The sequence below is a fragment of the Aggregatibacter sp. HMT-949 genome (assembly GCF_041734645.1).
GTDB lineage: Bacteria > Pseudomonadota > Gammaproteobacteria > Enterobacterales > Pasteurellaceae > Rodentibacter.
In genome coordinates this window covers 1,666,897-1,723,114 of the sequence record NZ_CP162010.1, presented here as the reverse complement: position 1 = coordinate 1,723,114, position 56,218 = coordinate 1,666,897, and the positions used below count along the sequence as shown (strand labels likewise).

At 45.2% G+C, this 56,218-nt stretch carries 61 protein-coding genes, 2 tRNA genes and 1 riboswitch (2 of these 64 running past the window's edge); of the genes, 43 read left to right on the top strand and 20 right to left on the bottom strand.

What is annotated here, in order from left to right:
• The 7 genes from AB3F25_RS08140 to nfuA all read left to right on the top strand — a co-directional run.
• Positions 1–176: the end of a competence protein ComA gene (locus AB3F25_RS08140; RefSeq protein WP_373603341.1), read on the top strand. The gene continues 655 nt to the left of window position 1, outside the view; only the last 176 of its 831 coding nucleotides appear in the window; the start codon falls outside the window, past its left edge; it ends in the stop codon at positions 174–176.
• On the top strand, positions 163–681 hold the full coding sequence (locus tag AB3F25_RS08135) for a PilN domain-containing protein (RefSeq protein WP_373603340.1): 519 nt from the start codon (positions 163–165) through the stop codon (positions 679–681). The genes AB3F25_RS08140 and AB3F25_RS08135 overlap by 14 nt, the downstream gene beginning before the upstream one ends.
• The gene (locus AB3F25_RS08130) at positions 678–1,193 is read left to right on the top strand and encodes a hypothetical protein (RefSeq protein WP_373603339.1); all 516 of its coding nucleotides are present in this window, start codon (positions 678–680) and stop codon (positions 1,191–1,193) included. The genes AB3F25_RS08135 and AB3F25_RS08130 overlap by 4 nt, the downstream gene beginning before the upstream one ends.
• Positions 1,194–1,195: 2 nt before the next feature.
• Positions 1,196–1,591 carry a pilus assembly protein PilP gene (locus AB3F25_RS08125; protein WP_373603338.1) on the top strand — a complete coding sequence of 132 codons (396 nt, stop codon included), beginning with the start codon at positions 1,196–1,198 and terminating at the stop codon, positions 1,589–1,591.
• A gap of 20 nt (positions 1,592–1,611) precedes the next feature.
• Positions 1,612–2,985, top strand: a complete 1,374-nt coding sequence (locus tag AB3F25_RS08120) for a type IV pilus secretin PilQ (protein WP_373604355.1) — start codon at positions 1,612–1,614, stop codon at positions 2,983–2,985.
• 14 nt (positions 2,986–2,999) lie between these two features.
• On the top strand, positions 3,000–3,686 hold the full coding sequence (locus AB3F25_RS08115) for an amidophosphoribosyltransferase (protein WP_373603337.1): 687 nt from the start codon (positions 3,000–3,002) through the stop codon (positions 3,684–3,686).
• Between the two features lie 100 nt (positions 3,687–3,786).
• Complete coding sequence (nfuA, locus tag AB3F25_RS08110) at positions 3,787–4,371, top strand: Fe-S biogenesis protein NfuA (RefSeq protein WP_373603336.1); 585 nt, start codon at positions 3,787–3,789, stop codon at positions 4,369–4,371.
• Between the two features lie 64 nt (positions 4,372–4,435).
• Here nfuA and asnC read toward each other — a convergent pair whose 3' ends face one another.
• Entirely contained in the window at positions 4,436–4,888 is a 453-nt protein-coding gene (gene asnC, locus AB3F25_RS08105; protein WP_373603335.1) for a transcriptional regulator AsnC, read from the bottom strand.
• Between the two features lie 156 nt (positions 4,889–5,044).
• On the opposite strand from asnC, the gene asnA reads away from it, so the two are divergent.
• The 3 genes from asnA to AB3F25_RS08090 all read left to right on the top strand — a co-directional run bounded on the left by asnA (position 5,045) and on the right by AB3F25_RS08090 (position 7,891).
• The gene (asnA, locus tag AB3F25_RS08100) at positions 5,045–6,037 is read left to right on the top strand and encodes an aspartate--ammonia ligase (protein ID WP_373603334.1); all 993 of its coding nucleotides are present in this window, start codon (positions 5,045–5,047) and stop codon (positions 6,035–6,037) included.
• A gap of 242 nt (positions 6,038–6,279) precedes the next feature.
• Positions 6,280–7,794 carry a sodium-dependent transporter gene (locus tag AB3F25_RS08095; protein ID WP_373603333.1) on the top strand — a complete coding sequence of 505 codons (1,515 nt, stop codon included), beginning with the start codon at positions 6,280–6,282 and terminating at the stop codon, positions 7,792–7,794.
• A 1-nt stretch (position 7,795) separates the two neighbouring features.
• Positions 7,796–7,891 carry a methionine/alanine import family NSS transporter small subunit gene (locus AB3F25_RS08090; RefSeq protein ID WP_373603332.1) on the top strand — a complete coding sequence of 32 codons (96 nt, stop codon included), beginning with the start codon at positions 7,796–7,798 and terminating at the stop codon, positions 7,889–7,891.
• A 132-nt stretch (positions 7,892–8,023) separates the two neighbouring features.
• Here the strand turns inward: AB3F25_RS08090 and AB3F25_RS08085 are convergent, their stop codons facing one another.
• From AB3F25_RS08085 to AB3F25_RS08075, 3 genes are all read right to left on the bottom strand, one after another.
• A complete protein-coding gene (locus AB3F25_RS08085) occupies positions 8,024–9,076 on the bottom strand; it encodes an ABC transporter substrate-binding protein (protein WP_373603331.1) in 1,053 nt (350 codons plus the stop codon).
• A gap of 91 nt (positions 9,077–9,167) precedes the next feature.
• Positions 9,168–9,269: riboswitch (TPP riboswitch) on the bottom strand.
• Positions 9,270–9,566: 297 nt separating this feature from the next.
• Positions 9,567–10,040 (bottom strand): DMT family transporter, encoded by a 474-nt coding sequence (locus tag AB3F25_RS08080; protein WP_373603330.1) that lies wholly within the window; start codon positions 10,038–10,040, stop codon positions 9,567–9,569.
• A gap of 169 nt (positions 10,041–10,209) precedes the next feature.
• Positions 10,210–10,821 (bottom strand): cation transporter, encoded by a 612-nt coding sequence (locus AB3F25_RS08075; RefSeq protein WP_373603329.1) that lies wholly within the window; start codon positions 10,819–10,821, stop codon positions 10,210–10,212.
• 65 nt (positions 10,822–10,886) lie between these two features.
• Here AB3F25_RS08075 and AB3F25_RS08070 point away from each other — a divergent pair, with 65 nt between their 5' ends.
• Positions 10,887–11,297, top strand: a complete 411-nt coding sequence (locus AB3F25_RS08070) for a MerR family transcriptional regulator (RefSeq protein ID WP_373603328.1) — start codon at positions 10,887–10,889, stop codon at positions 11,295–11,297.
• Between the two features lie 158 nt (positions 11,298–11,455).
• On the opposite strand, the gene AB3F25_RS08065 is transcribed toward AB3F25_RS08070, so the two are convergent.
• Complete coding sequence (locus tag AB3F25_RS08065) at positions 11,456–11,554, bottom strand: hypothetical protein (RefSeq protein ID WP_373604354.1); 99 nt, start codon at positions 11,552–11,554, stop codon at positions 11,456–11,458.
• 245 nt (positions 11,555–11,799) lie between these two features.
• Here AB3F25_RS08065 and AB3F25_RS08060 point away from each other — a divergent pair, with 245 nt between their 5' ends.
• Both AB3F25_RS08060 and AB3F25_RS08055 read left to right on the top strand, forming a co-directional pair.
• The gene (locus AB3F25_RS08060; RefSeq protein ID WP_373603327.1) at positions 11,800–14,295 is read left to right on the top strand and encodes a class I adenylate cyclase; all 2,496 of its coding nucleotides are present in this window, start codon (positions 11,800–11,802) and stop codon (positions 14,293–14,295) included.
• 127 nt (positions 14,296–14,422) lie between these two features.
• The gene (locus AB3F25_RS08055) at positions 14,423–15,052 is read left to right on the top strand and encodes a LuxR C-terminal-related transcriptional regulator (protein ID WP_373603326.1); all 630 of its coding nucleotides are present in this window, start codon (positions 14,423–14,425) and stop codon (positions 15,050–15,052) included.
• Between the two features lie 151 nt (positions 15,053–15,203).
• On the opposite strand, the gene AB3F25_RS08050 is transcribed toward AB3F25_RS08055, so the two are convergent.
• The gene (locus AB3F25_RS08050; RefSeq protein WP_373603325.1) at positions 15,204–16,046 is read right to left on the bottom strand and encodes a divergent polysaccharide deacetylase family protein; all 843 of its coding nucleotides are present in this window, start codon (positions 16,044–16,046) and stop codon (positions 15,204–15,206) included.
• Positions 16,046–17,275, bottom strand: a complete 1,230-nt coding sequence (gene envC, locus AB3F25_RS08045; protein WP_373603324.1) for a murein hydrolase activator EnvC — start codon at positions 17,273–17,275, stop codon at positions 16,046–16,048. The genes AB3F25_RS08050 and envC overlap by 1 nt, the downstream gene beginning before the upstream one ends.
• Positions 17,276–17,448: 173 nt before the next feature.
• Here envC and AB3F25_RS08040 point away from each other — a divergent pair, with 173 nt between their 5' ends.
• Complete coding sequence (locus tag AB3F25_RS08040; RefSeq protein ID WP_373603323.1) at positions 17,449–18,132, top strand: 2,3-diphosphoglycerate-dependent phosphoglycerate mutase; 684 nt, start codon at positions 17,449–17,451, stop codon at positions 18,130–18,132.
• Between the two features lie 155 nt (positions 18,133–18,287).
• On the opposite strand, the gene gss is transcribed toward AB3F25_RS08040, so the two are convergent.
• The gene (gene gss, locus AB3F25_RS08035) at positions 18,288–20,174 is read right to left on the bottom strand and encodes a bifunctional glutathionylspermidine amidase/synthase (RefSeq protein ID WP_373604353.1); all 1,887 of its coding nucleotides are present in this window, start codon (positions 20,172–20,174) and stop codon (positions 18,288–18,290) included.
• 432 nt (positions 20,175–20,606) lie between these two features.
• Here gss and pssA point away from each other — a divergent pair, with 432 nt between their 5' ends.
• From pssA to secF, 8 genes are all read left to right on the top strand, one after another.
• Entirely contained in the window at positions 20,607–21,974 is a 1,368-nt protein-coding gene (gene pssA / locus AB3F25_RS08030; RefSeq protein WP_373603322.1) for a CDP-diacylglycerol--serine O-phosphatidyltransferase, read from the top strand.
• 55 nt (positions 21,975–22,029) lie between these two features.
• Positions 22,030–23,121 carry a tRNA preQ1(34) S-adenosylmethionine ribosyltransferase-isomerase QueA gene (gene queA / locus AB3F25_RS08025; RefSeq protein ID WP_373603321.1) on the top strand — a complete coding sequence of 364 codons (1,092 nt, stop codon included), beginning with the start codon at positions 22,030–22,032 and terminating at the stop codon, positions 23,119–23,121.
• 104 nt (positions 23,122–23,225) lie between these two features.
• On the top strand, positions 23,226–24,377 hold the full coding sequence (gene tgt, locus AB3F25_RS08020; RefSeq protein WP_373603320.1) for a tRNA guanosine(34) transglycosylase Tgt: 1,152 nt from the start codon (positions 23,226–23,228) through the stop codon (positions 24,375–24,377).
• A gap of 71 nt (positions 24,378–24,448) precedes the next feature.
• Positions 24,449–24,961 (top strand): hemerythrin domain-containing protein, encoded by a 513-nt coding sequence (locus tag AB3F25_RS08015; protein ID WP_373603319.1) that lies wholly within the window; start codon positions 24,449–24,451, stop codon positions 24,959–24,961.
• 3 nt (positions 24,962–24,964) lie between these two features.
• The gene (locus AB3F25_RS08010) at positions 24,965–25,174 is read left to right on the top strand and encodes a sulfurtransferase TusA family protein (protein WP_373603318.1); all 210 of its coding nucleotides are present in this window, start codon (positions 24,965–24,967) and stop codon (positions 25,172–25,174) included.
• 354 nt (positions 25,175–25,528) lie between these two features.
• Positions 25,529–25,822, top strand: a complete 294-nt coding sequence (gene yajC / locus AB3F25_RS08005; RefSeq protein ID WP_373603317.1) for a preprotein translocase subunit YajC — start codon at positions 25,529–25,531, stop codon at positions 25,820–25,822.
• A 23-nt stretch (positions 25,823–25,845) separates the two neighbouring features.
• A complete protein-coding gene (gene secD, locus AB3F25_RS08000) occupies positions 25,846–27,693 on the top strand; it encodes a protein translocase subunit SecD (protein ID WP_373603316.1) in 1,848 nt (615 codons plus the stop codon).
• Positions 27,694–27,703: 10 nt separating this feature from the next.
• A complete protein-coding gene (gene secF, locus AB3F25_RS07995; protein WP_373604352.1) occupies positions 27,704–28,678 on the top strand; it encodes a protein translocase subunit SecF in 975 nt (324 codons plus the stop codon).
• A 47-nt stretch (positions 28,679–28,725) separates the two neighbouring features.
• On the opposite strand, the gene murQ is transcribed toward secF, so the two are convergent.
• Genes murQ through AB3F25_RS07965 form a run of 6 tightly spaced genes read right to left on the bottom strand, consistent with a single transcriptional unit; the run spans position 28,726 to position 32,858 of the window.
• A complete protein-coding gene (murQ, locus tag AB3F25_RS07990; RefSeq protein WP_373603315.1) occupies positions 28,726–29,643 on the bottom strand; it encodes an N-acetylmuramic acid 6-phosphate etherase in 918 nt (305 codons plus the stop codon).
• Between the two features lie 24 nt (positions 29,644–29,667).
• Positions 29,668–30,849 carry a glutathionylspermidine synthase family protein gene (locus AB3F25_RS07985; RefSeq protein WP_373603314.1) on the bottom strand — a complete coding sequence of 394 codons (1,182 nt, stop codon included), beginning with the start codon at positions 30,847–30,849 and terminating at the stop codon, positions 29,668–29,670.
• Between the two features lies 1 nt (position 30,850).
• Positions 30,851–31,456, bottom strand: coding sequence for a hypothetical protein (locus AB3F25_RS07980; protein ID WP_373603313.1), 606 nt, complete (start codon positions 31,454–31,456; stop codon positions 30,851–30,853).
• Positions 31,453–32,157, bottom strand: a complete 705-nt coding sequence (locus AB3F25_RS07975; protein ID WP_373603312.1) for an HAD-IA family hydrolase — start codon at positions 32,155–32,157, stop codon at positions 31,453–31,455. Before AB3F25_RS07975 ends, AB3F25_RS07980 begins: the two co-directional genes overlap by 4 nt.
• Entirely contained in the window at positions 32,158–32,577 is a 420-nt protein-coding gene (locus AB3F25_RS07970; protein ID WP_373603311.1) for a DUF2251 domain-containing protein, read from the bottom strand.
• Between the two features lie 8 nt (positions 32,578–32,585).
• On the bottom strand, positions 32,586–32,858 hold the full coding sequence (locus tag AB3F25_RS07965) for a hypothetical protein (protein ID WP_373603310.1): 273 nt from the start codon (positions 32,856–32,858) through the stop codon (positions 32,586–32,588).
• 293 nt (positions 32,859–33,151) lie between these two features.
• On the opposite strand from AB3F25_RS07965, the gene fabZ reads away from it, so the two are divergent.
• The 8 genes from fabZ (at position 33,152) to AB3F25_RS07925 (ending at position 40,353) form a co-directional block, all read left to right on the top strand.
• Complete coding sequence (fabZ, locus tag AB3F25_RS07960) at positions 33,152–33,598, top strand: 3-hydroxyacyl-ACP dehydratase FabZ (RefSeq protein ID WP_373603309.1); 447 nt, start codon at positions 33,152–33,154, stop codon at positions 33,596–33,598.
• 14 nt (positions 33,599–33,612) lie between these two features.
• The gene (gene lpxA, locus AB3F25_RS07955; protein ID WP_373603308.1) at positions 33,613–34,401 is read left to right on the top strand and encodes an acyl-ACP--UDP-N-acetylglucosamine O-acyltransferase; all 789 of its coding nucleotides are present in this window, start codon (positions 33,613–33,615) and stop codon (positions 34,399–34,401) included.
• A gap of 161 nt (positions 34,402–34,562) precedes the next feature.
• Positions 34,563–35,735, top strand: a complete 1,173-nt coding sequence (gene lpxB / locus AB3F25_RS07950) for a lipid-A-disaccharide synthase (protein ID WP_373603307.1) — start codon at positions 34,563–34,565, stop codon at positions 35,733–35,735.
• Positions 35,728–36,321, top strand: a complete 594-nt coding sequence (rnhB, locus tag AB3F25_RS07945; RefSeq protein WP_373603306.1) for a ribonuclease HII — start codon at positions 35,728–35,730, stop codon at positions 36,319–36,321. The genes lpxB and rnhB overlap by 8 nt, the downstream gene beginning before the upstream one ends.
• Before the next feature lie 9 nt (positions 36,322–36,330).
• The gene (locus AB3F25_RS07940) at positions 36,331–38,187 is read left to right on the top strand and encodes an SLC13 family permease (RefSeq protein ID WP_373603305.1); all 1,857 of its coding nucleotides are present in this window, start codon (positions 36,331–36,333) and stop codon (positions 38,185–38,187) included.
• Between the two features lie 184 nt (positions 38,188–38,371).
• Complete coding sequence (gene mog, locus AB3F25_RS07935) at positions 38,372–38,965, top strand: molybdopterin adenylyltransferase (RefSeq protein ID WP_373603304.1); 594 nt, start codon at positions 38,372–38,374, stop codon at positions 38,963–38,965.
• A 3-nt stretch (positions 38,966–38,968) separates the two neighbouring features.
• Positions 38,969–39,307 carry a nitrogen regulatory protein P-II gene (glnB, locus tag AB3F25_RS07930; RefSeq protein WP_373603303.1) on the top strand — a complete coding sequence of 113 codons (339 nt, stop codon included), beginning with the start codon at positions 38,969–38,971 and terminating at the stop codon, positions 39,305–39,307.
• Positions 39,307–40,353 carry an AI-2E family transporter gene (locus tag AB3F25_RS07925; protein WP_373603302.1) on the top strand — a complete coding sequence of 349 codons (1,047 nt, stop codon included), beginning with the start codon at positions 39,307–39,309 and terminating at the stop codon, positions 40,351–40,353. Before glnB ends, AB3F25_RS07925 begins: the two co-directional genes overlap by 1 nt.
• 94 nt (positions 40,354–40,447) lie before the next feature.
• Here AB3F25_RS07925 and psiE read toward each other — a convergent pair whose 3' ends face one another.
• The 3 genes from psiE to ispB all read right to left on the bottom strand — a co-directional run bounded on the left by psiE (position 40,448) and on the right by ispB (position 42,652).
• The gene (gene psiE / locus AB3F25_RS07920; RefSeq protein ID WP_373603301.1) at positions 40,448–40,864 is read right to left on the bottom strand and encodes a phosphate-starvation-inducible protein PsiE; all 417 of its coding nucleotides are present in this window, start codon (positions 40,862–40,864) and stop codon (positions 40,448–40,450) included.
• An 89-nt stretch (positions 40,865–40,953) separates the two neighbouring features.
• Complete coding sequence (locus AB3F25_RS07915; RefSeq protein ID WP_373603300.1) at positions 40,954–41,679, bottom strand: epoxyqueuosine reductase QueH; 726 nt, start codon at positions 41,677–41,679, stop codon at positions 40,954–40,956.
• A gap of 1 nt (position 41,680) precedes the next feature.
• Complete coding sequence (gene ispB, locus AB3F25_RS07910) at positions 41,681–42,652, bottom strand: octaprenyl diphosphate synthase (RefSeq protein WP_373604351.1); 972 nt, start codon at positions 42,650–42,652, stop codon at positions 41,681–41,683.
• Between the two features lie 266 nt (positions 42,653–42,918).
• On the opposite strand from ispB, the gene rplU reads away from it, so the two are divergent.
• The 4 genes from rplU (at position 42,919) to cgtA (ending at position 45,782) form a co-directional block, all read left to right on the top strand.
• Entirely contained in the window at positions 42,919–43,230 is a 312-nt protein-coding gene (gene rplU / locus AB3F25_RS07905; protein ID WP_005695431.1) for a 50S ribosomal protein L21, read from the top strand.
• Positions 43,231–43,250: 20 nt separating this feature from the next.
• Positions 43,251–43,508, top strand: a complete 258-nt coding sequence (gene rpmA / locus AB3F25_RS07900; protein ID WP_005539872.1) for a 50S ribosomal protein L27 — start codon at positions 43,251–43,253, stop codon at positions 43,506–43,508.
• Positions 43,509–43,569: 61 nt separating this feature from the next.
• Positions 43,570–44,487 carry a DMT family transporter gene (locus AB3F25_RS07895; RefSeq protein ID WP_373603299.1) on the top strand — a complete coding sequence of 306 codons (918 nt, stop codon included), beginning with the start codon at positions 43,570–43,572 and terminating at the stop codon, positions 44,485–44,487.
• A 125-nt stretch (positions 44,488–44,612) separates the two neighbouring features.
• Entirely contained in the window at positions 44,613–45,782 is a 1,170-nt protein-coding gene (cgtA, locus tag AB3F25_RS07890; RefSeq protein ID WP_373603298.1) for an Obg family GTPase CgtA, read from the top strand.
• 204 nt (positions 45,783–45,986) lie between these two features.
• Here the strand turns inward: cgtA and smpB are convergent, their stop codons facing one another.
• Together smpB and arcA are read right to left on the bottom strand one after the other, a co-directional pair.
• The gene (gene smpB / locus AB3F25_RS07885) at positions 45,987–46,469 is read right to left on the bottom strand and encodes an SsrA-binding protein SmpB (RefSeq protein WP_373603297.1); all 483 of its coding nucleotides are present in this window, start codon (positions 46,467–46,469) and stop codon (positions 45,987–45,989) included.
• 115 nt (positions 46,470–46,584) lie between these two features.
• On the bottom strand, positions 46,585–47,295 hold the full coding sequence (gene arcA / locus AB3F25_RS07880) for a two-component system response regulator ArcA (RefSeq protein ID WP_373603296.1): 711 nt from the start codon (positions 47,293–47,295) through the stop codon (positions 46,585–46,587).
• Positions 47,296–47,475: 180 nt separating this feature from the next.
• Between arcA and AB3F25_RS07875 the strand changes: the two genes are divergently transcribed.
• Both AB3F25_RS07875 and purH read left to right on the top strand, forming a co-directional pair.
• The gene (locus tag AB3F25_RS07875) at positions 47,476–49,224 is read left to right on the top strand and encodes a protein-disulfide reductase DsbD (protein WP_373603295.1); all 1,749 of its coding nucleotides are present in this window, start codon (positions 47,476–47,478) and stop codon (positions 49,222–49,224) included.
• Positions 49,225–49,347: 123 nt separating this feature from the next.
• On the top strand, positions 49,348–50,946 hold the full coding sequence (purH, locus tag AB3F25_RS07870) for a bifunctional phosphoribosylaminoimidazolecarboxamide formyltransferase/IMP cyclohydrolase (RefSeq protein WP_373603294.1): 1,599 nt from the start codon (positions 49,348–49,350) through the stop codon (positions 50,944–50,946).
• A gap of 166 nt (positions 50,947–51,112) precedes the next feature.
• Here the strand turns inward: purH and AB3F25_RS07865 are convergent, their stop codons facing one another.
• Positions 51,113–51,454: a hypothetical protein gene (locus AB3F25_RS07865; protein WP_373603293.1), complete on the bottom strand. Its 342-nt coding sequence runs from the start codon at positions 51,452–51,454 to the stop codon at positions 51,113–51,115.
• An 11-nt stretch (positions 51,455–51,465) separates the two neighbouring features.
• Between AB3F25_RS07865 and purD the strand changes: the two genes are divergently transcribed.
• The 7 genes from purD to AB3F25_RS07830 form a co-directional block, all read left to right on the top strand.
• Positions 51,466–52,755 (top strand): phosphoribosylamine--glycine ligase, encoded by a 1,290-nt coding sequence (purD, locus tag AB3F25_RS07860; protein WP_373603292.1) that lies wholly within the window; start codon positions 51,466–51,468, stop codon positions 52,753–52,755.
• A 115-nt stretch (positions 52,756–52,870) separates the two neighbouring features.
• Positions 52,871–54,136, top strand: a complete 1,266-nt coding sequence (glyA, locus tag AB3F25_RS07855; protein ID WP_373603291.1) for a serine hydroxymethyltransferase — start codon at positions 52,871–52,873, stop codon at positions 54,134–54,136.
• Positions 54,133–54,414 carry a DUF1294 domain-containing protein gene (locus tag AB3F25_RS07850; protein ID WP_373603290.1) on the top strand — a complete coding sequence of 94 codons (282 nt, stop codon included), beginning with the start codon at positions 54,133–54,135 and terminating at the stop codon, positions 54,412–54,414. The genes glyA and AB3F25_RS07850 overlap by 4 nt, the downstream gene beginning before the upstream one ends.
• A 133-nt stretch (positions 54,415–54,547) precedes the next feature.
• Complete coding sequence (locus AB3F25_RS07845) at positions 54,548–54,886, top strand: c-type lysozyme inhibitor (protein ID WP_373603289.1); 339 nt, start codon at positions 54,548–54,550, stop codon at positions 54,884–54,886.
• Positions 54,887–55,099: 213 nt separating this feature from the next.
• Positions 55,100–55,175 (top strand) — tRNA-Phe (locus AB3F25_RS07840).
• 2 nt (positions 55,176–55,177) lie between these two features.
• Positions 55,178–55,253 (top strand) — tRNA-Asn (locus tag AB3F25_RS07835).
• 236 nt (positions 55,254–55,489) lie between these two features.
• Positions 55,490–56,218, top strand: the 5' portion of a protein-coding gene (locus AB3F25_RS07830) for a class II glutamine amidotransferase (protein WP_373603288.1). 99 nt of this gene lie beyond the right edge of the window; 729 of the gene's 828 nt are visible here — the first part of the coding sequence; its start codon is at positions 55,490–55,492; the stop codon falls past the right edge of the window.

The following is a 56,218-nucleotide window of genomic DNA, read 5'->3' as shown; positions in this document are numbered from 1 at the left end:
TTTACTTTTATCGAACGGTTGATTGCGAACCAATCGATCTGCCTGCTGATTGGAATCAAGTGACAACCGACGCGCCTTTTATTGCCTTAGGAAATTGCCTTTGGCAAACGGAGCTACAACAAAATATATCGCAAGGCAGTGCGCGTTTAACAGAGAATAGGGATGAACGGGATTAATTTATTGCCTTGGCGGTTGGAAAAATATCAAAGGGCATTAATCACTTTTCTGATTAAGTTATGTGTCGTTTTCAGCACCGCATTGACCGCTTATGCGACGCTATATTGGTTTCACCAGCAACAACAGACCGAATTAAATGGACGCTTGCAAACCCTCGAACAACAAAAAAATCGCTTAGCCGAAACCGCCGGACAAGTTATGCAGATTAAGCAAACAATACAAAGTTTTACCGAATTGCAAGCCATTGCGCCCGAGAGCGTAACGCAAATTCTGTCCTTGTTGCCGCAATTTCCTTTCCGACAAGGTGAATTGGAGAGCTTTAATTTGAACGAAGATCTTGTTCAATTAAAGGGATTTTGTTTAGAACAAGACGAATTTGAACGATTACACGAATTTTTAAGTGCACATTTCATTTCGGTGAAGCTTATTCAATTTAAACCGGAGCAAGGACGTTTGGCATTTGAGTTTGAGCTTTCCTCAACCATAAAATCGGGTGATCGATGAAAAAGTTTATCAAATATCGTTTGCCGACAGTGGAAAAATGGTTGGCGTTGCCGAAACGCTATCATTGGAGTTTGTATGCAATTTGCCTAGGTGCGATCAATTTTCCCGTTATTTGGGAAAACTGGCAAAGCCATCAACGGCTGCAGTCTATTGAGCAAGAGATGATACAACAGACGGCAGAACTCGCTCACCAAGAAAAATTACTTATCGCGTTAAAACAACATTCCGATCGAAATGAGTTATCGCCGCAATTAACCAAGCGGATTGTGGCATTAGATCAACAAATTCACGGTTTGTTGAGTGAGGAAATCGAATTGACCGAGTATCAATGGGATTTTTCGTCTCATCCGGTGTTACAGCTTCAGTTGGTGGGGCGATTTCAAGAGTTACACGATTTTGTTGCCGCGCTTTCCGAACAGAATGCGTTAGCATTCGCTCAACTGGAAATGCAAAAAACGGAACGCGGACAGGTGCAAAGCCAAGTGATTTTACAATTAAAACGAGAGGAATAAGCGTGCGGAAATTTCACTATTTTTTTACGGCGATTTTAGGATTGTGTTCCTACTTGCCGGGACAAGCGGCCGATCCTTTTGATCGTACTCAGCGACAAAGTGAACTTCAATCGGAAACGAGAATATCAACACACACGGCAAAATGCTCTTTCAACGAGCCTGTTTTTGCCATTGAAACTGCGTTTGATCAACTGAAATTGGTGGGTGTAGTGATGTATAAACAAGTGCCCGAGGCCTTGTTTTTGGATGATCGCCAGCAATTAATTACGGCTAAGCAAGGGCATCGGTTAGGGCAGGAAAGCTACCTGTTGCAACAAATCAGTAAAAACGGGGTGCGGCTGCTTCGTCCAAAAACGGGGCAATGCGAGCAAACAGAATCTTTAGATGTACGATTTTAGGAGTATTTATGATAAATCGGTTGAAAAAATATGGTCTGCTTTTGTTGAGTTTTTGCTGTTTGAAGGTTGCAGCCGAGTTCAAAGAAAATCAAGTGTTTTCCATTCGTTTGAAACAGGCCCCGATGGTGGCGAGCTTGCAAGAGCTGGCACTGGTGCAAGGGACGAATTTAGTGGTGGATGACGAACTGGAGGGATCGCTTTCTTTGCAATTGGACAATGTGGATCTTGATCGCGTGTTGCGTTCTGTGGCGAGAATGAAAGGTTTGTCGTTGCGTGTGGAAGATGACATTTATTATTTGGGCAAACGTTCCGAGCAGGAAGCCTTTGCCGCACCGATGAATGCGGTGCCACCGGCGTTAGTCGGCGAATCCGTTGACGCGTTGAAAGAATCGGAATCCAATTTGGTCAGCCGTACGATAAAACTGCATTTCGCCAAAGCATCGGAAGTAATGAAATCCCTTACTACGGGTAGCGGCTCGTTGCTATCGCCGGCGGGTTCGATTGCCTTTGATGATCGTAGTAACTTGTTGATTATTCAAGATGAAGCGAAATCCGTCAAAAATATGGCGAAACTGATCGCAGAGCTTGATAAACCTATTGAACAAATCGCCATTGAGGCGCGTATCGTAACAATTACCGATGAGAGTTTGAAGGAATTAGGCGTGCGTTGGGGAATCTTTGCACCAACGGAAAACGCTTATCGCGTGGGTGGGAGTTTAGAGGCGGCCGGTTTTACGAATTTAACGGAAAATTTAAATGTGAATTTTGCCGCAAATACCACACCGGCCGGTTCAATAGCGCTGCAAGTGGCCAAGATTAACGGACGCTTGTTAGACTTGGAACTGACTGCATTGGAGCGTGAAAACAATGTGGAAATTATTGCCAGCCCACGTTTACTAACGACTAATAAGAAAAGCGCAAGTATCAAACAAGGGACGGAAATTCCTTATGTGGTCACCAACGGTAAAAACGACACACAATCTGTTGAATTCCGTGAAGCGGTACTGGGATTGGAAGTAACGCCGCATATTTCCAAAGATAATAATATTTTATTGGATTTATTGGTTAGTCAAAATTCACCAGGCAATCGTGTTTCTTATGGGCAGCAAAATAATGAAGTGGTGTCCATCGACAAGCAAGAAATTAACACCCAAGTATTTGCTAAAGATGGCGAAACTATCGTATTGGGTGGCGTGTTCCATGACACGATTAGTAAAGGTGTGGATAAAGTGCCGGTGTTGGGGGATATTCCGCTGGTAAAACGATTGTTCAGTAAAGAAAGCGAACGCCATCAAAAACGTGAGTTAGTGATTTTTGTGACGCCGCATATTTTGAAACAAGGGGAAACGTTGGATTCCTTAAAACAGAAAACGAGAGGCAAGCAAGGGCGGTAACGGTGCGGTTGGATTTGAGCAAATTTTTTCATTTTAGTTGCGTGCTATGCCAATCCGCTTTAAAACAAGGAGCAAACGGCATTTGTTCGAGCTGTCAGCGAAAGATGAAACGCTACATTTATTGCGGCGGTTGCGGTGCACCTTTGCAATATTTTGCTTGCCGTTGTGGAAATTGTCGACAACTGGAACCGGCTTGGGATCGAATGGTGGTTATCGGACATTATGCGGAGCCGCTTTCTTATTTGATTCATCGGTTTAAATTTCGAAAACAATTTTGGCTTGATCGCACATTGGCGCGTTTGTTGTTGCTTGCTGTTTATGATGCCAGACGCAGTCACGGCTTAACCTTTCCGCAAGCCATTATTCCCGTGCCTCTATATCATTTTCGTCAATGGCAACGCGGTTACAATCAAGCGGAGCTACTGGCGAAAATATTAAGTCGATGGCTTAAAATTCCTTGTTTATCCCATATCGTTAAGCGGGTAAAACATACACATACCCAGCGAGGATTGACCGCGCATGCACGCCGGCGGAATTTGAAAAACGCTTTCGTTGTAGGTTTTTCCGAGGGGTTTCCTTATGAATCGGTGGCTCTGGTAGATGACGTAATTACCACCGGTTCCACTTTAAATGAAATTGCCAAACAATTGCGTCAATTAGGTGTAAAAGAAATTCAGGTATGGGGGCTAGCGCATGCTTAGCTCACGTTATCAGTAACGGCAATCCTAATAAATGAGTGGAAAAAATGCTGCGGTAGGCGTATCATCGCTGACAAATTTTCTCAAGTATTAAGGAACGTTTATGGAACAGATTGCTATTTCGGAAGCGGCGCAAGCGCATTTTCGCAAATTGTTAAGTACTCAAGAAGAGGGCACTAATATTCGTATTTTTGTGGTTAATCCCGGTACGCCGAATGCGGAGTGCGGCGTGTCTTATTGCCCACCGAATGCGGTAGAGGAAAGCGATATTGAAATGAAATACGACAATTTTTCCGCCTTTGTCGATGAAGTCAGTTTACCATTCTTAGAGGAAGCGGAAATTGATTACGTAACGGAGGAATTGGGCGCTCAATTAACACTTAAAGCGCCTAATGCCAAAATGCGTAAAGTGGCGGATGATGCACCGTTAATTGAACGCGTAGAATATGTCATTCAAACTCAAATCAATCCGCAGCTTGCCAGTCACGGCGGACGTATTACCTTAATTGAGATCACCGAGGATGGCTACGCGATTTTACAATTCGGCGGTGGTTGTAACGGTTGCTCAATGGTGGATGTCACCTTAAAAGACGGGGTAGAAAAACAATTGATTAGTTTATTCCCGAACGAATTGAAAGGTGCAAAAGACGTAACGGAACATCAGCGCGGAGAGCATTCTTATTATTAACCTTCCATTTCCGTTTAATTAATATGAACAGGGGCGTATTTACGCCCCTAATCATTTTCGGCAATCATGGCTTTATGTCCCGCAAAATCGGATTTTGCATTGAAATTAATGTTTCGGTGGACTGAATCTCATCAATTAGTTGAATTTTGGTTGCTAGCACGGAGTGCAATTCCGCAATGGTATGCGTCATTACTTTAATGAAAATCGAATAGTTTCCCGTGGTATAGTAAGCCTCAACCACTTCATCAAAAGTCTCCAATTGTTTAATTACTTTCTCATAATCTTTCGCGCTTTTCAAAATAATACCGATGAAACAGCACACATCGTAGCCGAGTTTACGTTCGTCAATGATCACTTTGGTGCCTTCAATAATGCCGGACTGACGCATTTTTTCTACACGCACGTGAATAGTGCCGGGACTGACGCCGAAGTTTTTTGCCATTTCGGCATAGGGAGTGCGGGCGTCTTTGGTGAGAACGCGGAGGATTTGTTGATCCAAATTGTCAATATTGTGCATGAAATAACTCCTTTTAAAGATTATCTAATTTTTTACCATCTATTTAAATAATATTCAATATTAATCAACAGGTAAATAAAATACTTGAGCTATATGTTTATTTTGTTAAATAATGCCTAATGAAATTTACTTCTTTTTAAAAAATAGGCGGAAAATATGAAAAAAACATTTATTTTGCAACAACAAGAAATCAGTTTTGTGAAGAACACTTTCACCCAAAACTTAATTGAACAACTTGGTATTATCGAAGTGCAAGGCCCAATTTTGAGTCAGGTGGGCAATGGGATGCAAGACAATCTGTCAGGTGTCGAGAAAGCGGTTCAAGTTAACGTAAAACAAATCCCCAATGCGGTGTTCGAAGTGGTTCACTCTTTAGCGAAATGGAAACGACATACTCTCGCCCGTTTTCATTTTAAAGAAGGCGAAGGCTTATTTGTGCATATGAAAGCGTTGCGCCCTGACGAAGATTCATTGGATCAGACGCATTCCGTCTATGTGGATCAATGGGACTGGGAAAAAGTGATTCCGGAAGGTCGCCGTAATTTCGCCTATTTAAAAGAAACCGTAAATTCTATTTATCGTGCGATGCGTTTGACCGAATTAGCGGTGGAAGCACGTTTCGATATTCCGGCGATTTTGCCGAAACATATCACGTTTGTGCACAGTGAAGATTTAGTAAAACGTTATCCGAATTTAACCAGCAAAGAACGTGAAAATGCCATTTGTAAAGAATATGGCGCCGTGTTCTTGATCGGTATCGGCGGTAAATTATCCGACGGTAAACCGCACGACGGTCGTGCACCGGATTATGATGACTGGACGACGGAATCAGAAAACGGCTATAAAGGTTTGAACGGCGATATTTTGGTGTGGAATCCGGATTTAGAGAAAGCCTTCGAGCTTTCCTCTATGGGCATCCGCGTGGATGAATCTGCCCTTCGTTTGCAAGTCGGTTTAACCGGAGATGAGGAACGTTTAAAAATGGATTGGCACCAAGAATTACTGGCCGGCAAATTGCCGTTAACTATCGGCGGCGGTATTGGTCAATCCCGTATGGCGATGTTCTTACTTCGTAAAAAACATATCGGTGAAGTACAATCCAGCGTTTGGCCGAAAGAAATGCTGGAACAATATCAGCATATTCTTTAATTTCTTCAAGCATAGCATAGCAAAGTGCTGTAATACGCCGTGCATTGCTTGGCTCCAATGCGGTGCTGTTGGAGTACTTCATAGTCGCAGTGGCGACGGATCCGAACTAACGTTATTCGGTAAACCCAAGCGGAATGGGCAAGCCGAATAACGTTTTAGCTTTGAAATATCGTCAATTTTATTGACTCGCTTTAAGATTTCATTATAGTTGAGTCCTTTTTATTTTTAACAGGAACAATTTTATGGCGCAATCCGCTCCGAAACGTGAGACCTTCTCCGGTCGTAATGCGTTTATTTTAGCCGCCATTGGCTCAGCCGTTGGGTTGGGCAATATTTGGCGTTTTCCTTACACTACCTATGAAAACGGTGGTGGTGCATTTATTATCCCTTACCTTATCGCGTTATTAACCGCGGGGATTCCACTTTTATTTTTAGATTACGCAATCGGCCATCGTCACCGCGGTGGTGCACCGCTTTCTTATCGTCGCTTCAGCCCGCATTTCGAAGTGTTTGGTTGGTGGCAAGTGATGGTCAACGTGATTATCGGCTTGTACTATGCGGTCGTATTAGGTTGGGCGGCGAGCTATACTTATTTTTCCATCAACAGCGCATGGGGCGATAAACCGATCGACTTCTTTATTGGTGAATTCTTGAAAATGGGCGATATTGCTAACGGTGTAAGCTTTGATTTTGTCGGTATGGTGACCGGCCCGTTAATCGCGGTGTGGGTAGTTGCTTTGGGCGTATTGTCTTTAGGCATCCAAAAAGGGATCGCGAAATCCTCCGCCATTTTAATGCCTGTATTGGTGATTATGTTCGTTGCTTTGGTGATTTATTCATTATTCCTACCGGGCGCAGCGAAAGGCTTAGATGCGTTATTTACCCCGGATTGGTCAAAACTTTCCAGTCCTAGCGTGTGGATTGCGGCATACGGTCAAATTTTCTTCTCGCTGTCCATTTGCTTCGGCATTATGGTGACTTACGCTTCTTATTTGAAGAAAGAATCTGACTTAACCGGTAGCGGCTTAGTAGTAGGCTTTGCAAACAGTAGTTTTGAAGTGTTAGCCGGTATCGGCGTGTTTGCCGCATTGGGCTTTATCGCAACGGCTCAAGGGCAAGAAGTGAGCGAAGTGGCAAAAGGCGGTATCGGTTTGGCTTTCTTTGCCTTCCCGACCATCATTAACAAAGCGCCTTTCGGCGAAGTGTTAGGCGTGTTGTTCTTCGGTTCTTTAACTTTTGCAGCTTTGACTTCATTCATTTCGGTGATTGAAGTGATTATTTCCGCTATTCAAGATAAGCTCCGCATTCGTCGTGCAAAAGTTACCTTCATTGTGGGCGTACCGATGATGTTGCTTTCGGTAATTTTATTCGGCACTACTACCGGCTTACCGATGCTGGATGTATTCGATAAATTCGTGAACTATTTCGGTATCGTCGCTGTGGCATTTGTGTCATTAATTGCGATTGTGGCGAACGAAAAATTAGGTTTATTGGGCGATCACTTAAACGAAACGTCTTCTTTTAAAGTCGGCTTCTTCTGGCGTTTATGTATCGTTCTTACCACCGGCATTTTGGCGTTTATGTTGTTTAGCGAAGGCGCGAAAGTGTTTGCCGAAGGTTACGAAGGCTACCCGAGTTGGTTCGTAAATATCTTTGGCTGGGGGATGGCCGTAAGCTTGCTTGTGGTGGCGTTTATTCTTTCCCGTTTAAAATGGAAAAGCGAAACCAAATTAACGTTGGAAAGCAAAGGAGAATAGAATGAGTAGCAGTGCAATAATTATGATGATTATCGCCCTCGGCGTGATTTGGGGCGGGTTTATTTACGCCTTACTGCGTTTGCCGAAAGAAAACTAAACGAAACGAGATAGGACCGCACTTCAATGCGGTCCTATTTTGTTTTTCCAATATTTCCCGAAAGCCGGCTCAATTCTGTTTGTTGCCAAAATTCTGTTGCGCCATTTGTGAGCTTTCGCTTTATATCTTATCTTAGTTATTTTCTCCTCTTACTGCCTCAACCCAACGTTCAATTAACCGTTTACTTTCTACATCGGCGCCGAAGCGGATGAAGTCAATGTCCAATAAATTGAGTTTGGTCGGATCACTGGCTTTAGGGGAGGCTTTGGCGTGAATATTGGTTGGGATTTGGTAAGAATCGGATTCCCGCCATGGGATTTCTTGCGCTTCGGTGTCGAGGACGAAATCCACAAAATGTTTAGCGTTTTCAAGATTGCGTGCGCCTTTGATGATACTGACTGCGCCCAATGTGTAGCCGACACCTTCGCAAGGCAAAATGCCTTTTACCGGTGCGCCTTTGTCTTTTTCACGTACATAGCTGTGCATAAAGGATATGTCAACAGCCACTTCACCGGTGGCTAAATTACCGGTTGCCAATCCGCTTTTGGAATATTGCGCCACATTAGTATTGAGTTTTTTCAAGTAATCAAAGGCTTTTTCTTCACCCCAAAGTTGAACCAGTGTGGTGAGTAATGAATAGCCGGTGCCGGAAACGCGCGGATCGGCGTATTGGATTAGGTTTTTGAATTCGGGCTTGAGTAAGTCGGTAAAGCATTTGGGTTCAGGAATATTCAGCTGTTTTAATTTCTCCGTGTTCACACCGATGGCGACTTCCATCAAATAAATGATTGAGGTGTAATCACCCCGTTCGTCCATTAATTTTTTAAATTGCGGCATGATGTCTTTTTGTAATGGCGAACGATAGGAGGCGAGTAAGCCTTGATCGGCAGCTTGTAAGTGAGGTTCAAAGGTACCGCCAAACCAGACGTCTGCCTGCGGGTTGTCTTTTTCCGCTTTGATTTTGCCAAGCACAGCGCCGGTGCTGTTGCGTACGAATTTCGCATCGACCTTATATTTTTCGGCAAAACGTTGGGTGACTTTTTCACACGTGACATTTTGCACGCTGCAATAAATGGTCAGTTTGCCTTCCGCCTGGGCACCTTGTGTATAAAAAAGCATTGGGAGCAGGCAAAATGCGGCCGTTTTTAATGATGTTTTTGAGCGATTTTTAGAAAGCTTGGACATTGATTTAATCCTTAGTGAGATCAGATTGAAAAACAATACCGGCTAACAGCTAAACGGGGGAAAATGGCTTGAAATAAGCCCTGGAAAAGCAGAGTGAAGTGCATTAGTTTCCTACGTCAGTGCTAACTGTATCAGGTTCACGGGTATTTCTCAGCCCGATTGTTTGCGCAACCGAGCACCCCGACTAACGGGCGTTACTATAGGCGTTTGTTACGGATTTGTAAACGGATAAGACGAGTTTGAGAGACATTTTGATGCATCTAAGAGCAGCCAAAAGATAAAGGAAATTGGATCCTCCGCAGAGCACCGCATTGAAGCCTTATTTTACGCACAGGTTTCTTTCCAATGACATAAGCGACAATGCTTTTCAGCAAAGAGGGCATAATTTCTATGCCGCATCGTCAGTTGAATTGGAAAGCGCAATCTCAAACGGGAAATATTCCGATTGTATTGGTGTCTAGGCGGCTTCTGTTTTGGCAAATCGATCGCTTTAACTTTTCAGCAATGCGATGACTTTATCGCCGAAGAAATAGAATATCAGGCCGAAGGCGACAATCATCAAACCGATAAGTTTAACAAGGTTTATTTCACGCACCGGCATACCGATTAAGCCAAAGTGATCGATCGTGGCGGCGGAAAGCAGTTGACCGATAATAATAAAAAATAGCATGGCGGTAATGCCGAGTTTGGGCGCTAATAAAACGGTGCTGAATACCACGCCTGCACCGAGCACGCCGCCCAACAATTTCCACCAAGGCTGCTGCGGAATTTCACTCAATCCGGCCCATAAATCCGTTTTAAACAGCGCGATAATAAATAACAAAATGGTGCCGACGGCAAAAGAAATGAAGGTCGCGACGAGCGGTTCGCCGCCCACCGCTTTAGCCAATTGGGTATTAATAGCAGATTGCGACGCCAATGCGGTGCCCGCCGCCAAAGCAAGCAGAAGATAAACAAAAAACATTAAGCCTCCGAAAAAGGCGGCATTATAGTGTTTTTCCGCCCGACGTCCAATGACAAAAAACCTTGAAAGATTACACTGAGCGTCGTTTTAACAGGGAACGGTGACCATCACCAACAGCACCGCATTGAAACAGACACCAATGCGGTGCTGTTGGCGACAAACGCAGTTTTTAGTTCACTTTCAATTCACTTTGGGCTTGATGGATTACTGCTACGGCCCCACTTATGTTTAATCCACCCATCACGGTTGCCACGAGTAAATCGGGTAAGTTGGATTGGGTAAAATACACTGCACCTGCCGCAGCAATAACCAGTAAATTACCAATCGCATCGTTACGCGAACAAATCCATACGCCGCGCATATTACTATCACCTTCGCGGTATTTGTAAAGTAATAAGGCGGAAATGACGTTTGCGACCAAGGCAAGTATGCCGATTAAGCTCATTTTATGATAACTTGGCAAACTGCCTAGCCACCATAAATACGCACTTGAGCCTAGCACCCATACACCGAAAATTGCCATCGTGTAGCCTTTGAGTAAAGACGCTTTTGCACGTACTGATAACGCCATTGAAAGCACAAACAAGCTAATTCCATAATTGCTAGCGTCGCCTAGAAAATCCAACGAATCCGCCAATAACGAGGCAGAGTCGGCGTTTACGCCACTGATGATTTCTACCAAAAACATTCCAAAGTTAATGGCAAATACTGTCCATAAAATATAGCGATAATATTGTGAAACAGCTGTTTCACAATGATGAGAAGAACAACAATCTTTCATTTTTTCTCCTTATTCATTAAGATGAATGCACTTTAAACCCTGTACTAACAACAAGGTCAAAGAAAATGAAAAATTATTTACAAATTAAAAACCTTTGCGAACAAACCCACTCCACACCGGAAACCATACGGTTTTATGAAAAAATTGGTTTACTTCCTGCTCCCATTCGAGCGGCAAACGGCTATCGTCTTTATACGCAAGATACCGTTGTTTTACTTAATTTTATTAAAGCTTGCCGTGAACTTGGTTTCAGTGTGGAAGAAACCGCTCGTTTTACTGAGCTTTATCAACAACAAAAAGGCGAATGCGTCCCTGTTAATATGTTGGTGCAAAAGCATTATCAAGATATACAAGAAAAAATTGCTAAATTGCAAGAAATTGAACGTTTTCTCTTCCCTTTAATGCAATGTGAAAAAAATGATGTTACCGAATGCGAAGCCTTAAAAGGCATTTCAACACGCGCAGAACAACATTAAAAAATCGCTTTATTTTGTGCTTAACATAGGATTTATTTTTTTCCAAAGTTATCAATACAAACCACTTTTTATTCAACTATTTGTTATGGATTATTGTCGAGTTTTTATAAAAAAGTGATTTTTACTACCTTGTTTGGAATTCTCGGTGATGAGCTACGTTAACACCGAGAGCGAACGGATAAAGTCAGAACTAAACAGAAAAAAAGCGTGATTTGCATAGCATTCAATGCGGTGCTGTTGGCGAACTTGGTGGAAATCAGCAGTGCTAAGGGGCACAACATCATCGGCGTGCAGAAAGTGGCGAATACCTAACCGAAAGTGCTGGATTTGGTCGACAGGCTCGCGCGGAAATCGGCGCAAAAGAAATCAGCGTAATAAAATCAATTGTTCAAAATAGGGCGCAGGATATCGCAAATTGCGCACGGATTGGGCGTCGTGCTTTGCTTTTGCGCCCGCAAGTGGTAGAGTAACGCCAATTTTTTCCATCCGATAAGGATGTCGCTTGAAACACGATCTTAATCGAGCGAGAAAATGTGTGGAAATGTTAGATCGACGCCGTTTGGAACGCGCGTTGCTCGGTTCCGGTGACGGTTTCCAACAGGTTTTGTTTTTGCTCCCGCTACTTTTTCAATTAAATCATCCAAGTTTGCCCGGTTATGTGGTGAAAGCGCCTTGCGGCGTCGCACATTTTTCATTGTCGGATTATCAACAACGTTTTCTTAAGGGCGAATATCCCGCTCATTACGATGCTTTCAAACGGCAATTTTATACGGCCAAACCGCCGATTTTAGGTTTGTACGTAATGGGCAGTTTCGGCTCGATTAGCCAAACCAGCAGTTCGGATATGGACACTTGGATTTGTTGTCGTGAAGACTTAAACGATACACAGCGCGATTTATTAACGCAAAAAGCACGCCAAATCGAAGAATGGGCGCTGCAATTCGATGTGGAAATTCATTTTTATTTAGTCGATCAACAACGTTTTCGCAATGATCGTTACGCTGACCCGATCACGAACGAAAATAGCGGTTCAGCGCAATATATGTTGTTGTTGGACGAGTTTTATCGCTCTGCCGTTCGTCTTGCAGGCAACCCGCTATTGTGGCTGCATTTTTGGGTGGAAAAGGAAACGGATTACGAAAGCGAAGTGCAAAAAGCCCTCGAAAACGGCGAAATCAACCCGCAGGATTGGGTGGATTTCGGTGGATTAGGGCAGTTTTCAGCCAATGAATATTTTGGTGCCAGTCTTTGGCAGCTTTATAAAGGAATTGATTCGCCTTATAAATCGGTGCTGAAAATTTTACTGTTGGAAGCCTATTCCAAAGAATATCCGAATACTCGTTTGATTGCTTGCCAATTCAAAGAAGATCTGTTTGCCGGCAACACCACGCCGTCTCATCATTTTGATCCGTATATCGCTATGCTTGCCAAAGTGACGGATTATTTAACCGAACTTGCCGAATTTAAACGATTGGATTTTGTGCGCTGTTGTTTTTATGTAAAAGCCACCGAAGATTTGGCACTATGCCAAATTCATAACTGGCGCACCAATTATTTGCAAATTTTGGCGCAAGAATGGGGTTGGAGTGACGATACCATTCGCGAACTCAATCGTCGTCCATTTTGGAAAATTAAACGAGTGAAGGAAAGTCATGAGAATTTGGTGAAATTCCTGATGCTGAGTTATCACAATTTGGTCAATTTTGCGCGTAAACACAAAATTCATTCCCGTGTAGCACCGCAAGATATTAACATTCTTACGCGTAAACTTTACACCGCATTTGAAGCGTTGCCCGGCAAAGTGATTTTGCTTAATACGCAAATTTCTCGCGATTTGTCGGAACGCCACATCAGTTTCTTAGAAGTACGTGGCAACAAACATTTTAAAGACGGTTGGTATCTGATTAATCAACCGCCGAGCGCGATGATGTTCTCGGAAAATCGTGTCATCGAATACAGCGAGAGCTTGAATAAATTGGTAGCTTGGGCGTATTTCAACCGCTTACTTACCGCCGAAACCGAGCTGTATTTATTCAGTCAAACCGTCAGTATCGAAACCTTACGTAATTTTGTGGCGGATCTGCGCTTATCTTTTTCGCGCGCCATTACCGCAGCCGACAGCGGTGCCCTGGCGACACCTTGTGAAATTCGCAATATCGTCATTGCGGTGAATTTAACGGTAGATCCCACCGCCCATTTAACTGAATTGAAAGCCCAGCTTTCCGCCAGTGATTTGTTTAGTTTCGGTCCGCTCGAACAAAATTTAGTCGGTAGCATTGATTTCACTTATCGCAATATATGGAACGAAATTCGCACCCTGCATTTTGAGGGGCCGCATGCGATTTTGATGGCCTTAAAAGTGCTTTCCAATAAAATTTATCGTGGTGCTGGCAGTCCGCGTTCCGTACAGGTTTTTTGTTATAGCCAACATTATCGGCGCGCTTTACGTAGCCTAGTGAGTGCTTTGGTTAATCGTTGCATCAGTATTCAATTGGGTGACAGCCAAGCGTGCCATACACCGCGTTTACGCGTGGCCGGTAAAAACTGGCAATTCTTTTTCGAAGATCGCGGCATCAGTTTGCAAGAAGTGGATAGTGACGCGCAAAATGCAGCAGATTTTGATGACGTGCTGCAAAGTCCGGTGGAAGAAAAAGACGAGCTTCCCGCACCGGATCGTCGATATCCGCCGGAAATTGATCACTTCGCTAGCGAAGGTTTCTTACAATTTTTCTTTGAAGATAACAAAGACGACAGCTTCAATGTCTATCTGTTAAACGAAGCTAATCACTTGGAAATTTATCGCCATTGCGACGGTTCGAAAGACCAGAAAGTACGCGAAATTAACCGACTTTATCAGGCCTCGTGCTTGGAAGGCGGCGAGAATCCGTATCACATCGAGTCGCGCAATTTCAATTATCCGCAGTTTTACCAAATTCAACGTTGTCCGCAAGGTCGCGTGCAGATTTTACCGTTTAAATATCAACGCAAAGCCGTTTAATCCGAGTTTTCTCATCGGGAATTAATGTGCTAAATCAACTTTCATCATTTTTTACATTGGAAGATCGTTAAAATCTCGTTAAAATAACGCGATTTTTTCGTCAAATCTTCGCCTAGGGGGGGGGAATATGCAAGAAACATTGAAAGTCTTATTGATAGACGATCACCCGCTAATGCGTCGCGGCATTAAGCAGCTTGTGGAATTGGACGATAACTTTGAAGTGATTGCCGACGTTGGCGGCGGTGCGGAAGGGATTTCCGTTGCATTGCAAACATCACCGGATTTGATCATTTTAGATCTGAACATGAAAGGACTTTCGGGGTTAGATACATTAAAAGGCTTACGGGCCGAAGGGGTGGACGCGCGCATTGTGATTCTCACCGTATCCGATGCGAAAAATGATATTTTCGCCTTGATGGATGCCGGTGCAGACGGTTATTTACTCAAAGACACCGAGCCGGATACCTTGCTCGAACAACTTAAAGCCATTGCGCAAGGCGAAGTGATTTTAAGCGATTCGATTAAAAATTTGCTGCTTGAACGCGAACATTGCCAAGATCCGATGGATTCTTTAACGGAGCGCGAAATGGACGTATTACGTTTAATCGCCACCGGGTTATCGAACAAACAAATTGCCGGACAATTATTTATTTCGGAAGAAACCGTAAAAGTGCACATTCGCAATTTATTGCGCAAACTTAACGTCCATTCCCGCGTCGCGGCTACGGTGTTATATTTCGAATATAACGGCCGTTAATGCGGTTCAAAATAAAAATGTACGGTCGGAAATTCGTGAGTTTTCCGACCGTATCTTTTTGTCTTTAAAAAATGCTGAAGGCGAAGATCGATTTGAGCACCGCATTGAACCCTTGTCCCGCAAGGCTTCAATGCGGTGCTATCGGGCAACCTCAACGCGGTACGCCACGCAGCAATGGCACCGGTTCAAAGGGGGTGACCGAGGTTGGCGCCGGAATATCGTTGAAAATCAAGATAAAGGGTTTGCTCGGCACGAAAGCTTCGTCGCGCCATAAACTGCCTATTCCGACTAACTGTATATCCGCCGGTAAATTAGCTAAACCTTGTTGCAGCACCGCAACGGTATTCGGCCGTGGATGGCCGATCACGATGGCCGTGCCACGCTTGCGTGCGTATTGAAGGGCGGCTTGGAATTGATGTTGTACATCAGCCGGTTCATTACTGTCGTCTAAAAAAATATGACGTTCGAGCACGCGTACGCCTTGTTCGCGTCCGATTCTGCCCGCTACGGATTTGCCGCTGGTGCGACTATCGAGGAAAAATAAATGCTGCGCGCGCAACGCGTTCATTAAATGACTCATCAATAGGTTGTCTGCTGTGGCGGCGCTCCCCATATGATTATTCATTCCAATGGCGTGCGGCACGATATTTCTCGCCGTTTGTATACGATTCGTCACCTGTTCTGCCGACATACCCAAATGCAAGCCGCCGGATTCAATTTTTATTGAACTCACGGGTTGCATCGGCATATGAATCAAAATATCGCGCCCTTGCGCAAAGGCTTCGCGGTCGCGTGCCGCAGCGTAAGGCGCGGCGGGAATAATGGCGACGGAAATCTCGCGCGGCATTGCCAAAATTGCCACATCTTGTTTTGGATGATACCCCACATCGTCAATTACGATGGCGAGTTTATGTTGCGCGAAAGTTAATGAGGAATAAAGCGCGGCGGAAAAAACAAGCAGATTTTTGCGCGCGTTTTTCAGTAAGCCGAACATTATTTAATCCACCCCGCCGGGTTCACCGGCACGCCCTTGCGGCTGATGCCGAAATAAAGCGCCGGACGCGAAACTTCGCCGCTATCACCCACTTGCGCGATGGTTTGCCCGGCGGAGACCAGTTGCCCTGCTTGCACAAATACCGCTTGATTAAAACCGTACAGACTCAAATCGCTGTCGCCATGTTTAACGATCACCATATAGTCATACCCATTTAATTGCCCGGCTAAAATTACCCGCCCGCCGGTGATGGCGCGTACCGGTGTACCCCGCGGTGCCGCGATTACCATGCCTTTCCAACGCGCTTCGCCCGCTTGTGTGGAGCCAAACGAATACAGCGTGGAACCGCTTACCGGTTTTTGATATTGCCGCGCTGCCGCGCCTAAGCCGTTAGCGCTGTTAATCAAGCGACGTTCTTGTTCTGTCGGTTGATAAGGTTTGGCGGTGCGTTTTTCTTCCGCTTGTTTGCGCTGTGCCAAGGCCTCACGTTCTTGTTGTTCTTGCGCTCGCACCGTTTGTTCTGCCCGCTGAATCTCTTGTCGCAAGGCGGCTTCGTTAGCGCGCAAAGTGGTTAGTTTATTTTGATCTTTATCGATATTTTTATTGATTTCGTTTAACGTTGATTGACGCTCGCGCTGCGCTTTTTCTAATTCCTGTTGCTGTTTTTTTTGCGTTGAAAGCTGCGCTTTATGACTTTGTTGACGGCTTAAAATCTCTTCTTTTTGTTTGGCGATTTGCGCTTGCGTAGCGTTAATATTTTCAATCGTCTCAATGCGTACGCGGTTTAAATGTTCATAATACACTTTCATTCGCGCCGCTTTTTGAGCATCCTCGGAAAACATTCGTTGCAACACGGAAGGATTCAAACCGGAACGATAAATCGCATCCATTTGTCTTGCTAGCTTGGCTTTTTGCTCGCGTTCTTTTTTCTCAAGTTGTTTGATTTGCCCGTCTGCCTCGGCGATTTGCTTGCGAATTTCTTGCAGGCTCAGTTCGGTATCGCGCAGTTCACCCGCCACAGAATTGATTTTACTTTCTTGATTTTTCAGCGTGGATTGTAATTTGGCTTGTGCGCGTTTTTGCTCGGCAAGTTTGGATTCTTGTTGCTTGATTTGTTGTTGAATTTGATTGAGATCGGCGGCCTCGCCCGTCGGCGCATAGCCTGAAATAGTGCCACACAAAAGCGCGGTCACGATAGATATTTTCCCATATAAGGCAAACCGCGACATAACCCGTCCCCATTCACAAAATTGCGCGAATCTTATCATATTTGTCAAAAGGCGAAAAAGTTTCCCACGGATTTTTGCGAAAGATCAGGAAATGCCGCCTTTTCGCTTTAACATGGTGGTTTTTTTTGCTATAAAATGCGCGTTTTTAATTTACCTACAACAAGGAGAATCCTATGGAATTAGTCTTTATTCGTCATGGTTTCAGTGAATGGAACGCAAAAAACCTATTCACCGGCTGGCGCGACGTCAATCTTACTGAACGCGGCGTGGAAGAAGCCAAGGCGGCCGGTAAAAAATTATTCGAAGCCGGCTATGAATTTGACATTGCCTTCACCTCCGTCCTCACCCGCGCCATCAAAACCTGTAACATTGTATTGGAAGAATCTCACCAATTATGGATTCCACAAGTGAAAAACTGGCGCTTGAATGAACGTCACTACGGCGCGCTACAAGGTTTGGACAAAAAAGCCACCGCTGAACAATACGGTGACGAACAAGTGCACATCTGGCGCCGTTCTTACGACATCTCCCCACCGGATTTAGACCCGGCAGATCCGAATTCCGCCCATAATGACCGTCGTTACGCCAACTTACCAAAAGACATCGTACCGAATGCTGAAAACTTAAAATTAACCTTAGAGCGCGCCCTCCCATTCTGGGAAGATCAAATTGCTCCGGCCTTACTCGCCGGCAAACGTGCATTGGTGGTCGCGCACGGCAATTCCTTACGCGCTTTGGCAAAACACATCATCGGCATTTCCGACGCGGAAATTATGGATTTTGAAATCCCGACCGGCCAACCACTTGTGTTAAAACTTGATGAAAAATTAAACTATTTAGGCCATTACTATCTTTAATCTTTCATTCGGTGAAAAAAGTGCGGTTTCCTTGTCGCACTTTGTTTACACGAACAAACGAAAACCGCAGGTGAAAACCTGCGGTTTTTTGTGGCTGCAAGGTGAGAAATGAAAGCGCTGAAGTGGCTAATCAGCACCGCATTGAGTTAGAGAATTTATTTGGTTTGAAAATCCTTTTCCGACAATACACGCAGCGGTTGCATATCGCTGTCGCCCATAATCACCCGGCTTGGGTCGGAACGTAAACAACTGCCGCCGTAATGCCCGCCAACGGTAAAAGTGCAGATTTGTAAATATTGATCTTCCACTTTCGGTAAACACCAAAGCTGTTGGTAAATGTTTTCTTGTTTGCCGAAACGTCCATCCGTGCTATTTAACACCAAATTGTCATCGCCGAATAATTTCACGTTGTCGCCGCGGCGGCCGGCAATCGGTTTTTGCGCGTAACCGTTTTTGATTAATTCCGGTGTCAGTTCGAAACTCGCTTCCAACAAATAACGATGATTCGGGAATAACGACCACAACACCGGCAAAATCGCTTTATTGCTTGGAATCGCCGTCCAAAGTGGTTCGTAAACTTGTACTTCGGGCCGCAACAAAACGTCGATTAGGCGCACTTTATCTTCCGCATAGCCGGTCCGAATCGGCGGCGCCACTTCTTGTCCTGTCGCGTCTTCGCGCAATTGCTCCAACATGGTTTCCCACGCCCAAGTTTTCCACACGCTTTGGATTTGGTGGTTTTCATCGTCCAACAAGCGACCGCGATTATCCCAATGCAGCCCTTCCGTGCCGTGAATAATTTTTGCTTGAAAGCCGCCTTGGAGTAGTGCTTGGTGCATAAACAGCGCGTGATAATCTTCTTCATCGTCGTGATCTTGCAAAATATGCACTAATTTGCTGGCGCGGCTGTGTTGCCAACAATCCGCCAAGGCATTGCGCAAACCTTCACCAGGGTTTTCTCCTAGCTTAAGTCCCGCCTGTTGTGCCCAACGATTCATTATTTCGCCGGCCTCGGCGTGGCAAGATGCGGAATCCGCATTATATTCGTACACTTTTAGTCCACGCTCGTCCAGACAAAAATCCAAACGGCCGGTGATGGTTTGATAACGACGATTCTGCCAAGACAAACGCAAGCGCGGCCAAAGTAGTTTAGGAATATTGAAATATTGCAGTAATTTATCGTCTTGCAGCACTTTGTCGGTGGCGTGTAAATACATTAAATGCAGTTCGTTGGTGGCACGAATCAGTTCATGTTGAGCGTTTTCGGAAATGGCGAAATAACGATATTGATCCGAACGGCTGACGCGATGGCCGTGCATCGCTTTCACGTAAGCGGCGTCGAACGGCTTCGATTCATCTAGCCAATGGCCTTCAAATTGACCTTTATTTTCAATATGTCCTGCTTTAATCACCAAATCTTCCGGTTTTGGCGTCGGCCGTGGCAGGCTGTATTGCGTATCCGCGGTTTGAATCATCCAGCCTAAAATTTCCGTATCGTCGAAGGTATCTTGCAACAGATAACCGTTTGAGCACCGCATTGGCAGCTCGCGCGTCCATTGTTGCCCGCTCGGCAGACGTGAGTGAATCACATTTTGCTCGGCGATGCGGATTTTATCGTCTAATACTTCGGTGATAATTGCTACGTGACCGGTATGTTTAAATTCACCACCTTCTTGCCAAATCAAAAGCGCACCGGCTTCGGGTTTGCGTTTGCTACCGTTGGCAAAAGCTTGCAACGGTAACAAGGCGTCGTTCGTCACTTGGCGCAGAAAACGCAACGAAAAAATTTCATAGGCCATGCCCACGTCGGTAAACACCATGCCGTGATTGAGATATAAATAACGGCGCGCAAATTCCACACATTGCCATTTGTAGCCCATATATTCGCGTCCTAAATAACTGCGAAAGGCGGCATCATCGGGAAACTCTGCTTCGTCGGCCGTGGTGTAATCGGAAGAATAAATGGCAACGCCACCCGGTGCGTAACCGAGCAGGCTGCCGAAAGGATCGTGAGTGGTAATATTGGTAGAACGTTCCGGCATAAAAACTCCGAGTGAAATAACAAACGGGCATAGTATAGATCTTTTGCTTTGCGCCCCCAAATGTTTTGCGCGTTCAATCGGTAGCGCATCGATGTCCGCCGCCGCGAGCTCGTCGTAGAGCACCGCATTGAAGCCCCGCCATAACGAAAAGGTTTTCTGCCGTCTTATGTTCAACGCGTGGTTGATTTGGCGACCTTTCAGCGCGCATTGGGACGCTTCGGTAGGGCTTTCAATGCGGTGCTCATTTGAAGGTTCGAAGGAATGTTGCGGACTGCGTTGTGGAAAAGATTTGCCGGACAAGAATTAGTCGAAAACGGCGAAAATTCATTCGGCATTGTGACGAAAAAAAAGCTTTTTTCTGTCAATCTGCCGGGGAAATATTGTAAACTAGCCCATTCTTAAAATGGCTGATAGAAATTGCAGAGATAAATTATGTTAATCAATAAATTCAAACGTGCCGAGCAAAACATCCGAAACTTGCCTTTTTTGCCGTTAGAAAAAACGCAAGTGGAATTTTTGTTCAGCCCGGCCGAATTTAAAACGCAGATTATTGAATTGATTCGAAATGCCAAAAAACGCATTTATATCACCGCACTTTACTGGCAAAAAGACGATGCGGGGCAAGAAATTTTGGACGAAATCTATCGGGCGAAGCAACGACACCCGGATTTGGATGTAAAAATTTTAGTGGATTGGCATCGTGCCCAGCGCAATTTATTGGGCGCTGAAAAATCGGCCACTAATGCCGATTGGTATTGCGAGCAACGTCAAACCTACCAACTGCCTGACGATCCGAATATGTTTTTCGGTGTGCCGATTAATACGCGCGAAGTGTTCGGCGTGTTGCATGTCAAAGGTTTCGTGTTTGACGACAGCGTGCTGTATAGCGGCGCCAGCATTAATAATGTGTATTTGCAACAACAGGACAAATATCGTTACGACCGCTACCAAAAAATTACCAATGCGGTGCTGGCGGATGCGATGGTGAATTTTATCAACGACTATTTATTGGATTTCAATGCGGTGTTCCCGCTTGATGTTGGTAATCGCCCGCGGACTAAGGAAATTCGTGCGGCGATTCGTGCGTATCGTAAAAATCTGGCCAACCACGCCGAATACAATTTGCCAAATGCGGGCGAATGTTCCGACGTTTTAAGTGTTTCGCCGTTATTTGGTTTGGGCGCATCGGGCAACGAACTCAATCAAGTAATCAAAAAATTGTTCCTGAAAACGCAACAAAATTTGATTATTTGCACGCCGTATTTTAATTTTCCGCGCACCTTGCAACAAAAAATCGCGGCGTTGTTGGAGCAGGGCAAGCAAGTGGAAATTATCGTGGGTGACAAGGTGGCGAATGATTTTTACATTCCGCCGACACAGCCCTTCAAAATGGCGGGCGCTTTGCCTTATTTATACGAAAGTAATTTGCGTCGTTTTTGCGAAAAATTTGAAGGCGAAATCGAACGCGGTCAGCTTTGCGTTCGCTTATGGAAAGACGGCGACAATACCTATCATTTAAAAGGCGTGTGGGTGGATAATGATTATATTTTACTCACCGGTAATAATTTGAATCCGCGCGCTTGGCGTTTGGATGCGGAAAACGGTTTGTTGATTCGTGATCCGCAGCACGAATTACGGCCGCAAGTTGCCAAAGAATTGCAACATATTCGCCAACATACCACCGTGTTAAAGCATTATTCCGAGCTTGAAGAGCTTTCTCAGTATCCGGAACCGGTGCAAAAATTACTGAAAAAATTCGCCCGCATTCAAGCGGATAAGTTAGTGAAAATGATTTTATAGCAGTAAGGGGAAATGTCGCGTTTCCCCTTAAAATTTCCTTAAGTGTAAAAATATTATGCGTGTTTCCGATTTTTATTTTGATTTGCCGGATGAACTGATCGCCCGTTATCCGAAAGAAGATCGTTCTTCTTGCCGACTATTGCAATTAAATGGCGAAACCGGCGAACTTTTCCATCGTACTTTTACCGATGTGCTCGACTTGATTAACGAAGGTGATTTGTTAATTTTCAACGACACACGGGTGATTCCCGCACGTATGTTTGGACGTAAAGCCAGCGGCGGTAAAATCGAAGTGCTGGTGGAGCGGATGTTGGATGAGCAGCGTTTTCTGGCGCATATTCGTTCTTCCAAAGCACCGAAAGCAGGTGCCGAATTATTTTTAGGCGAAGACAAGCTCGGCGAAAACAACGGCGTTAAAGCAATAATGAATGCCCGTCACGGCGCGTTGTTTGAAGTGGAATTAGCCGACAAATCCGGTACGCTGCTAAACGCGTTGCAACAAATCGGCCATATGCCGCTGCCGCCTTATATTGATCGCCCTGACGAAGAAGCGGATCAAGAATGTTATCAAACGGTTTATGGTAAGGTGCCCGGTGCGGTGGCCGCACCGACTGCCGGATTGCATTTCGACGATGAATTATTGGAAAAACTGCGCGCCAAAGGCGTGAATTTCCAATTCGTTACGCTACACGTCGGCGCCGGAACGTTCCAACCGGTACGCGTGGCAAATATTGAAGAGCATATTATGCATGCGGAATACGTAGAACTTTCGCAAGAAGTCTGCAATGCGATCATTGAGACTAAAAAAGCGGGCAAACGTGTGATTGCGGTGGGCACTACTTCCGTGCGCTCCGTTGAAACGGCGGCATTGTCGGCGCAGGAAAACGGCAATGGCGAGATGATCGAACCTTATTTTTCCGATACGTCGATTTTTATTTATCCCGGCAAAAAATTTCGCATCGTGGATTGTTTGATTACCAACTTCCATTTGCCGGAAAGCACGCTGATTATGTTGGTTTCCGCCTTTGCCGGTTTTTCGCATACGATGAATGCCTATAAAAGTGCGGTGGAAAATCGTTATCGTTTTTTCAGTTACGGTGATGCGATGTTTATTTCCAAGAATCCTGAGGTGAAGGCTTGGAAATAAGCGGTTTGACTTATTTCCGAGTACTCCATAAAATGCGCAGAGCCTGTATCAACAGGCTTTTTTATTGGCTAAAACCTTCGAACTGTTTATTCGTTGAGGAAAAAATGAAGTATGAATTAGATAAAATCAGCGGTAATGCCCGTCGCGGTCGTCTGATCTTTGAACGTCCACAAGGCACCTTTAGCGTGGAAACGCCGGCGTTTATGCCGGTGGGAACTTACGGCACGGTAAAAGGCATGACGCCGGAAGAAGTGCGCGCCACCGGTGCGGAAATTTTGCTCGGTAACACTTTCCATTTGTGGTTGCGTCCGGGGCAAGAAGTCATGCGTAAACACGGTGATTTGCACGATTTTATGCAGTGGCATCGCCCGATTCTCACGGATTCCGGCGGTTTCCAAGTATTCAGTTTGGGCAAATTACGCAAAATTACCGAAGAAGGCGTAAAATTCCAAAACCCGATTAATGGCGAACGCATTTTTCTTTCCCCTGAAAAATCAATGGAAATTCAATATGATTTGGGGTCCGACATTGTGATGATTTTCGACGAATGCACGCCTTATCCCGCCACTTTTGATTACGCCAAGCAATCTATGGAAATGTCCTTACGCTGGGCGCAACGCAGTCGCAAACGTTTTGACGAATTGGGCAATAAAAATGCCTTGTTCGGCATTATTCAAGGCGGCACCTTTGAGGAATTGCGTAAGGTTTCCTTGGAAGGCTTAGTGAACATCGGTTTTGATGGCTATGCCGTGGGCGGTTTGGCCGTGGGTGAACCAAAAGAAGATATGCACCGCATTTTGGAATACATTTGCCCGCAAATTCCTGCCGATAAACCGCGTTATTTAATGGGCGTGGGCAAACCGGAAGATTTGGTGGAGGGCGTGCGGCGCGGGATCGATATGTTTGATTGCGTGATGCCGACCCGCAACGCGCGGAACGGACATTTATTCGTCACCGATGGTATTGTAAAAATCCGCAATGCCAAATATCGCGATGACACCAGCCCATTGGATCCGCACTGCGATTGTTACACCTGCAAACATTACAGCAAAGCCTATTTGTATCATTTGGACAAATGCGGCGAAATCCTAGGCGCGCGTCTTAATACTATTCACAATTTACGTTATTACCAACGCTTAATGGCGGAAATCCGTCAAGCAATCGAAGCGGATCGTTTTGAGGATTTTGTGGTGGCGTTTTATGCGCGAATTGGCAAACCCGTTCCACCGTTACAATTAGCTGAAACAGCGCAATAATCAGTGAAAAGTGTGGTTATTTTTAAAAACGTTTTCAAATCGACCGCACTTTTCCAATAACAGGAGCATGTATGCAAATTCTAGAACCCCAACAATTCGCTAGCTGGAACGAACCCATTGAAATGCTGTACGCTTGCCACGGTAAAGTGAAGCGTTTTTGTCGACAGCTGACGATTTTGCCTGATTATTTGACGAAACACGGTTGCAATCAGGCGGTAAAAAACGATGTGCGACAAATTCTAAACTATTTCAATCAATCCGCGCCGCTGCATCATGACGATGAGGAAAAGGATTTTTTCCCCGCCCTGATTGCCAAACTGCCTGAAGCGAAAGCGAAGGTGGATGAATTGGAACGCCAACATGTTGATTTGCATGAAAATTGGCGTTTACTTGCGGCACAACTCGAAAGTCTTGTTGCGCAACAATGTGATAAGGTGGATGCGGTGCTGATTCAGCGTTTCGTTGCGGCTTACGACCGGCATATCGCTATTGAAGAACCATTGTTTGAGTTGGGAAAACGTTATTTGAGCGAGGCAGAATTAAAGGCGATGGGCGCGATTATGTCAAAACGGCGCCTTGTGTAATGTATGGATTATCTACTCGATACCCGCGATTATCGTTGCCCGTTGCCGCTATTGATGGTGAAGCAAGCGCTGTTGCGGCTAACGGCGGAGGATAAATTATCGGTTTTACTTTCTGGCGACAGTGATTGGCGCGAAATCCAACGACTTTGTGAAATGTACCTTTGCCATTGCCAATACGAGGCAGATCAAACATTAATAATCCGTAAACGTTAATTTGTCGCCGCCCTTTTTTATCCAGCCGTGCCGACCATAAACACATTCGACGACGCTTTTTGCGAGCTTCATTTTTGGCACCGCATTGAAATCCCAAACGAGCACCGCATTGAAGTCTCAAATAAGCACCGCATTGAATGAGCCGTGTTCAATGTGGTCAGCCAAAGAGGCAAAATTAGTGTAAAGGTTAGTCGTGCGAAGGCACCAAATTAACGGGAGAAAAGGTACATTTTTTTACAATATCAAGCGCGCGCTTTTCGTGTAATGTTCAATATGCTTTTCACATTTCACGCGATTTATGGTATTTTAGCGCCCAAATTTCAACTTAATTCAACTTAATAAGGAAAACTTACAATGGAAGCACAAAACCCAATGTCCACGTTATTTATTTTCGTGATTTTCGGTTTAATTTTTTACTTTATGATTTATCGTCCACAAGCGAAACGCAACAAAGAACACAAAAAACTGATGTCCGAACTGGCTAAAGGCACTGAGGTGTTAACTGCCGGCGGTATGATGGGCAAAATCACCAAAGTTATCGAAGACAACAACAGTGTAGTGATCGCGTTAAATGAAAATACAGAAATCACAATCAACCGTAACTACATTGTAACCATCCTGCCGAAAGGTTCTGTCAAAACGCTTTAATCCTCCATACCCAAGGGAAAACTATGTTAAATCGTTACCCATTATGGAAGAATCTAATGGTGATCCTCGTGGTCGCCATTGGTGTTTTATATTCTCTTCCAAATATTTACGGTGAAGATCCGGCCGTGCAAATTTCCGGTACACGCGGGCAACAAGCTGATACGACGGCGTTGAGCCAAGTTCAAGAAGTGTTAAAAGATAATAATCTTACTGCCAAATCAGTGATCCTCGAACAGGGTTCGATTCTTGCCCGTTTCAGCAATACCGATGATCAATTACTTGCCAAGGATAAAATTGCCGAAAAACTCGGTAATCATTACACCACCGCATTGAACCTTGCTCCGGCTACGCCCGCGTGGTTAAGCACGCTTGGCGCCAACCCGATGAAATGGGGCTTGGATTTGCGCGGCGGGGTACGTTTTTTGATGGAAGTGGATATGAATTCCGCTTTGGCAAAACGCCAAGAACAATTGCAGGACAGCTTGCGTACCGAACTTCGTAAAGAAAAAATTCAATATACTGCAATTAAAAATGCCGATAATTTCGGCACGACGGTTACCTTGGCCGATAGCGCTCAAATTTCCAAAGCCGGTCGGATTATTCGTCAAGCGCATCCGACCCTGGATGTGAGCGATTCCGGTGATACCTTAACCTTATCTCTTTCCGGCACCGCATTGAATGAAGCGCGGGATTTGGCGATTGAACAAAACTTAACTATTTTGCGTAAGCGGGTGTCTGAATTAGGCGTGGCGGAAGCGGTGATTCAACGGCAAGGCGCTGAACGCATTGTGATCGAATTGCCGGGTGTGCAAGATACCGCCCGCGCGAAGGAAATTTTAGGTGCGACCGCCACTCTTGAGTTCCGCCTAGTGAATCCGACGGCGAATGTTGAAGCAGCGGCACGGGGTATTGTTCCGGCAGATTCTGAAGTGAAATATGACCGTCAAGGTATGCCCGTGGTTTTATTAAAACGTCCTTCTTTGGGCGGTGAGCATATTATCAATTCCAGCGCCGCATTGGATCAGCAATCCGGCACGCCGCAAGTTAGCGTTACTTTAGATAGCGAAGGCGGCGATCAAATGTCGCAAATCACTAAGAAATTTTATAAAAAACCGATGGCGACCCTTTATGTTGAATATAAAGACAACGGCAAAAAAGATGAGAACGGTAAAACCATTTTAGAGAAAAGCGAAGAAGTGATTAACGTGGCGACCATTCAGGCGCGTTTCGGTGCGAATTTCCAAATTACCGGCGTAAGCAGTATGGCGGAAGCGAATAATCTTTCCACGTTATTAAAATCCGGTGCTTTGATCGCACCAGTGCAAATCGTGGAGGAACGCACTATCGGTCCATCACTTGGCGCGCAAAACGTGGAACAGGGCTTGGATGCGAGTTTTTGGGGGTTAATTGCGGTGATCCTGTTTATGCTGTTTTACTATAAAGTTTTCGGCGTTATCGCGAGTTTAGCTATGGTAATTAATATCGTTTTGTTAGTTGGTTTGATGTCAATCCTACCGGGTGCAACGCTTTCTATGCCGGGAATTGCGGGTATCGTATTAACTTTGGGAATGTCTGTGGACGCCAACGTGTTAATCTTCGAACGGATTAAAGAAGAAATCCGTAATGGTCGCCCGATTCAGCAAGCGATTAATGAAGGTTATAACGGCGCATTTACATCTATCTTCGATGCCAATTTAACCACTATTTTAACGGCAATCATTCTTTATGCCGTCGGTACCGGTCCGATTCAAGGCTTTGCGATCACCCTTTCCTTAGGGGTAGCGATTTCCATGTTTACTGCAATTACAGGAACGCGCGCCCTTGTGAACGCAATTTACGGTGGAAAAAATATTAAGAAATTATCAATTTAGGCAGGGAATGATGAAACTTTTTGCAAAAGATAAAGACGGGCATTTTATTCGTGAAATCAATGGAATTAAACTCCCGTTCCCATTGACCGAATTTATGAAAGTGCGTAAATGGGGTTATTTATTTTCTGCCTTTGCGATGGTGATTTCGCTGTTTTTCATTATCACTAAAGGTTTTAACTGGGGCTTGGATTTTACCGGCGGTGTAGTATTTGATACCCGTTTCTCGCAAGTTGCGAACTTGGATCAAATTCGCGCTAAGTTGAACGAGCATGGCATCGAAAGCCCTATCGTACAAACCACCGGTTCCGTGCAAGACGTGATGATTCGTTTACCGGCGGCGGATAACGACGTAACCATTGGTGATCGCGTAAAAGCTATGTTAGTGGAATTAGATCCGAACATTAAAATTAAGAGCGTAGAATTTGTTGGTCCGAATGTCGGAGAAGAATTGGCACAGGGCGCGGTTTACGCAACTTTAGCGACGCTTGCTATGATGTTGCTTTACGTTGGATCACGCTTTGAATGGCGTTTAGGTTTCGGCGGTATTGCTTCCCTCGCCCATGACGTGATTATTACGCTTGGCGTATTTTCAGCGTTGCAAGTGGAAATGGATTTAACTTTCGTGGCAGCGATTCTTTCCGTAGTAGGGTATTCCATCAACGACAGTATTGTGGTATTCGACCGAGTGCGGGAAAATTTCCGTAAAATTCGTCGGTTAGATACGATTGATATTATTGATATTTCCCTCACGCAAACCCTATCAAGAACCATCATGACCTCTGCGACGACTTTAATCGTGGTGATCGCCTTGTTTTTCTTCGGCGGACCGTCTATTCACAACTTTTCGCTGGCGTTGTTGGTCGGGATTGGTTTTGGTACCTATTCTTCCATCTTTATCGCCATTGCAATCGCTTACGACGTGGGGCTGCGCCGCGAACACATGATTCCGCCGAAAGCGGATCGCGAAGTGGATGAACTTCCTTAAGATATAAATATTATCGGTCGGTTAAGTTCGTTTAACCGACCGATTTTTTATTCTTTGCCGGCTAATGCTTTTCGCAGCCGTCCTTTCTCTTTTTCCAACAAGGCTTGCGCTTCGTCTTTTTCTAAACCGCTTAAAAGTATCATAATTGCCAGCTTGGCATTTTGTTCGGCTATCGTTAGCGTTTGTTCGGCTATGGTTTCGTCGCACTCGGTAGCTTGCATTACAATACGAACAGCGCGTGCTTTAAGTTTCTCGTTACTTGCTTGCATGTCCACCATCAAATTTTCATAGCATTTGCCGAGCAAAATCATGGATGCGGTGCTGATCATGTTGAGTACCAATTTTTGTGCCGTGCCGGATTTTAAACGGCTAGAACCGGTCAGCACTTCTGCACCGACCAGCGTATCGATAGCGATATCCGCCGTTTGCGCCATAGGTGAGTTCGGATTGCTGGCAATAGAAACTGTGATCGCACCGAGTTGTTTGGCGTAACCTAAAGCGCTCAATACATAAGGTGTGCGCCCGCTTGCCGCGATGCCCACTAATACGTCTTTTGCATTGAAATCGATCGCTTGTAAATCCGTCACGGCCGCGTTCGAATTATCTTCCGCCCCCTCTATCGGATAACGAATCGCAGGCTCGCCACCGGCGATAATGCCTTTCACCATTTCGTTGTGCACGCCGAATGTCGGCGGACATTCCGAGGCGTCTAATACACCTAAACGGCCGCTGGTGCCTGCGCCGAGATAGACCAATCTGGCACCGCATTGAAAGGCCTTTACTACGGCTTCCACGGCCTGTGCAATTTGTGGTAATACGCGTTCGACGGCAAGAGGAACCTTTTTGTCTTCTGTATTCATTAGCGTCACGATTTCTAAGGCGGAAAGGCAATCCACCTCCATCGAATGCGGATTGCGTTGTTCGGTGATAAGCGTCGAGAGAGTTTGTAGTAATGTTTCGTTCATGGCAGGTTGTCTGAAAAATTATCCTTACGGCACAAAATAATGTGGTACGAAATGACTGTCGTTGCCGGTGACAGCGGTGAAATCTTCGCGTAGGCCCATGCCGCAAGCCACATCACCGATGACCCAGGAACCGATTACCGGATACATGCCATCAAAATTCGGGAGCTCGAACTTTTGCTGGTAAATGTAACCGGACGTGTCGTAGAAAGCAGAGTGTTCGCTGCCTTTGGCGGCAAATTCCACGCCGTTGCTTTTTTCGTAGTAGAACACGTTGGCGCCTTCGCGGCCAAGCAACGGTTTTTTTACCCAAATGGCTTTTCTATCGGTGATATCGAATTTATTAAAATATGCCGGCAATAAATTCGGGTGGTTAGGATAGCGTTGCCACAACTTAGCGAGCAAGGCTTTGTTGCTTAATAACATTTTCCAAGCAGGTTCAATAAAACTTGTATGCGCGTTCGGAATATGTCGTGCAAATTCCGCGCCGCTGAGCCATTCGAGCGGATAGAGCTTGAATAACATATCAATCGGTGCATCGTTCAAATCGACAAATTCTTGATTTTCTTTGTTGTAACCAATGTCTTCTACGGCAAGTTGATGAATATTCCAACCCGCGTTATAAGCCACATCGGCAAGATAATCTAAATTGCCCCAATCTTCGCGTCCCGCTTCTTGCATGGCACTGAAATAGAAATCGTTTTTGCCGCTTTGTTGTTTTAGAAAGGTGAAATGTTTGAGCAATTCTTCGTGGATCCAGTTGAATTGGTCGCGATATTGTAACCCCTCGATTTGTTCCAACCATTGCCATTGCACTATCGCCGCTTCCAGCAATGAAGTCGGTGTATCGGCATTGTATTCGAACATTTTTAAGTTTTCGCCGTCGTAGCCGAAATCAAAACGCCCGTATAAATAGGGCGCTTGTTTATGCCACGCGTCTTCAATCAACTGCTTTTGCAAATCGGTAAAACGATAATAAGCGTAGTCGCCTTGTTTGATTTCATCGGCGACAAAATCCAAACACATCGCATGTAGTTCGTTGGTGGCGTCTTCAATGCGGTCGATTTCAGTCAAGGTAAATTCATAGGCGACATTGTCCGACCAATAATGCGAGCCGTCGCTTGAAGGCAGGTTGTAATAATCAAAGCCGACATCAAGCAATTGTTGCACCATATCGGGGCGCGTCGGAAAACCGGTAACCCGTTTCATATTAACCTCCGCTACTTTGTCGGTTGGAATTGCTCGGACTAGTGAAACCGCCGCGCGAAACCGGTTTGCTGTTCATGCTACCGGCATTGCCTTTTACCAACATTGGTTTGCCGACGGAACGATTGGTTTGCGGTTGAATCACCTGACCGCTTGGGGTGGAAACCGCACGGTTGCTCGGATGATAGCTTGGGCCTAAGAAATTGCTAATGGCTCGTGCCGCCATATAGCCCATTACACCACCGGCAATCGCTGAACCTAGTGAAGCGCCTTCGCTGCCGGTGGCTTGGCTAGAGCCGGTTGTTGAAGCATTCGTTTCGCTGCCGGACTGCGTATTTGGCACCGCATTGGCGTCACTGTCGGCGCTGCGTAAGCCTAAACCAGAAGAAAGAGCGTTGCCGGTTTGTTGGGTTGCTTGTTGGTCGGTATTCATTTGTGTCGCCGGCGCGTTTTGGCCATTTTTATCGGCTTCACAAAGCTCGATTTTTTGCCAATCTGCAAGGCAGTCTTCAAGGGAATGGTAGACGTCGCGTTGGACTTCTTCTTCCGAACAGCCACCGAGCAGGGCGACGATGGAAAGGGTGACGAGAATTTGATTTTGTTTTTTCATAGTTTAGTTAGCTCGCTTAAGTGATGGATTTCTAAAGTCGGTAAGACGGTTGCTTCGGTAAAATCGGCAAGGGAGTTATCTGATAAATTTACCCATACCGCTTGGCAACCCGCTTGAATCGCGCCTTGTACGTCGGTGGTTAAATTATCGCCCACGTGTAAAATTTCTTGCGGTTTTACCTTGAAATAACGGGCGGTTTGGCGAAACAAATCTTTATGCGGTTTGGCTCTTCCGTGTTCACCGCCACGTAAAACCAACTCAAACTGAGATAAATGAATACGCGCCGGTTCTACGTTACCGTTAGTGATGACGCTTAATCGGTAGCGCGTTTTTAATTCGTTCAACACGTTTGGCGTGTCGCTCGGTAAATCAATTTGATGACGCCAATGGAGAAATTCATTAATGGCGAGAGTTAATGCATGGTCGATTTCTGCTGAATTTTTTCCTTGTGTGAGCAAAAATTGGCGTAACGCTTCTTTACGCCATAGGGTGACATCTTCGCTTAAAATCGGATCTTGTTGGGCGATACGCGCTTTCCAAGTCGGCCACTCTTGTTCAAAGGTCGGGCATTGCGTCAGTGTTTGTGTAAATTGCACAAAACGCGCTACTGCGGTGCGAATAACGTCTTGGTTATCGTAAAGGGTGTCGTCCAAATCGAAGCTGATTACTTTGAAGGGCTGGAGGTTGCGATAAAATTTCATTTATTTGATAGTTGGTACATTAAGCCATTGGCTGGCTTTGTCGTTGGTGATTTCTTCGTGTGTCCACATACTCATTAAATCCGGCTGTGGATACTTGTTGCCGTTATAACCGACGAGACGGGCAAAATCAAATACCGCATGCGGATAACCGTTAATTAAAAGCAATGCCAGATAACCGCTTGCGTCCCAACAAATTTCGAGTTTACGCGCTTCATGGTGGTTTGATGCGGAATCTACGTTGTACACGTGCAACATGTCCGCAATCGGCTGTTCGTTTTGGCGCATATCAAGCGCGTAAAAATAGCCGGTTTGCCCGTCATCTTCAAACATTACCGCGAGATGATCGTGCACGGTGGAATGCGTTCCGACTTGTTTTGGTGTACCGAGAAAGAGCTCGTCCTCAAGGGTTAAATGTAACATATGTATTCCTATTTTTTAGCGTTTAAGATGAACGGTTTGGCGTATTCAGCGATTAATCGGTCGGTTGTCATGAAATAAAGGTTTTCAATATCCGCTTGAGCCGGCAAGAGCCGAACAAAGGGATTTTTACAAATAAAAGGGTAGTTTGACGATTTAACAATATGAGGCAATTCAATGGGGAGCTGACGGCAACCTACCGAAAGAAGTCCCTGTTCGAGCTTTTCCACATTAATCTCAAAATTAGGCTCTTTTTGACCGGATTTTATAGCAATTTCCCACAAACTCGCCAGGCTAAAATACAGTTCATTATTAAGTTTAAAGTTAGTTTAATTTTTTTGGTTTAATGTAATCAAGTGAAATTTGGATAAAAAATCGTACTTGCTTTGCAAAAAATAAGTCGTTCATTAAACCTCGGATTAACAATTTAAGCATGTTTAATATTTAACTTAGCTTTAATTTTCTGTCCAAGTTTTTGGGGCGTGTATTTTGCGGTGCGTTTTGTTTTTAGCCATAAGTATCGTATAATCCGCAAGTCTTTTTTTTCTATTTGTACAAATATTTTAAGGGTATTACCGTGTCAGAACAGCAATCAAAAGTGATCGAAGCAAAAGAAATTATGACGTTATTGCCGCACCGCTATCCATTTTTGTTGGTAGATCGCGTGTTGGATTACAAAGAAGGCGAGTGGCTAAAAGCGATTAAAAATATCAGTGTGAACGAGCCTTGCTTTACCGGTCACTTTCCGGGCGAGCCGATTTTACCCGGTGTGTTAATTTTAGAAGCACTTGCCCAATCTATGGGAATTTTGGCGTTCAAAACCCATGAAATCAAAGGCGGTGAGCTATTCTATTTTGCCGGCATTGACGAAGCGCGCTTCAAACGTCCGGTGCTACCCGGCGATCAAATGGAGCTCAATGTTCAAGTGATTAAAGAACGCCGAGGCATTACCGCTTTTACCGGCATCGCGACGGTTAATGGCGAAGTCGCTTGTGAAGCGAAATTAATGTGCGCACGTCGCTAATTTAAGAGGCAGCTATGATCCACCCAAGTGCAAAAATCCATCCGACCGCTCTCGTTGAAGAAGGCGCGGTTATTGGCGAAAACGTGATTATCGGTCCTTTCTGCATCGTTGAAGGCAGCGTTGAAATTAAAGCACGCACCGTGCTGAAATCGCACGTAGTGGTACGTGGCGATACGTTAATCGGCGAAGATAACGAAATTTATCAATTCGCCAGCATCGGAGAAGTGAACCAAGATTTAAAATATCAAGGCGAGGCCACTAAAACCGTTATTGGTAACCGCAATAAAATTCGCGAACACGTCACTATTCACCGCGGTACCATACAAGGCGGTGGCGTAACCTATATCGGCAACAACAATTTGCTGATGATTAACGTTCATGTAGCACATGATTGCCAAATCAAAAATAACTGCATTCTTGCTAATAACGCGACCTTGGCCGGACACGTAGAACTTGATGATTTCGTAATTGTCGGCGGTATGTCGGCGATTCACCAATTCGTCGTTGTGGGTGCACATGTCATGCTTGGCGGCGGTTCGATGGTAAGTCAAGATGTGCCGCCTTATGTAATGGCGCAAGGTAACCACGCGCGTCCGTTTGGGGTGAACTTGGAGGGCTTAAAACGCCGCGGTTTTGATAAACCGACTATGCATGCTATCCGTAACGTGTACAAAATGATTTACCGCAGTGGCAAAACTCTCGAAGAAGTCTTGCCGGAAATTGAGCAAATTGCCGAAACTGATTCAGCCATCAGTTTCTTTACCGATTTCTTCAAACGTTCTACGCGCGGAATTATCCGTTAATTAAGGGTGCATAACGAAGTCATCAAATAGCACCGCATTGAAGCCCCGTCCCGCCGCTTTCAACATTCCCTTCCCGGCGAAACGGCGGCCGGAGAAACAACAATAAACCGCTCAACCGCTCTTTGACGCTCAAAGTGCGGTTGTTTTTTAGGATAAATTCAATGAATAAAAAAAATCCGACCATCGCGTTGGTTGCCGGCGAAGTGTCCGGCGATATTCTCGGCGCAGGCTTAATTCGTCAGCTCAAAATTCATTATCCGCAGGCGCGTTTTATCGGTATCGCCGGCCCGCGTATGCTTGCGGAAGGCTGCGAAAGTTTGGTGGATATGGAAGAACTTTCGGTGATGGGGTTGGCGGAAATTCTTAAACATTTGCCGCGCCTGCTGAAAATCCGTAACAATGTGATTCGAACCATGTTACGCGAAAAGCCGGATGTTTATATCGGCATTGATGCGCCGGATTTTAATTTGGGGGTGGAACTCAAATTAAAGGCTAATGGCATCAAAACCATTCATTATGTCAGCCCGTCCGTGTGGGCATGGCGCCAGAATCGTATTTATAAAATCGCCAAGGCAACGCATCAAGTATTGGCGTTTTTGCCTTTTGAAAAAGCGTTTTACGATAAATTTAACGTGCCTTGCCGCTTTGTTGGTCATACCATGGCGGACGCCGTTCCGCTAAAACCGGACCGCATTGAAGCCCGTCAACATCTAAATCTTGATGCGAATCAACGTTATTTGGCGATTTTGGTGGGGAGCCGCGGCTCGGAAGTGGCGTTTTTAACCGAGCCTTTCCTACAAACCGCGTTGTTGCTGAAACAACGCTTCCCTGATTTGCAATTTCTTGTGCCATTGGTGAATGAAAAACGGCGCGCGCAATTTGAAGCAATTAAAGCGCAAGTCGCACCGAATTTAGCGATGCACGTCATTGACGGCAATGCGCGCCAAGTGCTGATTGCCGCCGATGCGGCTTTACTTGCTTCCGGCACCGCGGCGCTTGAAGCGATGCTGTGTAAATCGCCGATGGTGGTGGGCTACAAAATGAAAGCGCTCACTTATTGTTTGGCTAAACGTTTGGTGAAAAGTAAATATATTTCTCTACCGAATTTGCTTGCTGATGAAATGCTTGTGCCGGAAATGATTCAAGAGGAATGTACCCCGGCCTTGTTAGCTGAAAAACTGGCGGTATATTTTTCCACAGACGAGGCTGCGCTTGAACATCGCCGAGTTTTAATTCAGCGCTTCACCGAGTTGCACCGGCTGATTCAATGCGGTGCTGATCAGCAAGCTGCGCAAGCGGTCATTGATTTATTGGAAGGCACAAAAAATGTTTGATTATCCTAAAGATTACCGACTTATCGCCGGCGTGGACGAAGTGGGGCGCGGGCCGTTGATCGGGGCGGTGGTGACGGCTGCGGTGATCCTTGACCCGAATAACCCAATTGAAGGTTTGGCGGATTCCAAAAAATTGTCAGAGAAAAAACGCCTCGCGCTTGCCGCAGAAATCAAACAAAAGGCCTTGGCGTGGGCACTCGGGCGCGCTGAAGCGGAAGAAATCGACAAACTCAATATTTTGCAAGCTTCCTTGCTGGCCATGACTCGTGCGGTTCAAGCGTTGCGGATTCGGCCGCAGTTTGTGTTGTTGGACGGCAATAAAATTCCGAACGATCTCGATATTCCGGCGCAAGCAGTGGTGAAAGGCGACAGTCTGGTCGCGGAAATTAGCGCCGCGTCAATTTTAGCCAAAGTGGCGCGCGATCAAGAAATGGAAGAGCTGGATCGACAATATCCCGAGTACGCCTTTGCTCAACATAAGGGGTATCCGACAAAATTACACCTCGAAAAGCTCACCGCATTAGGGCCTTTGCCGCAACATCGTCGCAGTTTCGCGCCGGTGCGTAAGGTATTGGAAAATCGTTAAGGAGCAGTTATGCAGACCATTTTCACGAACGCGCTTTGGATCAGTCCTTTGTTTTGGACGCTGATTTTACTCGCCGTTGCGGTTTTACTTTTTGTTCGTAACAAAGTGCGGATGGATGCTGTCGCGTTACTTGTAATGTTGGCGTTTTATTTAAGCGGCATTTTAACCATTAACGAAATTTTCGCCGGATTTAGCGATCCGAATATTATTTTGATCGCCTTATTGTTTATCGTGGGCGAAGGCTTGGTACGCACCGGCGTGGCTTACCAAGTCAGCGAAGGTATTTTGAAACTTTCCGGCAATAGCGAAACCAAGGTTTTGATTTTATTAATGTTAGCGGTTGCAGGTTTAGGGGCATTTATGAGTTCTACCGGCGTGGTGGCGATTTTTATTCCGGTGGTATTAATGATTTGTCGCCAAATGAACCTTTCGCCAAAACGCCTAATGATGCCGCTTTCTGTCGCGGGGTTAATCAGTGGGATGATGACTTTAATTGCCACTGCACCGAACTTAGTGGTGAATGCGGAGCTAATCAAAGATACCGGTACGCGTTTACGTTTTTTCGATTTTACCCCGATCGGGTTGGTAATTTTGTCGCTCGGTATCGGTTATATGCTGCTGATTCGACGCTGGCTCGGTGCCAATGGTGCGGCAGAAAATCAAGATAATAATCAGCGTTCCATGGCGGAATTGATTGATGAATACGGTTTGCGCGATCGTACTAAACGCTTTGTGGTACGTACCGGTTCGCCGTTTATCGGCAAAAATCTCAATGAACTGCATTTGCGCTCCAGTTACGGATTAAACGTGTTAGCGATTGAACGTTGGAAGCATTTCCGCCCGGTTTACACGATGCCGCTTGGTACCTCGGAAATTCACGAAAAAGACATTTTGATGATCGACATCGGTCAACAAGCCTTTGATTTAAGCGAGTTTTGTCAAAGCCATAATTTAGAACCGGCGGAAATTAAATCACAATCTTTTAATGAGCACGCCAAATCTATCGGCATGGCCGAACTTACTTTGGTGCCGGGTTCCGGCATTATTGGTAAAACTACGCAGGAAGTGGAATTTCGTTCCCGTTACGGCTTAAATGTGGTGGGCATTAAGCGCGACGGCGAGTTGATTTCTGACAGTTTCAGCGGTACGCCTTATAAATTGGGCGATCTCATTTTAGTGGTGGGCGATTGGAAATTTATTCAACAGATGCGCAGTCGCACCAAAGATTTTGTAGTGTTGAGTTATCCGAAAGAAATGGAGCGCGTAGTGCCCGCGCGAAGTCAAGCGCCACAGGCCTTATTTTCGGTATTCATTATGGTGCTGTTAATGGTTTCCAATGCGGTGCCAAATGTGATTGCCGCGTTGATCGGTTGCTTGCTATTGGGCTATTTCCGCTGCGTTGACGCGAAAAGTGCTTACGATTCAATTCATTGGCCGAGCTTGATTTTAATTATTGGCATGATGCCTTTTGCCATTGCGTTGCAGAAAACCGGCGGGATTCAATTGGCCGTGCAAGCGATGTTGCAATTGGTGGGCGACTGGGGACTGTACTTGGTGTTAATGATGCTGTTTATTTTCTGCGCCGTGGTGGGTTTATTTATTTCCAACACGGCCACGGCGATTTTGGTGGCGCCGATTGCCATTTCCTTAGCGCAGCAATTGCAGGTTTCGCCGATTCCGTTTGCCATGGTGGTGGCTATCGCCGCCTCTGCCGCCTTTATGACTCCGGTTTCCTCGCCGGTGAACACCATGGTGGTCGGCCCCGGTGGTTACAAATTTAGCGATTTCTTAAAAATCGGCGTGCCGTTTACCCTAATTGTAATGCTTGTGAGCGTGTTTCTCATTCCGCAACTTTTTCCGTTTTAATTGATTTTAACGGGGCATAAAATTTTAGCGTCTCATTTATTTTTCTTCGCACCGTTTATGGTGCCAAGACGAGAATCAATGCGGTGCTGATTTAAGACTCCGTTATCGTGCTGAAAAGGATAACCCCGCAGCGTAAAGGCGAAGGGGAAAATTGTAGTTTATTTGTATAAAAATAAGGAAAAATATGACCAAACGTTTAAAAATCGGACTTGTTTCCGTGTCAGATCGCGCATCAAGCGGTGTGTATCAAGATCAAGGTATCCCGGAATTACAGGCTTGGCTAGAACAAGCGCTGGCTGAGCCTTTTGAACTGGAAACCCGTTTAATTCCCGACGAACAACCGATTATCGAACAAACATTGAAAGAATTAGTGGATGTACAGGATTGCCATCTTGTTCTTACCACGGGCGGAACCGGGCCGGCAAAACGCGATGTGACGCCTGATGCGACGCTTGCTGTTGCCGATCGCGAAATGCCGGGCTTCGGCGAGCAAATGCGCCAAGTAAGTTTGCATTTCGTACCGACGGCGATTTTATCGCGCCAAGTGGGGGTGATTCGTAAAAATAGCTTAATTCTAAATCTACCGGGACAGCCGAAAGCCATTAAGGAGACGCTGGAAGGCGTGAAAGATGAGCATGGTAAAGTATTGGTAAAAGGCATTTTCAGTGCGGTGCCCTATTGCCTGCAACTGATTAATGGCTTGTATATTGACACTCGTGCGGACATTATCGAAAGTTTCCGCCCGAAATCGGCTCGCCGTGAAACGTCGGAGAAGTAAAAAATGAAAAAAATCGAAGCAATGATTCGCCCTTTTAAATTGGATGATGTACGCGAAAATCTTTCCGATATTGGCATCAGCGGTATGACGGTAACCGAAGTGCGTGGTTTCGGACGTCAAAAAGGCCATACGGAACTGTATCGTGGGGCGGAATATATGGTGGATTTTTTACCGAAAGTTAAAATGGAAATCGTGGTGCCGGACGAATTGCTGGAACAATGCCTCGAAACCATAATAGAAACTTGTCAAACCGGCAAAATCGGTGACGGCAAAATTTTTGTCTATGATGTAGAGCGCGTAATTCGCATTCGCACCGGTGAAGAAAACGAGGAAGCCGTTTAGTGGGAAATCATCTCAATTTGCACCGCGCTCTGCTTAACATTGCAGCGGTGATCATTATTCTTGCCGGTATTAAACTGGCGGCAGAAATTGTCGTACCGTTTTTACTGGCACTGTTTATCGCAATCATTTGTTCACCAATAATTAAATCAATGACAGCACGACGGGTACCGCATTGGTTGGCCATGTTACTGCTGTTTGTGTTGATTTCGTTGATTTTCTTCTTTTTGGTTGGCTTGATTAATAGTAGCGTACGCGAGTTTAGCCAATCTATTCCGCAATATAAAACTCTGCTATCGGAACGCATTAATGATGTGATGGCTATGATTCAACGGTTCAATGTCCCGATTCAGCTTTCGCGCGAAACCATTCAAGATAATTTTGATCCGAGCGTGATTATGAATTTTGTCAGAAGTTTATTACTGAATTTCTCCGGTGTGGTGAGTAATACTTTTGTGCTTATTTTAGTGGTGGTTTTTATGCTTGCCGAAGCGCCGACCATGAAACGCAAATTTGCCTGCGTAATGAGTTCTAATCCAAATGATGCGGCGACCAAAGAACGCCATATTGACCGCGTGTTGCAAGGTGTGATTGGTTATCTTGGCATTAAAAGTATTACCAGTTTGCTTACCGGCATCAGCATTTTTATTTTGCTTGAAACTTGCGGTGTGCAATACGCGATTTTATGGGCGACCTTAAGTTTCTTACTGAATTACATCCCAAACATTGGCTCCGTCATTGCCGCCATTCCGATTATCGTACAGGCGTTATTGCTCAACGGTTTCGGCATCGGTTTCAGCGTAGCGGTCGGCGTAATCGCGGTTAATCTGGTGATCGGCAATATTCTCGAACCGAAAATGATGGGTCAACGCCTCGGGCTTTCCACTTTAGTCGTCTTCTTATCTCTACTTTTCTGGGGATGGTTGCTTGGTACTGTGGGGATGCTGCTTTCTGTACCGCTTACTATGGTGCTTAAAATCGCCCTGGAATCCGGTTCACACACGGTGAAATATGCGGCATTGTTGGGCGATGTGGAGGATGGTAAGTAAATGTATTAAAAATGAAAAGATGTGGTGAAACCGCGCTAAATGCGACTATTCCCTATTTTTAGGGGACGTTTCACCGCATATTACTTTTTGGTCGTTAAATATTTCTTAACTTATCTGAATACAAAATTAAACAGAGCGCAATCACCATAATCAAAATCGCGCCGGCAAACAGGATCGTTTCGCTCGCGCTTTCATGGTTAACAATGATTAAGCGCAACATGGCGGTAATCCCTGCATAGATGAAATAGCGCAGCGGAAAGTGATAGCCGCTTTTAAAATATTGCACGATAAGCCCGATAAAACCGAAGTACAGAAAAAACATTACAGCTTCTTCCGCTACGGCATAAGGCACAACTGAGGAGGGATTTATTACCATTAAGGCGAGAGAATAGGTGATTTTGGCTAAAGCAATGACGAGCACGACGGCAAGGGCAATCAATGCGGTGCTCAATACGACCTTCAATATACCGATCACGATTTTAGGTAATTTTTCTAATTGATTTTCTTCCATTTTGTTTCCTTAAGTCTATGTTTAATAAAAAATACCGATAAAACGTCATCGGTATTTGGGTAAAGTAAGATCCGTTTTTGTGGGGTTTTTTAATCCGGCGAATAATACAATTTACCGATTTCGATTTTTTGGCGGCCTGTTTGTTCACGCCATTTATTACTGTCGCGTAGGGAATACACACAGCCGCAATATTCCTGCTGATAAAAACGTTCGCGTTTGCTGATTTCAATCATGCGTTGCGAACCGCCTTCTTTGCGCCAGTTGTAGTCCCAATAAATCACGTCATCATATTTTTCCGCTGCACGATGACCGCAACCGTTAATTTGCGCCATGTCTTTCCAACGGGAAATGCCAAGGCAACTGGTGAACACCGGAAAACCATGCTCATGGGCGTATTCGGCGGCTTTTTCAAAACGCATATCGAAACACATGGTGCAACGAATGCCGCGCTCCGGCTCCCATTCCATACCTTTGGCACGATCAAACCATTCTTGGCGATCATAGTCTGCATCGATAAACGGAATACCGAATTTTTGCGCAAAGCGAATATTTTCTTCTTTGCGGATTAAATATTCTTTAAGCGGATGGATATTCGGATTATAAAAATAAATAGTGAATTCAATACCGGATGCCAAAATCGCTTCCATCACTTCGCCCGAGCAAGGGGCACAGCAAGAATGTAAAAGCAGTTTATTATGCCCATCCGGCAATTCCAGTTTTTCACGAATAAACGGCGCATTGGGATCTTTACGCGGTTTTTGTTTACGTGTTTTATGCTGAAAACCGACCGCACTTTGAGATTGTTGTTCTGTCATCTTAATAACTTCTATCTACCGATAAATAGGCTAAAGAAATCAACGCGTTTTTATACTCGCTTTCCGGCAAAACCCGAATCGCATCCACGGCTTTTTGCGCTTCCTGTTTGGCGCGATCCATGGCGTAATCTAAGGATTTGTGCTCCGCCATAATGGCTAACACTTCATCGATAGCTTCACGTTTTCCGCCTTGTTCGATGGCTTCGCGAATCAATGTCGCTTGTTGCGGGTTGCCATGGTGCATGGCGTGCAATAAAGGAAGTGTTGGTTTACCTTCGGCTAAATCGTCACCGACATTTTTCCCGAGTGCTTTGGCGTTGGCACTGTAGTCCAACACATCATCCACCAGTTGGAATGCGGTGCCGAGATAACGACCGTAATCTTGCAGTGCTTTCTCTTGGGCTTCTGTCGCGCCGGCAATAATCGCCGCCGCTTGTCCGGCAACTTCAAATAAACGGGCGGTTTTGCTGTAAATCACCCGCATGTAATTTTCTTCGCTGGTTTGCGGATCATTGACGTTCATTAATTGCTGCACTTCACCTTCCGCCAGTACGTTGGTGGCATCCGCCATAATGCGCAAAATTTTCAGCGATTCTAACTGTGCGACCAACTGAAAGGCGCGCGTATAAATAAAGTCGCCGACTAATACGCTTGCTGCATTACCAAATTCCGCATTTGCCGTGGCACGCCCGCGACGCATATCGGATTCATCGACTACATCATCATGTAATAAAGAAGCGGTGTGAATAAATTCTACAAAAGTCGCACAGGTAATGGCTTGTTGTCCTGCAAACCCCAACGCTCTTGCCGCCAATACGGCAATTAGCGGACGAATACGCTTGCCGCCGCCTTGTACAATATAAAAACCCAGCTGATTAATTAATGCCACATCAGAATTCAGCTGGGCTAAAATTGATTCATTGACTTTTTGCATATCCGCGTGGCTTAACGCCTGGATTGTCTGCATATCCATTAAGTTTGTTGTATTCATTTTGTTAATTCGACTGATTAAAACCAATAAAATCAGGCCTTGGTGAAACGAAAAAAGTAAAGTGCGGTGGATTTTACCTGATTTTTCAGGCTTTCTGAAATCAAACTGCCGAATTTGCGAATTTTTTTATTTTCCCGCAAATAAATTCTTGCTATCCCCTAAAATTTTCCGTAGAATTTGCGCCCTATTTGTATGAATTTTATGTGCGAAATGAAACAACATTAGAGCACAATTATAGCGGAGTATTTATGTACGCAGTTTTCCAAAGTGGCGGTAAACAACACCGAGTAAGCGAAGGTCAAGTGGTTCGTTTAGAAAAACTTGAACTTGCAACTGGCGCAACAGTTGAGTTTGATTCAGTGTTGATGGTCGTTAATGGTGAAGATGTTAAAATCGGTGCACCGGTTGTTGCCGGCGCAAAAGTAGTGGCTGAAGTAGTGGCACAAGGTCGTGGCGATAAAGTTAAAATCGTTAAATTCCGTCGTCGCAAACACAGCCGTAAACAACAAGGTCATCGTCAGTGGTTCACAGAAGTGAAAATCACTGGGATTCAAGCATAATTTCAGAGGAGATCAAGTAGATGGCAACTAAAAAAGCTGGTGGTTCAACTCGTAACGGTCGTGATTCTGAAGCTAAACGTCTTGGTGTTAAACGTTTCGGTGGTGAATCCGTATTAGCAGGTAGCATCATCGTTCGCCAACGTGGTACCAAATTCCACGCAGGCAACAACGTTGGTATGGGACGTGACCACACCTTATTCGCGACAGCCGATGGTAAAGTAAAATTTGAAGTAAAAGGCGAAAAAAGCCGTAAATACGTGAGTATCGTTACCGAATAATTTTACTAAAACAGAATAAAATGCCCTGCTTTCATGCGGGGCATTTTTCATAGATGAAATAATGAAACAACAACCCCTGTTAGGTTTCCTTTTTGCATTGATTACCGCCATGGCGTGGGGCTCCCTGCCGGTTGCCTTAAAACAGGTCGTCGCGGTAATGAACGCACAAACCATTGTTTGGTATCGCTTTGTTGTAGCAACTTGCGCCCTCTTGTTATTACTCGCTTATAAAAAAGCCTTACCCGATTTCTCCAAACTTGGCTATTTTGCCGGGTTGGCAATTATCGGCGTAATGGGATTAGCGGGAAATTTTTTCTTATTTAACAGCTCGTTAAATTACATCGAACCTTCCGTAGCGCAAATTTTTATCCATTTATCCTCCTTCGGTATGCTCATCTGCGGCGTACTCGTGTTTAAAGAAAAGCTGGGTTTACACCAAAAAATCGGCTTGGTTTTGCTACTCATCGGTTTAGGCTTATTTTTTAACGATCGATTGGAAATTTTCAGCGGACTCAACACTTATTCCACCGGTGTGTTTATCAGCATCAGTGCCGCACTTGTGTGGGTCGCCTACGGCATGGCGCAAAAACTCATGCTCAGAAAATTCAGCGCGCAACAAATTTTATTCATGATGTATTTCGGCTGCGCCATGGTTTTCACGCCCTTTGCCGAATTTTCACAAGTCCGGGAATTAACGCCATTTGCCTTCGGCTGTTTTATTTACTGTTGTTTAAACACTTTGTTCGGCTACGGTGCTTATGCCGAAGCCTTAAATCGCTGGGAAGTATCCAAAGTCAGCGTAGTCATCACTCTGGTTCCGCTATTTACCATTTTATTTGCTCACCTCGCCCATTACATTGATCCGACGGATTTCCCCGCGCCGGAACTCAATATCCTGAGCTATATCGGCGCGTTTATTGTCGTATGCGGCGCGATTTTATCCGCCATCGGGCACAAACTCATTCCAAAGAAATCCTAGTTTAAAACCGACCGTACTTTATCCCCGGTCGGTTTTTCTTTTCCCCCCGTTTTATCCCGCGAACTTATCGCGAGATTCTGCTAGAATACGTCGACTTAAAAATAACTGAACAGAACAGGAAAAATATGAAATTTATTGATGAATCCCTCATCCGCGTGGAAGCGGGCGACGGCGGCAACGGTTGCGTGAGTTTTCGTCGTGAAAAATTTATCCCGAAAGGCGGGCCGGACGGCGGCGATGGTGGCGACGGTGGTGACGTGTATTTAGTGGCAGACGAAAATCTTAACACGTTAATCGACTACCGCTTTAACAAACGCTTTGCTGCCGAACGCGGTGAAAACGGTCGTAGTTCGGATTGTACCGGCCGTCGCGGTAAAGACATTATTTTACCGGTGCCGGTGGGCACGCGCGCCATTGACAACGACACCAAAGAAACTTTGGGCGATCTCACCAAACACGGACAAAAAATGTTGGTGGCAAAAGGCGGTTATCACGGTTTAGGCAACACCCGTTTCAAATCTTCTGTAAATCGCGCGCCACGTCAAAAAACCATGGGGACGCCGGGTGAAAAACGCGATTTGCGTTTAGAATTAATGTTGCTCGCAGATGTAGGTATGCTTGGTTTACCAAATGCGGGAAAATCGACATTTATTCGTGCCGTTTCCGCCGCCAAACCGAAAGTGGCGGATTATCCGTTCACCACCTTGGTGCCGAGCCTCGGCGTGGTGAAAGTGGACGACGCGAACAGTTTCGTGGTGGCGGATATTCCGGGCTTAATTGAAGGCGCGGCGGACGGCGCGGGCTTAGGCATTCGTTTCTTGAAACACTTGGAACGTTGTCGCGTGTTAATTCATCTGGTGGATATTAACCCGATTGACGGTTCCGATCCGGCGGATAACATGGCGATTATTGAAGCGGAATTGTTCCGATACAGCGAAAAACTCGCCGAAAAACCGACTTGGTTGGTGTTCAATAAAATCGACACCATGAGCGATGAAGAAGCGCGTGAACGCGCCGAAGACATCGTCGAGCGTCTTGGCTGGGACGGTGATTATTACCTCATTTCCGCCGCCACCGGTAAAAACGTGCCGGTGTTATGTCGCGATATTATGGACTTCATTATTGCTCACCCACGCGAAGCCGAGGTGCCGGAAAGCGCACCGGAAGAAGTGAAATTCAAATGGGAAGATTATCACCAAGAACAACTTGCCGAACATCAAGTGGATGACGAAGATTGGGACGATGATTGGACGGAAGAAGATGACGAAGGCGTTGAGTTTATTTATAAGCCTTGAGTTCTGACCGAACGGTTTAAGTTGGAGTCAAAAAATAGCACCGCATTGGAAGAGGTTTCAATACGGTGCTATTTTTAGAGATCAATAATTAAGGTTGGGTTTTGCTTCGATAGACTTCTTAATAACCTCAAGATGAGGCATCTTGCCCAAGGTTCGGGCGTTATGCGACGTTTTAAAAATGCTTCCCTTTTTAAAAACGTCCCTTTAGCCGCGACGCGCATTTTTCATAATTCGCTCTTTTGCGACTTTCCATTCACGGTCTTTAATATCATCGCGTTTGTCGTGTTGTTTCTTCCCTTTTGCTAAACCGATTTTAATTTTTGCCCATGCGCCTTTCCAATAAAGGGAAAGCGCGACGATGGTGAACCCATCGCGGCTGGATTTGCCGAACAGCGATTCAAGTTCGCGTTGCTTTAACAAAAGTTTACGCGTCCGCGTTGGATCGCATACTACATGGGTTGAAGCCAAACTTAACGGCTGAATGGTCGCGCCGAACAAATAAACCTCTCCATTTTTGAAAATAATGTAGCTGTCGCTGATATTTGCTTTGCCGGCGCGCATGGATTTGACTTCCCAGCCTTGCAATTCAAGTCCGGCTTCGATTTCGTCTTCAATAAAATAATCGTGGCGTGCGCGTTTATTCAGTGCAATGGTGTTTGAACCCGGTTTTAGTTTTTTCTTTGTCATAATTTGATCCGGTGAAAAAATTTCCGCAGATTCTACCGAATCTGTGCGGTGATGGCAAAAAGAGGGGGAAAGAAAAAGGCTGAATCTTCAGCCTTTCTTTGCGTTATCTTGCTCTTTATTCGATTTCGCCACAGAAACGATAACCTTCGCCGTGCACCGTGGCGATAATTTCAGGCGTGCCGGGGTGATCTTCAAAATGTTTGCGGATGCGACGAATCGTGACGTCCACCGTACGATCTTGCGGTTTTAACTCGCGCCCAGTCATTTTCATCAACAATTCTTCGCGGGTTTGCAATTTGCCCGGGTTTTCACAGAAATGTAACATGGCACGAAATTCGCTGCGTGGCAATTTAAATTCTTCGCCTTCCGGATTGATTAAATTATGGCTGTTTAAATTCAATGTCCAACCGTTAAAACGATAAAATTCTCGTCCGTTTCGGTTTTCTTTTTCGTGTTGCACCATCACGCGGTGCAACAAATTTCGCGCGCGGATGGTAAGTTCGCGTGGGTTAAAAGGTTTGGTGAGATAATCATCAGCACCGATTTCTAAACCTAAAATTTTATCCACTTCGTTATCGCGACCGGTTAAAAAAATTAGCGGCAAATTGGCGTATTCGCGTAATTCGCGCGCCAATAATAAACCGTTTTTACCGGGCAAATTAATGTCCATTACTACCAAATCAACCGAATTATTTTTTAATACTCGGTGCATTTGTTCCCCTTCTTCGGCTTCAAGCACGACGTAACCTTCCGCTTCGAAAATCCCTTTCAATGTATTGCGGGTCACGGCTTCATCTTCAACAATAAGAATTTGCGGTGCTGCCATTTTCAATCCTTTTACTTATTTTTAGTGAGGCGTATTTTAGCTTTGTAACATTGTTGTAACAATAAAAAACAGAGGCTATTTTTTGTGATCCTTCTATTTTTATGATCTAAATCATATTTTTAGGGTTTCAAATTTCTTTATGTTAAAATCTCGCCACGCCAACCTCATGACCCCTTTTTTATGAAAAAATTTTTCCTTATTTTTAGCCTGTTTTTTACTGCATTCGCGACACAAGCGGGCTTATTGGATAAATCTCAAACAACCTTTTTAAAAGTAGAAGACGCTTTTCCACTTTCCATCCAACTTTCCCCCGATAAACATCAGTTACATGTCCACTGGAATACGGTGGACGGCTATTATTTGTATCAAGATAAAATTAGCGTAGCTACTGTAGAACAGACACTTGCGGTGACGTTTGCGCAACCGCCGGAAATTCATCAGGATCCTTATTTCGGCGCAGTGAACGTATTCACCAAACCGCTAGATGCGACTTTCTCCGCTGCAAACGCCCTTGCTCCGGAGGACCGCATTGAAATCCGTTACCAAGGCTGCACCGATGGGTTTTGTTATCCGCCGGAAATAAAATCTTTACGTGTGGGCGATTTAATTACGTCAGCGCAGACTTTTGAAAAAACGGGCGCACGTTCAATTGCCGAACAGCCGTTGTCGGCGCCGCAAGATCAACTTGCTGCCGGTTTGTTTCGGCATAAATACGCAGTGTTAGGCTTTTTCCTGCTTGGTTTAGGCTTAGCTTTCACGCCTTGCGTATTACCGATGTTGCCGTTGTTGTCGGCAATTGTGATCGGCCGGCAAAATCGCCCGAATATGGCGCGTGCCTTTTCCTTGAGTTTCCTTTACGTGCAAGGTATGGCGCTCACTTATACGTTGCTCGGTTTGGCGGTCGCCGCCATAGGGCTGCCGTTTCAAATCGCCTTGCAACATCCTTACGTAATGATCGCGCTATCGGTCATGTTCGTTTTCCTCTCACTTTCTATGTTCGGCGTGTTTACGTTGCAATTACCGAGTTCTCTACAAACCAAGCTGAACGCTTTAAGCCAAAAACAAACCTCCGGCGCATTCGGCGGCGCATTCTTCATGGGCATGATTGCGGGCTTGGTTGCGTCGCCTTGTACATCGGCGCCGCTTTCCGGTGCGTTGCTGTATGTAGCGCAAAGCGGTGATTTATTTACCGGCGCCGTCACCTTGTATTTATTGGCGCTTGGCATGGGCGTGCCGTTGATGCTGATTACGCTGTTCGGTAACAAAATTTTGCCGCAATCCGGCGAATGGATGAACACGGTGAAAAGTACTTTCGGTTTTGTAATGCTCGCCTTGCCGGTATTTTTACTTTCGCGCATTTTGCCGGAAGGCTGGGAACCGCGTTTGTGGGCATTATTGGCGACGACGTTCTTTGTTTGGTTTGCGCTGCAAATGCCGAAAAAGGGTTTCGCTTATGCGCTGAAAGTTTTGTCTTTGGTTTGCGCCGTGATTGCTGCGCAACCTCTGCAAACCCTTGTCTGGCAAGGCTCCAATGCGGTGCTCTACACGACTTCCAATGGCGAAGTTGAGCCTGTGAAATTCCACCGCATTGAAAGCCTGCAAGAACTGGAGCAAGCCTTGGCGAATAATCCACACAAACTGGCGATGTTGGATCTTTATGCCGATTGGTGCGTCGCCTGTAAAGAGTTTGAAAAATACACGTTTCGCCATGAAAAAGTGCAACAAGCCTTTAATAATCTGTTATTGCTTCAAGTGGATATGACTCGAAACGGTGAAGAAAATAAAGCCATTATGGAACGTTATCAAGTACTGGGTTTGCCGACGATTTTATTTCTTGATAAAGCCGGCAATGAGCTCGCAAATAGCCGCGTAACAGGTTTTATGGATGCGCCGACATTTTTAAATTGGATTGAAAAATTGGGTTTTTAACCCAGTTATTCATAAACCGTAGATCATAAACCGTAAAAGTCCTTTTTCAGTCCCTATATTTACGCAACCGTTTGCGTTATAATGCGCGCCTATTTTTTTACCAATTAATAAAGGAAAAATACAATGACAGATCGTCCTATTCGTCAGGCTTTATTAAGCGTTTCAGACAAAACCGGTATTGTGGAATTTGCTCAAGGTTTAGTAACGCGTGGCGTGAAATTACTTTCCACCGGCGGCACCGCAAAATTGTTAGAACAAAATGGCTTGCCGGTCACCGAAGTGTCTGATTACACCGGTTTCCCGGAAATGATGGACGGTCGCGTGAAAACTTTACATCCGAAAGTGCATGGCGGCATTTTAGGTCGCCGCGGCACGGACGATGAAGTCATGAAACAGCACCGCATTGAAGGCATTGATATGGTGGTGGTGAATTTATATCCGTTTGCTGCCACGGTAGCAAAACCGAATTGCACCCTTGAAGATGCGGTAGAAAATATCGATATCGGCGGCCCAACTATGGTGCGTTCTGCAGCGAAAAACCATAAAGATGTGGCGATCGTGGTCAATAACAATGATTTCAATACAATTCTTGCGGAAATGGATCAACATCAAAATAGTCTTACTTTGGAAACCCGTTTTGATTTAGCGATTAAAGCTTTTGAACATACGGCACAATACGATTCCATGATCGCGAACTATTTCGGTCAATTAGTGAAACCTTATCATGTCGCGGCGGAAGAAGATGTGGATGCCAAGTGCGGTCAATTCCCACGCACTTTAAACTTGAACTTCGTGCGTAAACAAACCATGCGTTACGGCGAAAATTCCCACCAAAATGCCGCGTTCTATGTGGATTTAAACGTGAAAGAAGCCAGCGTGGCAACCGCAACCCAACTTCAAGGCAAAGCCCTTTCCTATAACAACATTGCCGATACCGATGCGGCGCTAGAATGCGTGAAAGAATTTGACGAGCCGGCGTGCGTGATAGTCAAACACGCCAATCCATGCGGCGTGGCGTTAGGCAAAGATATTCTGGAAGCCTACAACCGCGCTTATCAAACGGATCCGACTTCCGCATTCGGCGGCATTATCGCGTTCAACCGTGAATTAGATGAAGCCACCGCAAACGAAATCGTAGAACGCCAATTTGTAGAAGTGATTATTGCGCCGAAAGTTTCTGCGGCTGCGGTAGAAGTGGTAAAACGCAAGAAAAACGTGCGCTTACTTGAATGCGGCGAATGGCACGGACGCACCGAACGTTTGGATTTCAAACGCGTAAACGGCGGATTATTAGTGCAAGACGCGGATTTAGGCATGGTTGGCTTAGACGATTTAAAAGTGGTCAGCAAACGTCAACCGACCGAACAAGAACTGAAAGATTTATTATTCTGTTGGAAAGTGGCGAAATTTGTGAAATCCAATGCCATTGTTTACGCGAAAAACAGCCAAACCATCGGTATCGGCGCCGGTCAAATGAGCCGTGTTTATTCTGCCAAAATCGCCGGCATTAAAGCACAAGATGAAGGTTTAGACGTGGCAGGTTGCGTGATGGCATCCGACGCCTTCTTCCCATTCCGCGATGGCATTGATGCCGCGGCGAAGGTGGGGATTCAGTGTGTCATCCACCCGGGCGGTTCTATGCGTGATCAGGAAGTGATTGATGCGGCGGATGAGCATGGGATGGTGATGGTGTTGACCGGAATGCGGCATTTCCGTCATTAATTGGATTTAACTTTCCGTTAATTTGAAAAGAGCGGTTAATTTTTGACGTGTTTTAATCGCTTTAAATTATTTATGAGGTTGGTTTTACTGCTGCCAAATCTCCCCTTACCCCTCTTTGCTAAAGAGGGGAATTGGTTAGATAAAAACTTTCTGAATCAACCGTACTTTAAATCGTAGAAAGAATAAATCGGGTTCCCTTCTTTGCCGCCTGAAAAATTGGGAATTTGTAGGAAATTTTTGCATGTTTGAGCGTAGCGAGTTCAAAAATTTCCGTTAAGCAAATTCCCAATTTTTCAGGAAACAAGGCAAAGCAGGGGGTGCTTTCTTTTTGCCTACTTTTGCTTTGCACAAGCAAAGACAAAATCCGAAGGATTTTGAACGTTGGCTTTGCCAACGGCACGAAGTGCAAGCGTAGCGCAGTAAAAAGTAGGTCGCTCATCGAGCGAAATTCGATGTAAATGAATAAAAGAAAGTCATTAAAAGCTAAAAAATAGAATTCATAACTCACAAGGACACACCATGAACATCCTCATCATCGGAAACGGCGGTCGTGAACACGCCCTTGCTTGGAAAGCAGCTCAATCTCCTCTTGCGACGAAAGTTTTTGTTGCGCCGGGTAATGCCGGAACCGCATTGGAGAGTAACGTGGAAAACGTCAATATCTCCGCCACCGATATTCCTGCTTTGGTGAAATTTGCTCAAGAACATCAAATCGGTTTAACCATCGTGGGGCCTGAAGCACCGCTTGTGATTGGCGTGGTGGATGCCTTCCGTGCGGCTGGGCTGAAAATCTTTGGACCGACTCAAGCGGCTGCGCAGTTAGAAGGTTCCAAAGCCTTTACCAAAGATTTCTTGGCGCGTCATCAGATCCCAACGGCGGAATATCAAAACTTCACCGAAGTAGAGCCGGCATTGGCTTATTTACGCGAGAAAGGCGCGCCGATTGTGGTGAAAGCGGATGGTTTGGCAGCGGGCAAAGGCGTGATTGTGGCGATGACGTTGCAAGAAGCGGAAGATGCCGTGCGCGATATGCTTTCCGGCAATGCCTTTGGTGAAGCGGGCAGTCGCGTGGTGATTGAAGAATTTTTAGACGGCGAAGAAGCCAGTTTCATTGTGATGGTGGACGGCAAAAACGTGGAGCCGATGGCGACCAGCCAAGACCATAAACGCGTCGGCGAAAAGGATACCGGTTTGAACACCGGCGGTATGGGAGCGTATTCGCCTGCTCCGGTCGTTACGCCTGAAATCCACGATCGCATTATGCGCGAAGTGATTTACCCGACCGTGAACGGCATGGCGCAAGAAGGCAATGTGTACACCGGTTTCTTATATGCCGGCTTGATGATTATGCCGAATGGTCAGCCGAAAGTGATTGAATTTAACTGCCGTTTTGGTGATCCGGAAACCCAGCCAATTATGTTGCGTTTGGAGTCCGATCTTGTGGAACTTTGCCTCAAAGCCTGTGATGGCAAATTGGATGAAGTGAAATCGCAATGGAATCCGAACGCGTCCTTAGGTATTGTGTTGGCGGCAGAAGGCTATCCGGGTGATTATCGCAAAGGTGACGAAATTACAGGGCTTCCACAAAGTGCGGTTGAAAGTGAAAAAGTTTTCTTAGCTGGCGTGGCAGCCAAAGACGGCAAATTGCTCACCAACGGTGGGCGTGTGTTATGTGTTACCGCATTAGGCGAGAGCGTATTTAGAGCGCAACAAAAAGCCTTAAAACTTGCCGAACAAATTCATTGGAACGGACGTTTTTATCGCCGAGACATCGGTTATCGTGCGGTGGCGCGTGAGCAGAAAAAATAATCGAGCTTTACATATGAGTTTATTTCATTAATCCAATGAAAAAATATGAGTTAAAGTTCATCGAATAAATGATTACACTATACGACCTTAATTATATTACCCACAGGAGAACAGAATGTTTACAAAAAATATGACTATTGCCGATTACGATCCCGTGTTATGGCAAGCCATTCAAAATGAAAATCGTCGTCAGGAAGAACATATTGAATTAATCGCCTCTGAAAACTATGCTAGTCCGCGCGTGATGGAAGCGCAAGGTTCCCAATTCACCAACAAATATGCGGAAGGTTATCCGGGTAAACGTTATTACGGCGGTTGTGAGTACGCAGATATTGTTGAACAGCTTGCCATTGATCGTGCGAAAGAATTATTCGGCGCGGACTATGTGAACGTACAACCGCACTCAGGTTCGCAAGCCAATGCGGCGGTTTATATGGCGTTACTCAACCCAGGCGATACCATTTTAGGCATGAGTTTGGCGCACGGTGGCCATTTGACCCACGGTGCGTCCGTGAGTTTCTCCGGTAAGATTTATCACGCGGAACAATACGGCATTACCGATGAAGGTCTGATTGATTACGATGCATTACGCAAGCAAGCGCACGACATAAAACCGAAAATGATTGTCGGGGGGTTCTCCGCATATTCTCAAGTAGTAGATTGGAAAAAAATGCGTGAAATTGCCGATGAAGTGGGCGCATATTTATTTGTGGATATGGCGCACGTTGCAGGTTTGATCGCTGCCGGGATTTATCCGAACCCATTGCCACATGCTCACGTGGTAACCACGACGACCCACAAAACTTTGGGAGGACCACGTGGCGGCTTGATTCTTTCTTCTTACGGCGATGAAGAAATCTATAAAAAACTTAACAGCGCCGTTTTCCCGGCCGGGCAGGGCGGTCCGTTGGTACATATTATTGCGGCGAAGGCGGTGTGCTTTAAAGAAGCCTTGGAGCCGGAATACAAAGTGTATCAGCAAAACGTGTTAAAAAATGCTAAAGCCATGGTAGACGTATTTAAACAACGCGGTTATAAAGTGGTATCCAACGGCACAGAAAATCACCTGTTCTTAGTGGATTTAGTCAGCCACGGTTTAACCGGTAAAGCCGCCGATGCCGCATTAGGCAAAGCGAATATTACCGTGAACAAAAACTCCGTACCGAACGATCCGCAAAAACCGTTTATTACTTCCGGTATCCGAGTTGGTACACCTTCCGTTACCCGTCGCGGCTTTAACGAGCAAGATTGTCGTGAATTGGCCGGCTGGATGTGCGACGTGTTAGACGCCATCGGCAAAGAAAACGAGGCGCAAGTGATTACGGCAACCAAAGAAAAAGTCTTAGCGATTTGTAAGCGTTTGCCGGTTTACCCGCAATGATTTATTTCTTGGTGTTGATTACATGGTTAGTGGCGGTGAATATCACCGCTTATTTTTTAATGCGAAAAGACAAAATTCGCGCAGTACGCCATGGCTGGCGTGTTCCTGAAAATACCTTTTTCCTTTTCTGTCTTTCCGGCGGTTTTGCTGGCGTTTATTGTGGTATGCAACGTTTCCATCACAAAACCAAACATTTCGCGTTCAAACTCGCTGTGGTGCTAAGCGGCTTATTTTGGTCGGCCTTGTTGCTTTGTGGGTTCTTCTACTTTCGCCATTGACGGGTGTTCAATGCGGTGCTCAACGGCATATCTGTTATAGTGCGCCTCAATATAGTTTTTATTTCATTGGCGAACTATTTTTTGTCAAACTTATCTAACCCTTCGCATTGATGATTCACCATAGGAGAGTATTATGAAAATCAAGCAAACTTTTTTAGCTGTCGCCGGTATGGTTTTATTGGCTTCGGTAAATGTACAAGCAGCGCAGTTGAACAGAGATATTGGGCGTTATGTTTATACTTGTGACGATAACAAAACGTTGGAAGTGGTTTATGTCAATTCAGGTAAGCAATCTTACGCGATTATTAATCAAATGGATGAAATGGTGCCGTTAAAACAAGTGAAATCCGCTTCCGGCGCGATTTATAAGGCGTTAAGCAGTAATTACACTTATGAACTATTAACTAAAGGCGATACGGCAACATTAGTTGAAGGCGATGACAAACCGATACTATCAAATTGTCGGTTATAACCCGGTAAAAAGAAACAGCGGCATTACGCCGCTTTTTGTTAACCCTAAAATACGGGCTATTTTACTACATTTAGTATTTTTGTCGTTTTTATCAACATATTGTTGATTAACTGTTCAAATATGTTGTTTTTTTTCATTTTTTTGCATTTAGTTATTGACCGAATCGACAAAAAATAGTTTAATACGCCCCGTTGTTCGGCAGTAGCCGGTAACGCCTCGATAGCTCAGTCGGTAGAGCAGGGGATTGAAAATCCCCGTGTCGGTGGTTCGATTCCGCCTCGAGGCACCAATTCCTCCTTAGTTCAGTCGGTAGAACGGTGGACTGTTAATCCATATGTCGCAGGTTCGAGTCCCGCAGGAGGAGCCAAATTCTAAAAAGTCGCTAAAGAAATTTAGCGGCTTTTTTTCTATCTATAATTTACCCAATAATGACGTTATTTAGGATTAATAATGAAAAGACTCTTTACTAAATAACGATATGCCATTTTATGTAATATTTTCATCTAAAAAATGTATTGTACTTTTCTTGAAATCCTTCTTGTAATGGTGTTAAATCAACACATCTTATAGGGGTATAAAACGAACTACGTTTAGAAGGATTTTATGTGCCAATTGCTCGGTATGAATTGTAATACGCCGACAGATATCGTGTTTTCTTTTGAAGGCTTTCGTCGCCGTGCCGGTTTAACGGATTGTCATTCCGACGGTTTCGGTATCGCTTTTTTTGAAGGTCGTGGCGTGCGGATTTTTCGCGATAATCGTCCTGCTTCACTTTCACCTATCGCCGATTGTGTAAAACAATATAAAATTAAGTCACTCAACGTAATAGCTCATATTCGCAAAGCGACACAAGGCGCAGTCAATATTGAAAATACTCATCCGTTTATCCGTGAAATTTGGGGAGAAAACTGGGTATTTGCACATAATGGTAACTTAAAAGATTTACCGAATATGTCGGAAAGTTTTTGTCAACCGATCGGTTCAACAGATTCCGAGGCTGCATTTTGTTATATGGTGGAATTCTTAAAAAGCCGTTTTAAGAAAAAACCGACGGAAATGCAAATTTTTCAAGCGATTCAAGAAGTGAGTAAAGAACTTGCTGCTCATGGTACGTTTAATTTCATTTTGTCTAACGGCGAATGGATGATTGCTCACTGTTCTACTAATTTGCACTATCTGGTACGCAAAGCCCCTTTCGGTAAGGCTCACCGCATTGACGACGACGGCGTGATCGATTTCAATGATTATGCTAAAGATGGCGACAAAGTCACTATCATCACCACCTTTCCACTCACCAAAGACGAACCTTGGACAAAAATGGAAAATGGCGGT

What these genes read in the sequence shown, in the direction of transcription:
- cgtA (WP_373603298.1), top strand. Translation starts at nt 44,613, where the DNA reads ATGAAATTTATTGATGAATCCCTCATCCGCGTGGAAGCGGGCGACGGC.
- AB3F25_RS07850 (WP_373603290.1), top strand. Translation starts at nt 54,133, where the DNA reads ATGATTTATTTCTTGGTGTTGATTACATGGTTAGTGGCGGTGAATATC.
- AB3F25_RS08015 (WP_373603319.1), top strand. Translation starts at nt 24,449, where the DNA reads ATGCAAATTCTAGAACCCCAACAATTCGCTAGCTGGAACGAACCCATT.
- rnhB (WP_373603306.1), top strand. Translation starts at nt 35,728, where the DNA reads ATGTTTGATTATCCTAAAGATTACCGACTTATCGCCGGCGTGGACGAA.
- gss (WP_373604353.1), bottom strand. Translation starts at nt 20,174, where the DNA reads ATGCCGGAACGTTCTACCAATATTACCACTCACGATCCTTTCGGCAGC.
- AB3F25_RS08040 (WP_373603323.1), top strand. Translation starts at nt 17,449, where the DNA reads ATGGAATTAGTCTTTATTCGTCATGGTTTCAGTGAATGGAACGCAAAA.
- queA (WP_373603321.1), top strand. Translation starts at nt 22,030, where the DNA reads ATGCGTGTTTCCGATTTTTATTTTGATTTGCCGGATGAACTGATCGCC.
- secD (WP_373603316.1), top strand. Translation starts at nt 25,846, where the DNA reads ATGTTAAATCGTTACCCATTATGGAAGAATCTAATGGTGATCCTCGTG.
- AB3F25_RS08130 (WP_373603339.1), top strand. Translation starts at nt 678, where the DNA reads ATGAAAAAGTTTATCAAATATCGTTTGCCGACAGTGGAAAAATGGTTG.
- AB3F25_RS08050 (WP_373603325.1), bottom strand. Translation starts at nt 16,046, where the DNA reads ATGTTCGGCTTACTGAAAAACGCGCGCAAAAATCTGCTTGTTTTTTCC.
- pssA (WP_373603322.1), top strand. Translation starts at nt 20,607, where the DNA reads ATGTTAATCAATAAATTCAAACGTGCCGAGCAAAACATCCGAAACTTG.
- asnA (WP_373603334.1), top strand. Translation starts at nt 5,045, where the DNA reads ATGAAAAAAACATTTATTTTGCAACAACAAGAAATCAGTTTTGTGAAG.
- purD (WP_373603292.1), top strand. Translation starts at nt 51,466, where the DNA reads ATGAACATCCTCATCATCGGAAACGGCGGTCGTGAACACGCCCTTGCT.
- ispB (WP_373604351.1), bottom strand. Translation starts at nt 42,652, where the DNA reads ATGGATATGCAGACAATCCAGGCGTTAAGCCACGCGGATATGCAAAAA.
- psiE (WP_373603301.1), bottom strand. Translation starts at nt 40,864, where the DNA reads ATGGAAGAAAATCAATTAGAAAAATTACCTAAAATCGTGATCGGTATA.
- AB3F25_RS07985 (WP_373603314.1), bottom strand. Translation starts at nt 30,849, where the DNA reads ATGAAACGGGTTACCGGTTTTCCGACGCGCCCCGATATGGTGCAACAA.
- rplU (WP_005695431.1), top strand. Translation starts at nt 42,919, where the DNA reads ATGTACGCAGTTTTCCAAAGTGGCGGTAAACAACACCGAGTAAGCGAA.
- AB3F25_RS08080 (WP_373603330.1), bottom strand. Translation starts at nt 10,040, where the DNA reads ATGTTTTTTGTTTATCTTCTGCTTGCTTTGGCGGCGGGCACCGCATTG.
- smpB (WP_373603297.1), bottom strand. Translation starts at nt 46,469, where the DNA reads ATGACAAAGAAAAAACTAAAACCGGGTTCAAACACCATTGCACTGAAT.
- murQ (WP_373603315.1), bottom strand. Translation starts at nt 29,643, where the DNA reads ATGAACGAAACATTACTACAAACTCTCTCGACGCTTATCACCGAACAA.
- AB3F25_RS08135 (WP_373603340.1), top strand. Translation starts at nt 163, where the DNA reads ATGAACGGGATTAATTTATTGCCTTGGCGGTTGGAAAAATATCAAAGG.
- AB3F25_RS07940 (WP_373603305.1), top strand. Translation starts at nt 36,331, where the DNA reads ATGCAGACCATTTTCACGAACGCGCTTTGGATCAGTCCTTTGTTTTGG.
- nfuA (WP_373603336.1), top strand. Translation starts at nt 3,787, where the DNA reads ATGGAACAGATTGCTATTTCGGAAGCGGCGCAAGCGCATTTTCGCAAA.
- AB3F25_RS08055 (WP_373603326.1), top strand. Translation starts at nt 14,423, where the DNA reads ATGCAAGAAACATTGAAAGTCTTATTGATAGACGATCACCCGCTAATG.
- rpmA (WP_005539872.1), top strand. Translation starts at nt 43,251, where the DNA reads ATGGCAACTAAAAAAGCTGGTGGTTCAACTCGTAACGGTCGTGATTCT.
- mog (WP_373603304.1), top strand. Translation starts at nt 38,372, where the DNA reads ATGACCAAACGTTTAAAAATCGGACTTGTTTCCGTGTCAGATCGCGCA.
- AB3F25_RS08010 (WP_373603318.1), top strand. Translation starts at nt 24,965, where the DNA reads ATGGATTATCTACTCGATACCCGCGATTATCGTTGCCCGTTGCCGCTA.
- secF (WP_373604352.1), top strand. Translation starts at nt 27,704, where the DNA reads ATGAAACTTTTTGCAAAAGATAAAGACGGGCATTTTATTCGTGAAATC.
- lpxA (WP_373603308.1), top strand. Translation starts at nt 33,613, where the DNA reads ATGATCCACCCAAGTGCAAAAATCCATCCGACCGCTCTCGTTGAAGAA.
- arcA (WP_373603296.1), bottom strand. Translation starts at nt 47,295, where the DNA reads ATGGCAGCACCGCAAATTCTTATTGTTGAAGATGAAGCCGTGACCCGC.
- AB3F25_RS07895 (WP_373603299.1), top strand. Translation starts at nt 43,570, where the DNA reads ATGAAACAACAACCCCTGTTAGGTTTCCTTTTTGCATTGATTACCGCC.
- asnC (WP_373603335.1), bottom strand. Translation starts at nt 4,888, where the DNA reads ATGCACAATATTGACAATTTGGATCAACAAATCCTCCGCGTTCTCACC.
- AB3F25_RS08070 (WP_373603328.1), top strand. Translation starts at nt 10,887, where the DNA reads ATGAAAAATTATTTACAAATTAAAAACCTTTGCGAACAAACCCACTCC.
- AB3F25_RS07975 (WP_373603312.1), bottom strand. Translation starts at nt 32,157, where the DNA reads ATGAAATTTTATCGCAACCTCCAGCCCTTCAAAGTAATCAGCTTCGAT.
- AB3F25_RS07875 (WP_373603295.1), top strand. Translation starts at nt 47,476, where the DNA reads ATGAAAAAATTTTTCCTTATTTTTAGCCTGTTTTTTACTGCATTCGCG.
- AB3F25_RS08095 (WP_373603333.1), top strand. Translation starts at nt 6,280, where the DNA reads ATGGCGCAATCCGCTCCGAAACGTGAGACCTTCTCCGGTCGTAATGCG.
- purH (WP_373603294.1), top strand. Translation starts at nt 49,348, where the DNA reads ATGACAGATCGTCCTATTCGTCAGGCTTTATTAAGCGTTTCAGACAAA.
- AB3F25_RS08085 (WP_373603331.1), bottom strand. Translation starts at nt 9,076, where the DNA reads ATGTCCAAGCTTTCTAAAAATCGCTCAAAAACATCATTAAAAACGGCC.
- envC (WP_373603324.1), bottom strand. Translation starts at nt 17,275, where the DNA reads ATGTCGCGGTTTGCCTTATATGGGAAAATATCTATCGTGACCGCGCTT.
- glyA (WP_373603291.1), top strand. Translation starts at nt 52,871, where the DNA reads ATGTTTACAAAAAATATGACTATTGCCGATTACGATCCCGTGTTATGG.
- AB3F25_RS08075 (WP_373603329.1), bottom strand. Translation starts at nt 10,821, where the DNA reads ATGAAAGATTGTTGTTCTTCTCATCATTGTGAAACAGCTGTTTCACAA.
- AB3F25_RS07980 (WP_373603313.1), bottom strand. Translation starts at nt 31,456, where the DNA reads ATGAAAAAACAAAATCAAATTCTCGTCACCCTTTCCATCGTCGCCCTG.
- tgt (WP_373603320.1), top strand. Translation starts at nt 23,226, where the DNA reads ATGAAGTATGAATTAGATAAAATCAGCGGTAATGCCCGTCGCGGTCGT.
- AB3F25_RS07915 (WP_373603300.1), bottom strand. Translation starts at nt 41,679, where the DNA reads ATGACAGAACAACAATCTCAAAGTGCGGTCGGTTTTCAGCATAAAACA.
- AB3F25_RS07970 (WP_373603311.1), bottom strand. Translation starts at nt 32,577, where the DNA reads ATGTTACATTTAACCCTTGAGGACGAGCTCTTTCTCGGTACACCAAAA.
- lpxB (WP_373603307.1), top strand. Translation starts at nt 34,563, where the DNA reads ATGAATAAAAAAAATCCGACCATCGCGTTGGTTGCCGGCGAAGTGTCC.
- yajC (WP_373603317.1), top strand. Translation starts at nt 25,529, where the DNA reads ATGGAAGCACAAAACCCAATGTCCACGTTATTTATTTTCGTGATTTTC.
- glnB (WP_373603303.1), top strand. Translation starts at nt 38,969, where the DNA reads ATGAAAAAAATCGAAGCAATGATTCGCCCTTTTAAATTGGATGATGTA.
- AB3F25_RS08090 (WP_373603332.1), top strand. Translation starts at nt 7,796, where the DNA reads ATGAGTAGCAGTGCAATAATTATGATGATTATCGCCCTCGGCGTGATT.
- AB3F25_RS07845 (WP_373603289.1), top strand. Translation starts at nt 54,548, where the DNA reads ATGAAAATCAAGCAAACTTTTTTAGCTGTCGCCGGTATGGTTTTATTG.